The following is a 57,168-nucleotide window of genomic DNA, read 5'->3' as shown; positions in this document are numbered from 1 at the left end:
CATGCACCCAGGCGAGGTGGTCGAGGAGGAGGCGAAGCGTCTAGCAACGCTCCTCACCCGAGAGAACGAGGGACCGCTGGTCGACACGCTCACGTACTCGCTGCGGGAGATTGTCCGCAACGTGATCGAGCACAGCGAGAGTGAAAGCTATTCAATTGCCGCACAGTACTGGCCGCAGACCGGTGCAGCGGAGCTTGCTGTCGTGGATCGCGGCTGTGGCATTCTCCAGTCGCTGAAAGAAAACCCCAAACTCAGGGTCTCCTCCGACCTCGATGCGCTCAAACTGGCGGTGCTCCCAGGCATCTCTTCCAAAGCGTGGCGGCGTGGACGTTCCGACGATGCTTGGGCGAACAGCGGCTACGGCCTTTTCATGACTCAGCGCCTTGCATCCAGAGGGGGCCGCTTCACGCTCGTAAGTGGAGACAACGGGGTCGTCATCGAGGGCTCCGGCTTGAAGGAGATCAGGAGCCATAGCCCGGGCACACTGGTCGTGCTCCGTTTGCGCACAACGGCCCTGGAAGACCTTACGGAGCAGCTCTCGACATTCCGCCAGGAGGGTAGGGAGATCGCCAAGAGGGTTGGCGGCGCGGACCGATTTGGCCCGTCCTTAGCGTCACAGTTGCTGCAGCCGACCAATCAGAGGGGGGGATAGACAGTGCTAAATGGCTTCGACCGGCTCATACAAACGGGTCAACTCACCGTCGTAGAACGGATCGACGTTCCGGCGCGCGAAGAGAGGCGCACACCGGTGCCGGAGGCCTTCCTGAAGGGCCGTGTGGGACAATGGCTGACCAGCGGCAACGCTGCGGATGGCTCATTATGGCGTCACCAAAGCATGGCGCTGGCGGAGATTGACGACGGCGCGAACATCGTGGTCGCCACAGGCACCGCTTCTGGCAAGTCGCTCATCTTTCAGGCTGCGATCCTGCGGGAATTACTCGACGGCGAAGGCAAAGCGATTGTCCTCTATCCTCTAAAGGCCCTTCTTGCCGATCAGCTCAGCCGGTGGAAAAAGCTGGCTCAGCAACTTGGGTTGCCGGAGAACACAGTCGCCGAGCTGCACGGGCAGGTGTTGCAGGACGAGCGGATGGACGCTGTCCGCAACGCGCGAGTGCTCGTCGCGACACCAGACGTCCTTCAGGCGTGGTTCATGCGCCAAGTATCGGCGCCCGCTTTCAAGTCCCTGTTCTGCTCGCTCCGATTTCTGGTGCTCGATGAGGCGCACGTCTACGAGTCGGTCTTCGGCAGCAACGTGGCCTATTTGATCAGGCGCTTCTTGGCCGCCCGACGTCGGGCGTGTCGGGACAAGGGAGTGGCCACCCAGCTTCAGATTATCGCGGCGACCGCGACGATCTCCGATCCGGAAGATCACATGCGCCAGCTAACAGGCTGGCCTTTCGTGTCGATCAATGAGGAAGACGATGGATCGCCCACGTTCGGCCGCACCATTTATCACATCGATGGCCCAGACACGGGGCATCCCGCTGAGGCGATGCTGACCGACATCCTGGATCGGGTTCTAGCCGAGCCAACCACGGGATCATTCATCGCCTTTCACAATTCTCGCCAAGGGGTGGAGCGTGTCGCGAAGGCTGTCGATAAAGATGACGTGCTGCCCTATCGGAGTGGCTACGAACTCGGAGACAGAACGCGTATCGAGAAGGCGCTGCGAGGGGGGGAACTCCGAGGGGTGATCTCGACGTCAGCTCTGGAGCTTGGCATCGACATCGCGCAGTTCCGGCTTGGGATCAATTTGGGGGTGCCCCAGTCCAAGAAGGCCTTCCGGCAGCGCCTTGGACGCGTGGGTCGGAGCGCGCCAGGCGTGTTTTGCGTCGTGGCGCCGCGACACGCGTTCGCCCAGTATGGCGCGACCTTCAGGGACTATTACGAAGGCTCCGTAGAGCCCTCGCATCTTTATCTCGACAACAGGTTCATTCAGTACGCTCACGCCCGGTGCCTGGTCGACGAATGCGAGTCCCTCGGCAGCGACACCAAAGAACCGCCCCCCGGCGTTTCCTGGCCCGAGACGTTCCCTGCTGTTTATGAGTATGCAAGGCCGGGTGCGCGCCGGCCTCGCGAGTTCGACTACGTGGCTCAGCTTGGAGCGGACTCACCGCACCACAACTACCCGCTCCGGCAGGTCGGCGAGGCGAACTACAAGCTGATCGAGGGTACTGGTCAGTACTCTGAGCAGATCGGTGACATCGCCCTCAATCAAGCGATTCGGGAGGCTTACCCTGGAGCCGTGTACCTTCACCTCCGCAGCCCGAAGAAGGTCAAGGAATGGCGTTCTGGCTCATTCGAGCGGGCCATCCGTCTCGAAGCGGCAAAGAGCGCGACGCAAAACCGTCCGATACTGAAGAAGGCTTTGAACGTCGGCCTCTCGGCAGATGAGATCGTCGAGGGAAGGCTGCTTACTGGGCCGACGGGCGCTTTGGCGGAAGTGAATTTACAGGTGACGGAGTCTGTCGAAGGGTTTTCGCTCGGCGGACGCTCGTTCCTCTATCGCGACCTGCGGGCCACTGACCCGAGAATGACCCGCAAGCAGAGGGATTTCCGTTCTACGGGTATCGTAATCCGAATAGACGAGCCGTGGTTCGCCGGGAGCGGCGCGCCGGCGCTCGTGCGCCAAGTCGTGGCTGGAGCCTTAGAACAGCTCCTGCTCCGGGAGAAGAGCATCTCCCCGAACGACATCGACAGCGCGCACAGCCACATCGCCTTCTATGTGGATGGCGCGCCTCGTAAAGCGACCGATACAATCGTCGTTTACGACAGCATCTATGGGGGACTCCGGCTCACGGAGCCGCTGTTCACCGAGTTCGCAGATTTTCTAGACAAGCTCGATAAGGCCGCTGCCATCGCTGGGGCCAATGCGTTCGTAAGCAGCGATGTGGCGCAGAAGCTGAGAAGCTTTTTTGAGACGCTCGCGCCTGGAACAGGCGCCGCGATGCAGGCCCCCTCGCCAGGAGATGGAGAGTACGTGATCTACGCTCCGGGAAGCAGTGTGGCGGTGCTTCACAATGGCGTGCTGGTCGACAGACTTCTCGTCGAGCCCAAGCTCTTTACGCTCGGTACCAGTGAAATGCTCATGTACCGGTACGATACTGGTGGGCGTGGTGATGCGTGGGTGCCGCACGATCAAATTCAACCGACTGGGCAGGATTGGTCATACGCCTACTGGAACCCTGCAACTGGTGAGATCAGAACCCAAGACGAGCAGGAGGAGGGTTCGTTTTAGACGGCTTTGGAGGGGCAGATGCTTACTGCCCCGCCAGCTTCAAACTCTACGGCCGGTAGGCGTAAGCTCGTACCAGGTGAAGCGCGGGATGATCACAGCAGCTCTCGGATGCCAAGGGACAGACCGCACCATGCCGGAGGGGTCTAGCGTCCGGTCGCGCTGGGGAGAGGGCTCGAATTGACCTGCGGTGCAGTCGGTGGCGGCTGTCGCCAAGAATGAAGGATCATCTCCACCTCAGCGGCTACGATCTGCCGCGCCTCGGCTTGCGTCAGCCGATGAACCCGGAGGAGCTGATCGTAGTCTGTGAGTTCGTGGCGCACATAGGTGGTTAGGGCGATCCCGACCGCTTGCCCGAGCGTAACCCGGGATATCCACTCGCGTCCTGAGATCCGCGTAGCCAAAATGCCCGCCACGTCTGGCGGGCATCCAGGGTGATGTCTGCCTAGGTGGGTCAACACCGCTTCCAGGCTATGCTGCCGCCGCTTCTTTGCTCGCCCCATCTCTCGCTCCCGCAACCCTGGGGAGCCTTTCGAAGGGGTGCGTCACAAGCGGACGCAATGAACTCCCTCGCCTTGTGAGCAGCGCAACCTACCGCCGTGGTTCAGGGCCTCCCTCAGACCTTCCAGGTTCACCGGGTTTCCATACCCTGATGATGCCGGCGTAGGGTGCGGTGTAGGGGTTGTTTCCGATCCTGCTTTTCTTACGCCGTTCCCTCTTCCGTTTGACCTTGGCTCTCCGTTCCTCCGGGGTGAGCTTCTTGGTCTGAGGGGGCTGTTCGGATCGTTTGCCCTTTTGGCTTTCCTGCGTCGTGGCTTGTCCGGAGCTGGTCGGTTGAGCCTTCTTCGGCTTGTTGACCTTCATCCGGAGCGGGATGCCGTAGCTCATGTCCACGACGGGAGAGGTTTCCTGTTGGGTCTTCTTCCGGCGCCGGGGTGGGCGAGACTTTCCGGGGACGCCTTCTCCAGCGCCCCAGAACCTCCAGATCGTCGACCCTCCGATGTAGGAGCCTCTTCCCACTCCCTCCTCCTTTGGACCCATAAGAAGGTAAAATTGCTGCCGATAGATGTAATGCGAGCCGTTCCTGCTCCTCTTGGTAACGTCAGGTATCCTAGTATGAAGCTTACACAGGCAACCCTCGGTATTGCGGGACCGTAAAGCGCCTCACCTCAACAACCCGTGCGGGGGGCTGCCACCACGGATCCTCTTCTGCAGAAGGAGTTCTCGTCAAGAACGCGTCAAGAAGGCGCAACTTCGGAATATGGGCCCACGCACGCTGACCTCAGGCCCGCCCGGTTACTCAGCCGCTTGAGAGCGCTCGTCGGGGACAAGGCGCGACAGGTCCACGCCTTCGAAGACGATCTTGTCCATCGCTGATCTCAGTGCCCTTAGCTGAGCCTTTCGCTTCTCAAAGTCGTCGGGGATGTTGGTCGTGTAGATGATCACAGTGCTGTTCACGTCCCGGCCAGTTAGCCTTCTTCTGATCTCATCCGACTCGATGCGAGCGAGCGCCTCCTGCTCAAAGGTGTTCCGGAAGCACTTAATCGAACCGCTATTCTCACGCGCTTCAGCATGCTCAAGGATTGTTCGATTGAACTGCCGGAGTATCAGGCTGCTCGAAAGTGACCGCTTCACAAGCTCACCCGTGGCGCCTTCCCGATAGGCGGTCTGCTCGATAAGCGGGAAAAACCGGTCCAGACCCGACCGATGCTGCTCCCTAGCGAAGGCAGCAAAGCCCATTTCAAGTAGGCAACGGTGCACCGGCACCATCCTCTTCGAGTGCTTGTTCTTCAGGTGGCGAAGGTGGTTGGGCCTGATCAGAATGTGCGGGACCTCGTGGTCCACCACCACGTCTTCGGGTGCTAGACCCGCGATCTCAGAGGAGCGCGCGCCTGTGTAGAGCAGCAGGAGGGGAATCCAAAATCGGTCGTCCCTGATTAGAACCGGGCCAGGCTTGAATAGCCCCCCTTCCTCAAGCCCTTCTGCGCACCCTACGAACAGGGGCTGCGAGAAGATGCGGTTCAGCTCTGCGGTCGAGAAGGAACGCCCCGTTTCATCCTCCTCTTGACCTTCTGCTTGCACTCCCCGCGCCACGTTTTCCTTGATGTCCCGGCGCTTCTCCGCGTGATCCATCACGGTCTTCAGGTTCCAAAGGTGCTTGTTGACTGTCTTCCAGCTCAGGGTTTCGACGTCGATCAGGCCAGCTTTTCTCCTTTCGATCAGTTCGGACAGAGAGCGCTTCTTGTTCTCGCCCGAGAGATAGCGGCTGTCGGGCAGAGCCATCAGCTTGTCGTGGAACTCCCAGACGTCCGCCTTGGTGATCAGGTAGATGGGCTTGTTCCCAACGAGCTGCACGAAACGGTCTACAGCTTGCCTGCGGCCGCCATGGGTGCGGTCGCCCCGCGTCGCCTTTGCCTCTTTGAGGAAGCATTCCTCGAAGTACTTTCGGATCGGGAAACGCCCTCGTTGCGACATCGCGACGTTGCCGTCTTGGGAAGCGTCAGGCATCGGCTTCAGCGCGGGATGAAGGGGGGGAAGTTCGGGCAGGCCGTGCACGGCGTTCACCTGGGCCGCGATGCACTCGCTGAGGACATTTGCACACTCGTCCACAACCATCCGGTACTCAGGAGATGTGGGATCGGCCACTTGGCCGATTTTCTCGAAGTACCAGTCGGCGGCCCACCCAACCGCCGCCCTTCGCTCCTCATATGACTCCGCTGTCAGAGCCCGCGCTTGGTGGTGGCGAGTGAACAACCCTATCGCAGTCTGCTCGGGGCCCGCACCTATGCCGACACCTGAAACCGGAGCTTTGCGCCGCTCTTGGTCGAACTGAGCCCTCTCAAACGCGAACAGCTCGCGAAGATGCTCGTTGAGAGCGTCTGACGAGCGGAGTGACCGAACCTTCTGGATGCGCTCACGTATTGCGACCCGCTTCTGGTCCGCGCGCTCGTTCGCAAGGGCAACGTCAGTGGTGCCCAGCTGCTCAATGAGAACTCGCCGCGGGCGACCGAGGCGGTCTGGGAAGGCGGCCTGGACGTCTTCCGGCAGGGGGAATCGAAGCTCCAGGCGACCGTCCGCACGTCTCTGCACGTGCTGACCAAGCTTTGCGTTTTCTGGTGAGCGCTTCCTGCCCACGCACCTACCTCTGGCACGCATTCTCAGCGGTTTTTACAGCGGTTGAAACAGCGGCATCAAGTGGCGGATACGTTGAAAAGACTAAAGGTTTTGGCTTTCCAGGGGGTTAGCTGGGGCTGCCGCGCTCGTGGCGTTAGAGTCGTTCCGGGCGCGCCATTCTTCCTTTCATCCGCATAGGCAGTGCGCGCAAGGCGACCGGCGCGCGCCTTCGCCGCGCGCGCGAGAGCGAGGAACCAAAGCCAAGGCGGCCCGTTCTGGTCCAGCTTCCATCAACATAGGGGCTGCCCCATGAACTTCCGCATTGTCGCCCTGGCCGGTCTGGCCGCAGTTTCGCTTGCTGCCTGCAACAGCCAGGAGGACAAGGCCGCCGAGGCGCAGGCCGACGCCCTGGAGCGTCAGGCCGCTGCGACCTCCAACGAGGCCGAGGAACGGGCCCTCAACGCCCAGGCCGACGCCATCGAGCAGCAGGCGGGCAACGCCGACGGCGGGGCGACCACCGCCAACACTCCGGACACCAGCCCCTCGAAGTAGGGTCTGTCAGATCGCCGGTGCGTCTGCGCCGGACAGGAGGCCCCCGGCGACGCCGGGGGCCTTCTTCGTTTCAGCTGCGCGACGGGGTGAACCGCGCGACGAGATCGTAGGCCTCGCCGGGGAAGGTCATCCGTACGTCAGTGATGCGCTCTTCGCCGCGCCAGGTGCGCCGGGAGAGCAGGAGGCAGGCCGTGGCCGGCGGGATGTCCAGATGGCGGCCCGCATCGCGGCCCGCGGGTGCGGCGGCGATACGGTGCTCGGCCTCGGTCCACGGCACATGCGCCAGCAGCCAGCTTCCCGGGGGCGTGCGGGCGAAGTCCGCCTCGCGGGCGTCGGGCGCGGCCGTAAGGTTCACCCGCCGCTCTTCCAGGGCGAACGGCCGGCCGTTGGCGCGGTGCAGGCACCGGAGGGCCAGGACCGGCGCGCCGGGTGGAACGTCCAGCGCCTCGGCGTCATCGGCAGTGGCCGGGCGCACGTCCCGAACCAGGAGGTCGTGGGCATAGGTCTGGCCGCGGCTCGCCACCTCGGCAGGGATGTCGGGAATGTCGAGGACGGCCGAGTGAATCTTCGGGCGCGCGACGAAGGTGCCGGCGCGGCGACGGCGTTCGATCAGCCCGGCTTCGGTCAGCGGCCCCAGCGCCTTGTTCACGGTCATCCGTGAGCAGCCGTAGGCGGCCATCAGTTCGTGCTCAGCGGGAATCCGGTGACCGGGGGGCCATTCGCCCGACAGGATGCGGGCCTGCACGTCGGTCCGGATGCGTCGGTGTAGCGAGGCCTCGCTCATAGACCGGGGTTCATGCGGTGATTCTGGCCAAGGTCCGCCGATAGCGCGCCACAATGGCGTCCCGCGCGACGTGACGGCCGCTCTCCACCACCTGCCGGCCGCGACGCCAGACCGCCGAGACGGGCGTGCTGCGGCTGGCGAAGATCCAGGCGTCCAGCAGGGCGTCGCCGCCGCGCCCGGCGAGAGACGGATGGTCGAGGTCGAGGGCGACCAGGTCCGCGACCGCCCCTTCCCGCAGGCCGGCCTCCACGCCGAGGGCCTGGGCTCCGCCGTTCAGCGCTGCCTGGAACAGGGCCGCGCCTGCAGACCGGCCAGGCGCCGGGGCGGCCACATTGCGCACGCGCTCGGTCAGCCGCTGGGCGTATTCCAGCCCCCGCAGTTCGGCGGCGGCGTCGATCAGGACATTGGAATCGGTTCCGACGCCCAGGGCCCCGCCCGCCGCCAGGTACGCGCGCAGCGGGAAGACGCCATCGCCGAGGTTGGCTTCGGTGACGGGGCAGAGGCCGGCGAGCGCGCCGCTGCGGGCCAGGCCTTCGGTTTCCTCCCGGGTCATGTGGGTGGCGTGGACGAGGCACCAGCGGGCGTCCACCTCGGCGTTGGACAGCAGCCATTCCACGGGCCGGGCGCCGGACCAGGCGAGGCAATTCTCAACCTCCTTCGCCTGTTCGGCGGCATGGATGTGCACCGGCCCGTCAGCGAGCCTGACGACGGCGGCCAGCTCGTCCGGCGTCACCGCCCGCAGGCTGTGCGGCGCGACGCCGACCACCGCGTCGGGCAGGCGGCGGGCGGCGGCGCGGCTGGCCTCAAGCAGGCGAGCGAAGCGCTCCACGTCCAGGATGAAGCGCCGCTGCCCGGGCATGGGCGGCTGACCGCCGAAGCCCGCATGCGCGTAGAACACCGGCAGCAGGGTGAGGCCGATGCCCGTGGTCTGCGCCGCCTCCACGAGGCCGTGGGCCATTTCGGCCGGATCGGCATAGGCCGCGCCGTCCAGGTCGTTGTGCAAGTAATGGAACTCGCCGACCCGGGTGAAGCCGGCCTCCAGCATCTCGGCATAGGCCAGTTCGGCGATGGCGCGGTGGTCGTCGGGCGTCAGCCGGTCGACGAACAGGTACATGGCTTCGCGCCAGGTCCAGAAGTCGTCGCCTTCGGGTCCGGCGACCTCGGCCATCCCGGCCATGCCTCTCTGGAAGGCATGGCTGTGGAGGTTGCAAAGACCAGGGACGGCGACGCCATAGGCCGGCTCGCCAGGCTGGCGGGCTACATCACGCGCGATGCCGGCGATCCGACCCTTGGACAGGGTGAGCCGAACGCGCCGCGCCCAGCCGTCGGCCAGCAGCGCGTGATCGAACCAGAGCGTCTGCGTGGTCACTGGACACTCCTCCTGCCTGCCTCATAATGTCTATACATAAATGCAGCGGCAAGCGCGGAGGGAGGACAGGTGAAGGTCTGGCGCAACGCCCGCCTTGCGACCCTGGCCCCTGGCCTGCCGGGCCTGGGCGTCATCGAGGACGGCGCCGTGGCGGCCGAGGGCGGCCGCATCGTCTACGTCGGGCCCGGGGCTGATGCCCCGACCGGCGAAGCCGTCGACTGCGAGGGCCGGTGGATCACGCCGGGCCTCATCGATTGCCACACCCACCTCGTCCATGCCGGCGACCGGGCGCAGGAGTTCGAGCTGCGGCTGCGCGGGGCCGGCTATGAGGAGATCGCCCGGGCGGGTGGCGGCATCGCCTCGACGGTGGCGTCCACCCGCGCCCTCTCGGAGTCCGAACTGGCGGCGGTCAGCCGGCCCCGGCTGGAGGCCCTCGTCGCCGAGGGCGTCACCACCGTCGAGATCAAGTCGGGCTACGGCCTTTCACTACCCGAGGAACTGAAGATGCTGCGGGCCGCCCGGGCCTTGGGCGATCGGGCCAGCATCGTGACGACCTTCCTTGGCGCCCACGCCCTGCCGCCCGAGCACGCGGGCGATCCGGACGGATACATCGACCGGGTCTGCCGCGAGATGATCCCGGCCGTCGCCGAGGCCGGTCTGGCCGACGCGGTGGACGCCTTCTGCGAAGGGATCGGCTTTACGCCGTGCCAGACCGAGCGGGTGTTCGCCGCCGCCCGCGCCGCGGGCCTGCCCGTAAAGCTGCACGCCGAGCAGCTGTCGAACCTCGGCGGGGCGGCCCTGGCCGCCCGTCACCATGCGCTCTCGGCCGACCATCTGGAGCATCTGGACGAGGACGGCGTGCGCGCCATGGCCGAGGCGGGGACGACCGCCGTCCTGCTTCCGGGCGCCTACTACTTCCTGCGGGACGAGACGCCGCCGCCCGTTGAGGCGCTGCGCTCGGCGGGCGTGGCCATGGCGGTGGCGACCGACTGCAATCCGGGCACCTCGCCGCTCACCTCGATCCTGCTGGCGATGAACATGGCGGCCACGCTGTTCCGCCTGACGGTGGAGGAGTGCCTGGCGGGCGTCACCCGGGAGGCCGCCCGGGCCCTGGGACGTCTCGATCGGGTCGGAACCCTGGAGCCCGGCAAGGTCTGCGACCTCGCCATCTGGGACATCGAGCGCCCGGCCGAGCTTGTCTACCGCATGGGGTTCAACCCGCTGCACGTCCGTATCTGGAGGGGCTGTTGACCGAGATCATCCTGCATCCCGGCGACACGCCCCTCGGCCACTGGCGCGCCGTCTGGAACGGCGCGGCGCTGCGACTGGACCCGGCCGCCCGCGCCGTGGTGGCCGAAAACGCCGCGGCTGTGGCGCGCATCCTCGCCAAGGGCGCGCCGGTCTATGGGATCAACACCGGCTTCGGGAAGCTGGCGACCGTCCGCATCGCTGACTCCGACCTCGCCACCCTGCAGCGGAACCTGGTGCTGAGCCATGCGGCGGGGGTGGGCGCCCCCTCGCCCCGGCCCGTCGTGCGGCTGATGATGGCGCTGAAGCTGGCGAGCCTCGCCCAGGGCGCTTCGGGCGTGCGGCCCGCAACGGTCGAACTGCTGGAGCAGATGATCGCCCGCGACCTGATCCCAGTGGTCCCGGGGCAGGGCTCGGTGGGGGCCTCGGGGGACCTCGCCCCGCTCGCCCACATGGCCGCGGCCATGATCGGCGTGGGCGAGATCGAGGTCGATGGAGGGCGCAGGCCTGCCTCCGAGGCCCTGGCGAGCGCGGGCCTTGCGCCGCTGGAGCTGGGCCCGAAGGAAGGCCTCGCCCTGTTGAACGGCACCCAGTTCTCCACGGCAAATGCGCTGGCGGGGCTGTTCGAGGCCGAGCGTCTGTTCCGCTCGGCGCTGGTGACGGGGGCCCTGTCCACCGAGGCGGCCAAGGGGTCGGACACGCCGTTCGACCCCCGCATCCACGCCCTGCGACGCCAGCCGGGCCAGATCGAGACGGCGCAGGCCCTGCGCGTCCTCATGGCCGGTTCGGCCATCCGCGCCTCCCACCTGAAGGATGATGAGCGGGTGCAGGATCCCTACTGCCTGCGCTGCCAGCCGCAGGTCATGGGGGCGGCCCTGGACGTGCTGCGCCAGGCGGCGGCGACGCTGGAGCGTGAGGCGAACGGCGTCTCGGACAATCCACTGATCTTCGCCGGGGCGGACGAAGCCCTCTCCGGAGGCAACTTCCACGCCGAACCGGTGGCCTTCGCCGCCGACATGATCGCCCTGGCGGTGTGCGAGATCGGCTCCATCGCTGAACGGCGGATCGCCATGCTGGTGGACCCTGCGCTGTCGGGCCTGCCCGCCTTCCTGACCCCGCAGCCGGGCCTGAATTCAGGGTTCATGATCCCGCAGGTCACTGCGGCGGCGCTCGTCTCGGAGAACAAGCAGTTGGCCCATCCGGCCAGCGTCGACTCCATTCCCACCAGCGCTAACCAGGAGGACCATGTCTCCATGGCCGCCCATGGCGCCCGCCGGCTTCTGGCGATGACCCGCAATCTCGAGGGCGTGCTGGCGGTGGAGTATCTGGCGGCGGCGCAGGGTTGCGAGTTCCACGCCCCGCTCCGGTCGAGCGAACGCCTCGAGCGGGTGCGTGCGCGCCTCCGCCGGGACGTGGCGCCCCTGGATCACGACCGCCATTTCGCCCCCGACATCGCCGCCGCGGCGGCGATCCTGCGGGCCGGGGAGCTGGCGTTGCCGGAGCTGCCGGGAGTCGCCTGATGGATTGGCTGGAGATCACGCGCGGCGAGGCGCCGCTGCTGCTGAGCTTGCCGCATACCGGGACGGACATCCCCTCGGACATCGAAGCGCGGCTGGCGTCGCCGTGGCTGGCGCGCAAGGACGCCGACTGGTGGGTCGAGCGGCTGTACAGCTTCGCCGAAGGGCTTGGGGCCACGATCGTCCGGACGCGGATCTCGCGCACGGTCATCGACGTGAACCGCGACCCGTCCGGGGCCTCGCTCTATCCCGGCCAGGCGACGACGGAGCTTTGTCCCACCACCACCTTCGACGGCGAGCTGCTGTATCGGGCGGGCGAGGCGCCGGACGAGGCCGAGGTCGTGGCGCGCCGGACCCGCTGGTTTGCGCCCTACCACAGCGCCTTGGCCGAGGAACTCGACCGCCTGCGGGCGGCCCATGCCAGGGTGGTGCTGTACGAAGCCCATTCGATCCGGTCTCGGATCCCCCGGCTGTTCGAGGGCGAGCTGCCCCACTTCAATATCGGCACGAACGGCGGAGCGAGCTGTGATCTGGCGCTGACCGCCGCCGTCGAGGCGGCCTGCGACGCCAGCCCCTTCATCCGGATCACCAACGGGCGCTTCAAGGGCGGCTGGACCACGCGCCGCTATGGACAGCCCGAGACGGGCGTCCATGCGATCCAGATGGAGCTCGCCTGCCGCAGCTACCTGGACGAGCCGCCGGCCGAGCCGGGCCTTTGGCCGCCCCCTTACGAGCCCGCGCGCGCCGCGCCCATGCGCGCGGCGCTGACCTCAGTTCTCAACGCCTGCCTGGACTTCGCCCGCGAATGACCCGTCACGACCCCACCCGAGTGATCCGTCCGCCTACGGGGAACAAGCTCACCTGCCGCAGCTGGCTCACCGAGGCGCCCCTGCGGATGCTGATGAACAATCTGCATCCGGACGTGGCCGAGAACCCTGCCGAGCTTGTGGTCTATGGCGGCGTCGGCCGGGCGGCCCGGGACTGGGACAGCTACGACCGGATCGTCGAGACCCTGCAGCGGCTGGGCGACGACGAAACCCTGCTGGTCCAGTCGGGCAAGCCGGTGGGCGTGTTCCGCACCCACCCGGATGCGCCTCGGGTGCTGATCGCCAACTCCAACCTCGTGCCGAGATGGGCGACCTGGGAGCACTTCAACGAGCTCGACCGCAAGGGCCTGGCCATGTACGGCCAGATGACCGCGGGATCATGGATCTACATCGGCACGCAAGGGATCGTTCAGGGCACCTACGAAACCTTCGTGGAGATGGCCCGCCAGCACTACGGCGGGGATCTCGCCGGCCGCTGGCTGCTGACCGCCGGCCTGGGCGGAATGGGCGGCGCCCAGCCGCTGGCTGCGGTGATGGCGGGGGCGTCGTGCCTGGCGATCGAGTGCCAGGCCAGCCGTATCGAGATGCGGCTGCGCACCGGCTATCTGGACCATTCGGCCCGGACGCTGGATGAGGCGCTGGAGATCATCGAACGGTCGTGCCAGGAGAAGCGCCCGGTCTCCGTCGGCCTGTTGGGGAACGCCTGCGAGGTGCTGCCGCAGATCCTCGAGCGGGACGTCCTGCCCGATCTGCTCACCGACCAGACCTCGGCCCATGATCCGGTGAACGGCTATCTGCCCAAGGGCTGGAGCCTGGAGCGCTGGGCCGCCATGCGCGCCCAGGCGCCCGAGCAGGTGGAGGAGGCGGCCCGGGCTTCCATGGCCGAGCATGTCCGGACGATGCTGGAGTTTCGCCGGCGCGGCGTGCCTACCGTCGACTACGGCAACAACATCCGCCAGGTGGCCAAGGACGCCGGCGTCGCCGACGCCTTCGACTTCCCGGGCTTTGTGCCGGCCTACATCCGCCCCCTGTTCTGCCGTGGGATCGGACCGTTCCGCTGGGCGGCCCTGTCAGGCGATCCGGAGGACATCTTCCGGACGGACGCCAAGGTGAAGGAACTGATCCCGGACGATCCGCACCTACACAACTGGCTCGACATGGCTGGCCGGCGGATCAGGTTCCAGGGGTTGCCGGCGCGGATCTGCTGGGTCGGACTGGGCGACCGTCACCGGCTGGGCCTGGCGTTCAACGAGATGGTGGCCCGGGGCGAGCTGAAGGCCCCGGTGGTGATCGGGCGCGATCACCTCGATTCCGGATCGGTGGCCTCGCCCAATCGTGAGACTGAGGCCATGCGCGACGGGTCGGACGCGGTCTCCGACTGGCCGCTGCTGAACGCTCTGCTGAACACCGCGTCCGGCGCCACCTGGGTCAGCCTTCACCACGGTGGCGGCGTGGGCATGGGCTATTCCCAGCATGCGGGGATGGTCATCGTCTGTGACGGCACCGAGGCTGCCGCCCGGCGCATCGGCAGGGTGCTCTGGAACGATCCCGCCACCGGCGTCATGCGCCACGCCGACGCCGGCTACGAGATCGCCCTCGATGTCGCCCGCGAGAAGGGCCTCGACCTGCCGGGTATTCTCTAGACGGCGCGCACCAGGTTCATCTTGGCGAGCCGGGAGACGACCTCCACGGCGAGGCCGGGGGTAAGGCCCGAGACCTCGCGCAGTTCGGCGATCCTCGCCGGTCCCTTGGCGAGGCGGCCGAAGATCTGTCCGATCACCGACGGGGCGACCTTCCAGTGGGAGAACAGGGGGTCGGCTTCCAGCGCCGCATAGGCCTCGGCCGAGGCTTCGCCAATTCGTGCGACGCAGGTGTCGGCGCTGAGGACGTGGGTCGCGAAGCCGGCGAAGGCTTCAAAGGGATCGCGATGGCCCGGCGCGGCGCGGGGCGCCGCGTCCCAACGCACTCGGTCAGACGGGTACTCGCGGAGTCGGATGGCGGTGAGTTCGTCCCAGAGTTCCTGGTAGCGCCGGTAGATGACCGCCCAGTCATAGTCGGCCCGGACTCGCCGACGGCCCGAATCCCCGAGACGGCGACGCAGGTCGGGGTCGCTGGCCAGGGCCGTCAGTCGTTCGGCCAGCATGGCGCCGTCCATAGAGACCGCCATGGCCGTGCGGTAGAGCATGAAGTCGTAGTTGAGCGAGCCGCTCTCGTAGGCCTTTGCGATGGCCTCCGTGGCGCCCGCCGCGGGCTGATAGGTGGCGATGCGGAAGCCGTCCTCGCCGTCACGCACCGTGTCGCGGTAGCCGTCCCAGTCGCTGACCACCACCGGCAGGCCCGAGGCCATGGCTTCCAGCGGCGTGATGCCGAAGGTCTCCTGGATGTTGTCGGACAGCGAGATGAAGAGGTCGGCCGCCGCCCAGGCGGCGCGATAGCGGCCGAAGTCCTTGCCGTCGACGAAGATGGTCCGGACGCTGGGGCAATAGCGGGCGGCGCCGCTGCGATAGGCCTCGGCCATGGAGGCATTCGGCGCCTGGCCCGAAAGCACCAGCACCAGCTTCTGGCCGCTGGCCTTGGCGGCGGCTTCCAGGCCCTCGAACATCTGGAAGGGGTGGGCCTTGGCGTGAAAGACCAGCCGGCCCGCCGATAGGGCCATCACCTCGTCGTCGGCGATGCCCAGGGTGGCTCGCGCCTCGGCCCGGTCGGCGGGGCTGAAGTCGAAGTCCGAGACGTGGACTCCGAGCGGAATGATCGGCAGTTGCGGCCGGGGCGGGCGAACCTTGGTCCCCACGCGCCAGGAGAGATATTCCTCGCCGGCCTCGAGCGCCGCTTCCAGCACCTTGAGGGCCGCGCGAGAGGTGCAGATCAGGGCGTCCCAGGGAGCCAGCGCGGCTACCGGATAGGCGCTGAACGTGGCCATCGGCGGCCCGGACAGCGTGTGGGTGAGCCCGCAAAGGCTGTAGCGCCCGGCGCCCGCCCGCAGACGCAGGTCGGCGAGGGGCGACAGAACGGCGTCAGGCCGGAAAAGCACGCCGCGCTCGGCCATGGTCTTGAGGTCGTCGCGAGCGATCCATTCGGTGCGGCCGTTGGGATCGAATTCGCGGACCGTCTGCGCGAAGGCGTTCGAGGCGTTGTTGTAGGGAGAAAAGCCCCAGATCGGACGTCCCGCGTGGGCCGCCACCGCCGCCCGGAGGAAACCATTGCCAGCCGCCTGCCGGCCCATGAGCTTGGCTCCGTCGAGTCGGTAGCCGTCGGGTTCGAAAAGAATAGCCGCGTCCATCGGGGTCGCGACTAGCACGGGCGCGCCGCATCGCCCAAGCGACCTTCCTTGTCGGCGCGACCGCCATGCTCTAGGCGGGCCCAATGGCGCCGTTCCGCAGCATCCTCGTGATGGTGGCCGCCCTGGCGGTTCTGTCCGCCTGTGGGCGCAACCCGGCGGCCGACATCGTGATGGTGGCGGGGCAGTCCAACGCCTTGGGCTATCTCACGGCGGCCGACGTGCCGGAGGCTTTCAGGACCGCTGATCCCCAGGTGCTGATCTGGCGCGACGGGGCGTTCCAGCCGCTGCAACCGGGGCGCAACACCGGCTCGCCCAACCGGCCGGACGCCTGGGGACCGGAGGCGAGCTTCGCCCGCGCCTGGCGCGCCGCCCGTCCTGATCGTCCGCTTTATGTCGTCAAGCTGGCCCGGGGCTCGACGTCCCTCGCTCCGGCGGAGGGCCCTGACTGGTCGCCAAGCTCCGGCGAACTGTTCGCCCAGGCGGGCGCCGAACTGGAGGCGGCCAAGGCCGCGCTCCGCGCCCAGGGCCTGTCACCGCGGCTGGCCGCGGTCGTCTGGGTGCAGGGCGAGTCCGACGCCGTCCACCCGGTGATGGCGAGCGCCTACCGGACCAACCTCACGTCCTTCATCCAGGCCCTGCGGCAGGGCTGGTCCGCGGCGGATACGCCGGTGGCGATGGCCCGCATCGGACGCATCGGCAGTCATGCCGACCAAGTCCGCGCCGCCCAGGCCGCGGTGGACAAGGCCGATCCCCTGACGGTGTCGGTGGACGCCGAAGGCCTGCCGATGCAGCCGGATGGCCTGCATATCTCCGCCGAAGGTCAGTTGCGCCTGGGCGAGGCCTTGGCTGCGGCGGTCCTGCCGATCGTGCGCTGAGCCCCTAGCCGACGGCCCAGTCTGCGGGCCGGACCACGCGCTGGCCGCGGGCGACGACCTCATCGTGGTTCAGGTAGGCCCACCACACGGCGTCCACCACTTCGCTGCGCAGCGGCGTCTGGGCGTCGCCGAACAGGAGCCGGTCGAGGTCGAGGGCCAGGGCCCTGTGCGACAGTTCCACCCGCAGGGCGTCGTCTCCGATCACCCTAAGCGCGGCGGTCACATAGTCGTCCTCGGTGGCGGCCACGAGCCAGTGGGGCATGCCGAGGCGGCGCAGCAGCATGGCGTCGGTCCGCCCGTGCGGCTCAGGGCATTCCAGAGCCACCACCGGCAGCCCCTGGCGAAGGGAATCGACCACGCTGTGCAGGCCGCCGAAGGGGAACGGGCTGAGGTTGAGGTCGCAGGCCGACAGTCTCTGCAGGTACTCGCCATAGGTGAGGCGGCCGTGGATGTGGGCGCCCGGCAAGACCGCCTGGATGACGCGGCGGATGGCCAGGTGTTCGGTCCCGCCGGCGTTGGGGAAGACGTGGAACTCCAGGTCCCGCCCGGCCTGGTTCCGGATCTTCCGCAGCACCCGCAGGAAGTGCGGATTGAGCTTCAGGAGGTTGCTGGGCAGGGCGATCCGCAGCGGCCTCGGCGCCGCGCGCACCTCGGCCGGCGTCGGCGCGTAGGACGGGGGTCGCTCGAAGACCAGGGCCTCGTCGGGCAGGAGCAGCAGCCGCTCCCCGAACAGCGCGGGGTCCGAAACATAGCCTTCTTCAGTCAGGTAGTAGTCGATGGCTTCGCAGAAGGTCGAGGCCGAATGGCCGAGGGCGGTCATCTGGATCGGGGCGAACCGCAGGTTGGCCAGCAGCGGCCCCCAATGGCGCATGCCCACGCTGGGCCAGAACACGATGTCGGGGCGGGTTTCGGTGAGCACCCGCGCCGCTTGCATCAGATGCTCGCCCCGCGAGCCGCGAGCGAAGGTATGGACCTCGTCATAGAGCGCCTGGACCGCATCATCGACCTCGGACTCTTCGGTGAGCAGCACCAGCTCGAACTTCTGCCGGAGCTGTCGCAGGTATTGGCCGAAGTAGCGGAACTGCACGTGGTTCGAGTGCATGATCTCGGCGGCCACCACCATCCGGGGCCGCTCGCGGATCGGACGGCGCTCGGGCAGGGGCGGGGCGGAGATGCCGATCCGTCCCGCGAGCTCGACGAGCGAGCGGTTCAGAACCGGCTTGATGCGATGTTTGGCCGGGTGGCTCGCATAGCTGCAGAGCATCCAGGCCACGCTTGTGAGGGTCAGGTGATTGAGGGTCGCCGGCAGGGGCGCCGGACGCAGCTCGCCGGCCCGGGCCGCGAAGGCTTCTCGCCGGGCGGCGCCGAGGGGCGAGACGACGGGCTTGGTGGCGAGCAGCGCGATATAGGCCACCTGGGCGAGGTCGCTGCGCAGGGCCAGGATGTCGCTCGGCCCGAACTCCACATCGGAATCCAGTGACAGGAGCACCGTGGCTCGCGCGAGCTTCCCCGGCTCGACCGCCTGTACGGCCGGCGTCCCGCCGCGGGGCGAAAAGCCCATGGCCCGCAGCACGTGGTCAAAGCTGCCGATGGGGCTGGTCCGGACCAGAGTCTCCAGTTCCTGCCGATAGACCAGCGCCTCCATGATCTGATCGGGCGTGGGCTCGAGCACCGGATCGGCGATGATGCTCGCCGCAGCCGCGGCAAAGCGCGCCGCGAAGGCCGGATCCTCGGTCTGCTGCACGGCGGCGCGGTTGACCAGTCCACGCAGGCCGGCGAGCAACCGCGGCCAGCGGTCGGCGGTGCGATTGAGCGCAGCGTGCTCCAGGCCGGCGAGATCGATGTCCATGGCGCCCCTTGAGTGTTCCCCGCCGTTTAGCGGTCGGGCGCCCCAAGGCAAAGCCGGACCGGCGGTCCGGCCTACTCGGGGCGTGGCGTTCGGCGCGCGGTGGTATAGGGAAGCCGCATGGGGGCGCGTCTTTCGATCTTTCATCCGTCGGGCCGACTGGGGCTGGGGGCCAATCCGTTCGGCAAGGATGTGGCGAACCTGCAGCTGCTGCAGGCGCTGGCTCGTCACGGGGGCTTCGAGCAGGTGGACATCCTCTCGGTCCCGCCACTGTCGGAGGCGGACCTCAAGGCCGGGCTGCACGGCGGGACGGAGGTCGCCACCAGGCTTGCCTGGGCGCCGCTGCTGGGGATCGGGACGCCCAAGGCGTCAGGCGCGCTGCTCCGGGGCCAGCCCTACATCCATGAGCTGGCCTGGATGCGTCGTCGCGGCGCCGGTGACCGCGCCTACAGCCTCCTGGGCCTAGCCCACACCCTGGCGCCCCCCGCGGTCCGCGAAATGATGGGCGCCAGCATGATCGCCCCGTGTCACCCGTGGGACGCGATCATCTGCACCTCGCCGAGCGTCCGGGAGGGCCTGTCGCAGATGTTCCTGGACCTTGGGGAGCATCTGGCGGCGCGCACGGGCGGGCGCCCGCCGCCGCAGCCGGCCTTGCCGATCATCCCGCTGGGCGTCGACGCCGAGGCGTTCCGGGCCCAGGCCGATCGGCCGCAGGTCCGCGCCGCTCTGCGCCAGGAACTGGGGCTGGGCGAGGATGACGTCCTCGTGCTCTGGGTGGGGCGGCTGTCCTTCTTCGAGAAGGCTTTCCCGCAACCGATGTTCAAGGCCGTGCGCCGGGCCGCGGAGATGGCGGGCGAAGGCCGCAGGATCGTCTTCGCCTTGGCCGGCTGGTTCCCCGCTGCGGACGATCGACAGCGCTACGCCGAGGCGGCCGCGGCCTATGGCGGCGATCTGGAGATCCGGTTCGAGGACGGCAACGATCGCGAGCGCCTAGGCGGCCTGTGGGCCGGCGCCGACATCTTCCTGTCGCTGGTGGACAACATCCAGGAGACCTTCGGCATCACGCCGCTGGAGGCCATGGCCTCGGGCCTGCCGGTGGTGGTCAGCGACTGGGACGGCTACCGTTTCACCGTCCGCGACGGCCAGGAGGGCTTCCTGATCCCGACGCTGGGCGGGCCCCAGGGTGGCGGCCTGGGCGCGGCCATCGCCGCCCGTCACGTGATGGAGCTCGAGAGCTACCAGACCTACGTCGGCACGGTGGCCCAGCATACCGCCGTGCATATCGGCCGCTGCGCCGACGCCCTGGCCAGCCTGATCCGTTCGCCGGAGCTGCGGCGGCGCATGGGGGCGGCGGGTCGCGAGCGGGTTCGCAGCGCCTTCGACTGGCCGGTGGTCGCCGCGCAGTATCGCGAACTCGTGGAGGAGCTAGGCCGGGTGCGGGCCGCCGCGGTGGAGCCGCTGGCCGGACGCCGCCTCAATCCGGTGAAGGGCGACCCCTTCGTGGATTTCGCGCATTTCGCCACCGACGTCCTGGCCATGGACACCCGGCTCAAGGTCGCCCCCGGCGTCACCGCCGAGACGGTGCTCGCCACCGACAAGGTGGTCCTGGACCGTGTCTACGGCGCCGTGCGCGCGCCTGCCGAAAGCTGCGCCAAGGTCATTGATCTGCTGACGGCGCGGGGGCCGCTGACGGCGCGGGAAATCCTCCTCGCCTTCCCGCAGGGCGAGCGCCGCCCCCTGGAACTGGGCCTGGCCTGGATGGCCAAGCACGGCTTCCTCGACTGGCTGCCTTAGCGTGGGCTCCGGTGCGCGGCGCTCAGGCGCGCTGCGCCGCGGCCGCGGCCTGAACGGCCTTGGGCAGGCTGGCCAGCCAGGCCCTGGGCGACAATGTCTCCGTCACCCGGGCGCGGGCGGCCGTGGCCAGCCGCGGGCCCAGGTCCGGCTCGTTGCGCAAGCGCCGCAGCCCTTCGGCCGCCGCCTCGATGTCGGGTTCGGCCCAGGTCTGGCCGCGATAGATCCCCTGCGGATCATCGACGGCGACGGGCCGTGACGGCGCCAGGAGGGCCGTGGTCTCGTCCATGAAGTCGAGGTTGCCGCTGTAGGCGGTGGCGAGAACCGGCGTGCCCAGGGCCATGGCCTCGGCCATGACGAGGCCAAAGCCTTCCGCTCGATGGAGCGAGATCAGCACGTCAGCCCCGGCGAGCAGCCGCTTCACCTCGTCGTAGGGCCAGGACTCGTCCACGATCCGCACGCCGGGGCCGGCGAGCCTGCGCAGCCTCGCAAGGGCCTCAGGATGGGCCGAACCGTTCTGGGTCTTGATCACCAGTTCACAGGCCGGGTCTTCGCCGAAGGCCTTGCGGAAGGCGGCCACGGCGCCCTCGGGATTCTTGCGGGCCGCCGAGGAGTTGAAGTCGAACAGGGCGACGGCCTGGAAAGCGGCTGAGCGCGGCGCAGGGGCGATGTTCTCGTAGTCGGCCGCCAACAGCGGGTGCGGCACCACGCGGACCGGCGCACGGACACCTTCGAAAGCGTCCGCGGCGTAGCGGCTTGGCGCCCAGACCTCGTCGAGCAGGCGGCCGTCCGCCAGCCATTCGCCGGGCGCCTTCGGCAATTCCCAGGCCCAGTAGCCGAAGCGAGGCCCCCGCACCCTGCGCGGCCCCATGGCGGCCAGGGCGTCAACCAGTTCTGGCGGATTGAGATGGAAGATCCAGAGCGCCGGGGCGCCGGCCGAGGCGGCGGCGCGCCAGTCGAGACCCTGGCCCACGGCCACGGTTTCCACCGGCACGCCCAGGGCCTCGAACGCCCGCGCGGCGAGGCGCGCCGAGCCGCCGATCCCATGGCTTGCGCCGAACAGGCCCACCAGGCGGATCGGGAGCTTGGCCGCCTCGGGCCGCCTGCGCCCAGCGGCATGGACATAGGCGCGGCGAGCCTGGCGCATCGCCGGCGCGGCCGCCCGACGCACGGGCTCAGGCAGGGCCGCCCTCCAGAGACCTTGCAGCGCCTTCAGGCTCATCGACGGCCCATGAGACTGGCGCGGGCGAGGCGCATGATGAGGCCGCCCCGCACTCGGGCGGGCAGGGCGTCGACCGGCACCCCGTACTCGGCCAGCCCGCCGGCCAGCAGCCAGCGCAGGTAGCGGAACCGGCCTGCGGCCCCGTCCAGCGGATAGAGTTTCTGCAGGTCAGGGCGGGCGTTCCAGATCTCACGGAACAGCTTCAAGCCGGCCCGGGCGTCGGAGGCCAGATAGGCGGCCTGGAGCGGCTGTCTCAGGCGTTCTGGCCAGCGGGCCCGGTGCGGCAAGCCGAAGGCGGCGAACAGCCGCCGCCGCAAGGGCGACGGCGCCCGGTCGGTCTCGGCAAGGTCCGCCGCGCGGGCGAGGATATCGGGGCGGCCCAGCAGGTCGCCGATCTCGCGCTCGGACAAGGCGTCCATCCGGAACCGGCCAGCCGCGGCCATGGGGCCGATCCGCCAGGCCGTGAGTTCGTCACCCTCGAAGCGTTGGGCGGGATCGGCGGGCCCCGGCAGCTTCGCCGCGGCCTCGGCCGAGGCCAGATCGGCCCCCAGGGCCTGGGCGTTGGCCGTAAACCACCAGGGATAGGCAGCCGCCGGCTGCTCGGCGGCCAGCGCCGCCATGACGCGGATCATGCCGGGCTGGGCGGGATCGGGCGCGTCGAGCCAGGCCTCGGTGGCGGGGCCCAGGCCGTCCGGGAACTGCGCGCCGGCGCGGGCGGCGGCCAGGGCCGCGCGTCGGTGGGCGGGGCGGATGCGCCGGCCTGACGTGAAGCGGTCGAAGCCGTAGCCGCGGGTTTTGGCTTCGGCATGGCCGTTGGCGCGGAGCGAAGCGGCGTAGTCGGACAAAAGCCCGGCCATGGGCGAGCCGGCCAGGACCCGGAAACGGTTCTGGTGCTTGGAAAGGTTGAGAGGCCGCTCGGGATCGAAGCCGGAGAAGTGGAAAAAGATCAGGGGCTCGCCGTCGACGCGCCAGCCGTCGGGGGCCCGCGTCAGTTCCCGTCCTTCCAGGTTCCAATAGGCGAGGTTCAGGCCCGGATGGGTCAGGATCGCCGCATCGGGGACGAAGTCCGTGGCCTGATCCATCCACTTCTGGTCGGTGAAGATGCCCTCGTCGGGGGCGACCCGGCAATCGAAGCGGCACCGATCGGCCCACCAGTCGACGAGCCGGGACACCTGCGGATCGGGCCGGACGGCCAGGAAGCCGAGGTTGAAGCGGCCGGAGCGGGCCAGGTCCTCATTGGTGGGCGATCCCGGCGTGGTCAGGGGGCGCAGGGTGTGTGGCGTCAGCGCCATGGGCGCCGTGGCCAGGGCTTCCCACACGGGCATCAGCGGCCGGAACACCTCGATGTCGGGGTCGAGGTAGGTGACGCTGCGCACGCCGGGCTGGGCGAGCAGGGTGCGGACCACGAACGGCTTCACCGCCGTGTTCAGCTCCAGGGCCTCGTAATAGACGCTCATGTCCCGGACTGGGGCGCCAAGGTCCGCGGCCTCGATCACCTCGGCGATGTCGGCGAGTTCCGGGATCGGTCCGTCGGCGGCCACCACGATTCGGCGCGCCTGGGGCTCGGCGCGCGCCACACCGCCCATGAGCGTCGCCGCCTGGGCCGCGTAGTTGCGCGACACGATGGTGAAGATGACGTCCACGCCCTGATCCTTGGGCCGTTGCGATTGGCCTGTCGGGCCTTCGGTTATCAGCCGCCCGCTCAGGCGGCCAGCAGCTGGTCGACCTTGCGGATGTCGACGACCTCGGAGGAGACTCCGCCTTCCAGCCGCATGACCTTGTTGCAGTAGAGCCGCAGGAGGTCGACGTCGTGGGTGGCGAGAACCAGGATGCCCGCCCGCTCCACAAGGCTGAGGAGCCGCTTGTGGGCGAGCTTCTGGAAGTCGGCGTCGCCGACGGCGATCCACTCGTCCATCAGGAGCACGTCGCAGTCGACGGCGGTGGCCGCCGCGAAGGCCAGGCGGGCCTGCATCCCGGCCGAATAGGTCTTCACCGGCATGGCCAGGAACGGCCCCAGGCCGGTGAACTCGGCGATCTCGGGCAGCCTGGCCTCCACCTCCCTGGCGGAGAGGCCGGCGATGCGACAGCGCAGGCGGATGTTGTCGTAGCCGGTGGCGGTGAGGTCGACGCCCAGCGCCAGGTCGAGCAGGGCAGCGATGCGGCCCTGCACCTCGATGGTGCCCTCGTCGGGTTCATAGGCGCCGGACAGGGCGCGGAGAAGCGTGGTCTTGCCCGAACCGTTGTGACCGATGAGGCCCAGGCGATCCCCGGCCTTCAGCTCGAGGTTCAGGTCCTGCAGGGCGGTGACGTCGGTGGCGCCGAAGTGGCGGCCCAGGCGCCCGCCCACGGCCACCCGCGCCAACGACTTCTTCAGGGACTTGGCGTCCACCCCATAGACGGGGAAGCGGATCGTCAGGCCCCGGCAGCTGATCGAGACGGGCTGGCTCATAGGTAGTGAACGATCCGGCGGCGGGTGCGGGCGAAGAGGGCGAAGGTCAGCGTCCAGCCGACCACCGCCATGGTCACCAGCACGATATAGGTGTTCTGGGCCACCGTTTGGCCAAGCAGCGGCGCGCGCACGGCGTCCAGCAGGTGGAAGAACGGGTTCAGGTGCAGGATGGCGAGGTTCTGACCCGAGAACCGCTGCGGGGTCCAGAACACCGGCGTCATGAAGATGGCGAACTGCATCACCGACACGACGATCTGGGGAATGTCGCGGAAGCGGGCCGAGGCGATGGCGGCCACCATGCTGATCCAGGCCGCGTTGATCACCATCAGCAGCAGGCCGACCAGCGCCGGCAAGGGTTGGGCCTTGCCCCAGTAGCCGTAGAAGGTGAGCACCGCGATCACGATCACCAGGTGGTGCGCCAGGCTGATCAGGTTGCGGAAGACCGTCCGCCAGATGAAGGTGAACATCGGCAGGTTGGTCTGCGACAGCATCCCCTTGGCCTGGACGAATGTGTCGCAGCCCTCATTGATGATGCCGGTCATCACCCCGAAGAACACGATCCCCAGGGCCACGAAGGGCAGGAACTCGTTCAGGGGGATCTTGAAGAGATTGGCGTACAGGAAGCCGATGCCCAGGACCATCAGGCCCATGGACAGGGTGATCCAGAACGGCCCGAGGATCGAGCCGCGGTAGCGCGAGACGATGTCATGCCAGGCGAGCGACCAGGCGAGCCCCAGCCGGTGGCCGGAGTTCTTCAGGTCGCGAAACGCCATCTGGATCTGGAACAGCCCGCCGCGCTGGCCGGTCCGAAGCATATGGGTGGCCGAGTCCATCAGCTCTCCCGAACGAAGGCGCCGGAGGTATCAGGCGCGTTTCCCCGGCGCAAGGCGAGCCGTCGCCCTCAGGCTCGCCCGACCCCGGCCGAGCTTGGCCCCGTCCGATGTCCATGTTAGCCGGGCGGCGAGGGACCCGAACGCCTGCCATGACCTCGATCGACAAGATCGCCCGCGACCCGAGCCCGCTGTCCCTGGAGGCGTTCGCCATTGGCGACGTGAACCTGGAGGATGCGGGCGTCTGGCTGGTGGCGCCCTGCTACAAGGTCACGGCGCATATCCTGAACGTCATCCGCAAGGCTCCGGCCTGGATCGAGGGCATCGTCTGCGTGGACGACGCCTGCCCTGACGGCTCGGCGGACTTCATCGAGGCCCACAACACCGACCCCCGCGTGGTGGTGGTGCGCCTGCCCGAGAACCAGGGCGTCGGCGGGGCCACCATGGCGGGCTACCAGGAGGCCATCGCCCGCGGCGCCCGGGTGCTGGTGAAGGTCGACGGCGACGACCAGATGGACCTGGCCTACTGCGCTCATCTCGTCGCGCCGATCCTGCTGGGCGAAGCGGACTACGCCAAGGGGAACCGCTTCACCTCGATGAGCCATCTGCGAGCCATGCCGCCCGTGCGGGTGTTCGGCAATGCGGCGCTGAGCTTCCTGGCCAAGATGTCCACCGGCTACTGGAACATCTTCGACCCCACCAACGGCTACACGGCCCTGGAGGCCAATGTGGCGCGGCTGGTGCTGGAAAAGCGGGTCTCGAAGCGGTTCTTCTTCGAGACGGACCTGCTCTATCACCTGGGCACCCTGCGGGCGGTGGTCCGGGACGTGCCCATGCCGGCCCGCTACGCCGACGAGGTGTCCAACATCCGCATCAGCCGGATCGTCGGTCCGTTCGCGTTCAAGCACCTGCGCAACTTCGTGCGACGGGTGCTGGGCCAGTACTTCGTCCGTGACTTCAACGCCGCCAGCCTGGAGCTGGTCTTCGGCGTGGTTTCGGCGGTGTTCGGCGTCGGCTACGCCCTCAGCTATCTGGCGCACCGGGCGCCGGGCCATGCCGCCTCGGCCGGGGTGGTGATGATGGCCGCCCTACCGATCATCCTGGGCGCCCAGCTGCTCCTGCAGGCGATGAACTTCGACGTGCTGAACGTGCCCAGCCGACCGATCCACCCCTACCTGCGCACGGTCAGGCGGCTCGAAGCGCGGCAGGCCGCCGCCGAGGCCTCGCGGCGGCCGGGCGCATGACCCCGCGCGACATGCTGCTGTGCGCCGGCTTCTCGCTGGCGCTGCCGATCGGCCAGACCATGTTCAAGTGGGCGGCCGTCTATCAGGCCCGGCAGACGGGGCCGCTGTTGCACAAGCTGATCACCAATGGTCCGCTGATCGGGGCCCTGGCCTGGTACGGGCTGACGGCCATCTTCTGGTTCTACATCCTGACGCGCGTGCCGCTGTCCAAGGCCTATCCCTTCGCCCTGGCCGGCACCGGCCTGATCCCGATCGTCGCCTGGCTGGTGTTCAAGGAGCCCCTGGGCTGGCGCGTGGCGGCCGGCTACGTCCTGATGCTGGCGGGCCTCGCGGTGATCCAGAGCCAGAGCGCCTGACGCCAGGACGCCGAACGGAGACATCCGGGGGGATGCCGATGACCACCCAGCGCCTGATCCGCTTCGCGCCCGCCCTCGCTTGGTTCGCGGTGCTGGCGGCCGGTTACGCCCTGATCCTGAAGCTCAACTTTCCGGGCCACATGTCGGTGGACTCGGTGATCTCGCTCACCGAGGGCCGCCGGGGCGTGCGGATCGTGTTCGGCCCGCCGATGTATTCCTCGATCCTGGGCTTTTTCGACCGGATCACGCCGAGTTCGCCGGCGGCCTATCTGGTCGGGGCGGCGGGCCTGCTGGCCGCCGCCTGGGCGGCGCTCCCGGGCCTTCGGTCCAGGATCTCGTGGATCGCGCCGGTGGTCCTGGCCGGAGCGCTGCTGGCGCCGCAGGTGCTGCTCTACCAGGCCATCATGTGGAAGGACGTGCTCTTCGCGAACTTCGCGATCGCCGGCTTCGTCACCCTGGCCCATGCCGTGACGCGCTGGGAGCGGCCCCGGCCGCGGATGGTGCTGCTGGCCGTAAGCTTCGTGTTGCTCGGCATGGCCTGCCTGCTCCGCCAGAACGGGGCGCTGGTGGCGCTGTTCTCGGCCGCGACCCTTGGCTGGACGGCCTGGGCGTCGGGCTGGCGCAAGGCGGCCGGCTGGGCGCTGGTGGGCTTTGTCGCCCCGCTGATCTGCATGAAGGCGTTCGACATCGTCACGCCGGTGAAGGACCCGCCGGGCGTCAATCGCGACGTCGGCCTGCGGCTGCTGCAGGGCTATGACCTCGCCGGCGCCATCGCCGCCGATCCGAAGCGGCCCCTGCGGGTGCTGGAGGCCGCCAATCCCCAGGCCGCCGCCGCCCTGCGCGAGGAAGCGCCCAAATACTATTCGCCCACCCGTGTGGACGCGCTCCTGGGATCGCGCACCCTGGGCAAGGCCATGACCCGCTACAGCGCCGGGGAGATCGCCCGGCAGTGGGTCGAGACCCTGACCGAGGACCCGCTGGGCTATGCCGGACGCCGGCTGGAGGTGTTCCGCTGGGTGTTCGCCACGCCCGACATCGACCAGTGCCTGCCGATCCACCTCGGGATCGACGGGCCGCCGCAGTACATGGCCGAGCTTGGCCTGACGCGAAGGCAGGACCGCGACGATCTACGCCTCTGGAACTACACGACCTGGTGGATGGACACGCCCGGCCTGTCGCACCCGGCCTTTGCGGCGCTCGCCCTGGCCGTGGCGGGGTTCCTGCTGGTCCGGCGGGAGGCGGCCGATATCGCCATGGCCGGGCTGATGCTCTCGGCCCTGAGCTTTGCGGCGAGCTTCTATGTGATCTCGCTCGCCTGCGACTACCGCTACCTCTACTTCCTGGACCTCGCGGCCATCACCGGCGCGGTCTATGTGGCCCTGGATCCCAGGCTCAGGCGCCGAAACGCCTGAGCCACGCCTCCGCCACCTCCAGGCGGGGCTCGGCCGCCTCGATGAAACGGTAGAGGGAGAGCTGGCGCCCAAGGCCGAAGCTCTTCACCGAAACCCGGGCGAACAGCGCCCGGCAGAGGGCCTCGATCTCGGCGGCGTCGTTGACGTGTTCGTGGGCCATGAGCAGGCCGTAGTCCTCGCCGTGCCGCAGGCGGAACTCCAGGCCGGTGGTCATCGACCAGCCCAGTTTCCAGAGGAAGCCGCCCTCGCTCGGGATGGCGGCCCGGAACGAGCCGCCAGGCGCCAGCAGCCGGGCGGAGCGCGCCAGCGCCACCGGCAGGTCGCAGATGTGCTCCAGGCAGGCGACGCTGGTGATCCGGTCGTAGCGGTTGTCGGCGGGCACCTCGGCCACGTCGGCATAGACCGTCCGCACCCGCGCCAGCCGCGGCGAGCCCTCGAAGAGCTCGGCGAAGGGCTCGACCACGTCGTAGGCGCCGCCCTCCGGCTCGAAGGGCAACTGGTTCAGGTTGCCGGCGCCCAGCTCCAGCGTGGTCTTGGCCGGGGAGGCGTCGGCCGCCACCTGCCGGTGCATCCACTGCTCCAGCCTCTGGGAAAGCGAAGCGGCGGTGGTCTCGCCAGCGCGGTTCTCGGCGTACTGGCGCGCGTAGATCTCGGCGATCTTGGGCGGCAGAGGCGGCCGGGTCTTGGGGAAGCGGGCGAGGCGGGCCTCGAGGCGGGGCGCGCTCACCGCTCGCCCTCGGCCAGGATCGCGTCAAGCTGGGCCTCCACCGCTGCGAGCAGTTCGCGGTGGCGGTCGAGCTCATGGCTGGCGTTGCGCCAGCCGGCTTCCAGGGCCGGAACCTGCGCCTTGGCCTCGCGCAGCTCGGTGCGGGCGATGTCGAAGTCGCGGGCGGCCGGAGAGATTAGCGGCTCCATCTCGGCGGCCCGGCGGGCGAGGTCGGCGGCGACCTCGTCCAGGACCTGGGGCGGGGGCGCCTTGTCCCGGGCTGCGGCCTCGAACCAGGCGAGGACCCGAGCGGCCAGCTCGCCGGGCCAGCCCAGGGCGGCGAGGTCGCCGGCGCCCATGTTGTGGCGCAGGTCCGGCGCCAGGGCCTTGGAAATCTCGGCGGCGGCGGTCGCATCGAGAGCCGGCAGGGGCGCGCCATGGGCGGTCTCGATCCGCGCCACCTGGCTGCGCCAATCCGTGAGCAGGGCGTCGTAGCCGACGAACGCCCGGGGCAGGTCGCGGGTGTAGGCCTCGGCGGCCAGCATGTAGGCGGTCCAGACCAGCACCGACTTCTGCTCGGTGAAGCCGTCCCGACGGCGCAGGGAGCCGGCGACCGCCAGCGGGTGGCGCACGGGGATCACGCACCGGGCGGCGATCTCCAGGTCGCCCAGCACCGTACGCCAGAAGGGCAGAAGGACGGTGACCCGGGGGTCCTTCAGCAGCGGGAAGCGGGCCTCGCCATACTCCTCGCCGAGAAGGTCCAGGGCGCGATTCGCCCAGACCCTTTCGTCCTTGCGGGACAGGGGGCGGTACGGGAAGGAGAAGATGTCGTCCCAGGCCGAGCCGGCGGCGCGCAGGCGCTGGTCGTTGAACAGGGCGATCTTCCAGGGCTCGAAATAGCCCTGGGCGTTGTACTCGTCCCCCGGCATGACGTTCTCGGGCAACTCCGCGCCGGCCAGCGACAAGAGCTGGGTCACGGCCGAGGTGCCGGACCGGTGCATGCCCAGCACGAGATAGGCGGTTCTGGTTGTCATTCTTCGGTCCGGACGGGGCTGGTTCCCTTGCGTGTAGGGGGCTGCGTCAGGCCCGGCAAGCCCGGGCCGGCGCGCCATCCCCCCGTTGATCCCCTCGACCTTCTGTTGCAGAGAGGCCCCCTCCGGAAAGTAAGGAACCTGCGCCGCATGGCCGCCACGGCCGCCGCCGACGAAGTCCACCGGGTCGTCTCGGTCGCGTTCGACGCGGCGTTCTACCGGGCCGCCTATCCCGACGTGGCCGCCCAGGGGACTGACCCCTTGAGGCACTATCTCGACGCCGGCTGGCGCGAGGGCCGCGACCCTGCGCCCTGGTTCTCGTCCGCCGCCTATCTGGAAGACCATCCGGACGTCCGCGACACCCGGCTCGAACCGTTCTTCCACTACCTCGTCCACGGCCGTCGGGAAGGCCGCGAGGTGCGCCCGTCGACTCGCGGCGAACGCTACCTGCTGAGCGCCGCCGGCCGCGCCGGCTGGAGCCTGGAGGTCTTCCAGCCATCGAAGACCTCCGGCCGCATGGGCCCCTCGCCGGAGCAGCTGGACGAGGAGCGGCGGCTGATCGAGCCGGAGTTCGAGGTCGAGTTCTATCTTCAGGCCAATATCGACGTGGCCGAGGCCGGGCAGGACCCGCTGGAGCACTTCCTGCTCACCGGCTGGATGGAAGGGCGCGACCCGAGTCCGCGCTTCTCAGTGCGTGACTATCTCGAGACCTATCCGGACATCGCCGAAGCCGGGATCAACCCGTTCGTCCACTACATCCGCGCCGGCCGGGCCGAAGGGCGGATCCCCCGCAACGAGCTGGGGTTCCGCTACCAGTTGCTGGCCGACCTGCGGCCGGTGGCGGCCCGCGCCGCCGAGGTGGCCGGCGAGGCGGCGAACCGGGCGGCGACGCCCGCCGACCGGCTTGCCGCGGCCCTGGCCCGGTCCCGGTCGGGCCTTGCGGACCTGCACATCACGTTCAGCCACGACGACTACTCGGCCAATCTCGGCGGCGTGCAGCTCTGCCTGCAGCGCGAGGACGCCCGGGTCGCCGGATTGGGCATGGACCACCTGCACCTCTATCCCGCCGATCCCTGGCCTGTGGTGCGCGAGAAGGGGGAGCCGGGCCTCCTGGGCGTGCTCTGGAACGGTGAGCGCGTGGGGACCTTCGAAGGGCAGGCCGTGGCGAGCGCCCTGAAGGCCGCCGCCGCCGATGTCCGGCCAGGCCGGCGCACCTTCGCCATCCACAGCCTGCTGGGGCATTCGCCGGAGGAGGCGGTTGAGATCCTGGCCGCCGTCGGCCTCAGGTCCGGCTGGTTCTGGCTGCACGACTTCGCCAGCCTGTGCGCCGGCTACCACCTGCTGCGGAACGATGTGCAGGACTGCGCCGCGCCGCCGCCGGGAAGCCCGGCCTGCGAGGTCTGTTCCTACTACAGCCACCGCCGGCGCCACCTGGACGCCCACCGCCGGCTCTTCGAGCAGCTGGACCTGACGGTGGTGGCGCCCTCGCAGCCCACCCTCGACCTGTGGCTCGCCAGCGGCGTCCATCCCGCCGCCCGGACTGTCGTCCTGCCGCACGCGACCCTGGTGGACCGAGGCCCGGCGCCCATTCCGGCCTCCGGGCCGCTGCGGGTCGCCTTTGCGGGCATGCCCTCGGCTCACAAGGGCTGGGAGCTATTCCGCGAGCTGGTGCTGAAGTACGAGGGCGATCCGCGCTACACCTTCCTTCATCTCGGCAGCCGCACCGTTCCGGGCCTGCCGCTCGCCTTCCATCCGGTGGCGGTCACCGAAGCGCAGCCCCGGGCCATGCAGGAGGCGCTGGAGGCGACCGAGGCCGACGTGGTGCTGATCTGGCCGCTGTGCCGGGAGACCTTCTCATTCACCGCCTATGAGGCCGTGGCGGCGGGTTGCGCCGTGGTGACGGGACCGGACAGCGGCAATGTCCAGGCCTTTGTGCGGGACGGCGGCCACGGCTGGGTGCTGGACGACGAGGCGGCGCTTGAGGCGGCCTTCGAGACCGGCTCGCTGGTCGAACTCGGCCGGGCCCGCCGCCGGCCGCGGCTCCACGACCTGGCGTTCAGCAACCTGACCGTCGACCTCTTCGCGGGCGTGGGCGGGCAATGATCCAGCGGTTGCCGATCCTGCGCCGTCTGGTCTCCCGCGCGGCCGGCCTCTTCCATCCGGACCGGCGGCTGGTGGCCGCCGAGTTCGACCGGCGGCACTACCTCAGCCTCAGCCCCGACGTGCGCGAGGCGGGCCTCGACCCCCTGCACCACTTCCTCACCCACGGCTGGCGCGAGGGGCGCGATCCCAATCCGCAGTTCTCGGTGCGGGCCTATCTGCACGAGAACCCCGAGGTGGCCGAGGCGGGGATCAACCCGTTCGTCCACTACCTTCGCCACGGGCGGAAGGAGGGCCGCGCGCCGGGACCGGACCTCGGTTTCCGCTATGACATCATCGCCCGCCGCCGGCCCATGGCGGACGAGATCGCCGACTCCCTGAAGACAACCCTGGCCAGGCCCGTGAGCGGGCCCGAGCAGCTGGCGGCGGGGCTGGCCAGGGCGCGGCCGGGGCTGGGCGGCCTGCACATCACCTTCAGCCACGACGACTATCGCCGGAACGTCGGCGGGGTGCAGCTGTGCCTGCAGATCGAACAGGCGGCGGTGAACGCCCAGGGGCGTGACCATCTGCACATCTTCCCCGCCGCCCACTGGCCGGTGATGCGCGAGGACGAGGAGGGGCGTCTGGGCGTCCTGCTCAACGGCGAGGACCTGGGCGTCCATCGGCCGGCCGACGTGGCCGCCGCCCTGGGCAAGGCCGCCGGGCCCGACGCTTCCGGGCGCAGCTATGCGGTTCACAGCCTGCTCGGCCATGCCGCGGACGAGGTGCTGGCGATCCTGGAAGCCCTGGGGCTCAAGGCCGGGTTCCTCTGGCTGCACGACTATTCGAGCCTCTGCGCGGGCTACAACCTGCTGCGCAACGGCGTGGAGGACTGCGCCGCCCCGCCGCCGGAAAGCGCCGCTTGCGACATCTGCGCCTTCGGTCCCTGGCGGGCCCGCCACTTGGCCGGCCACGAGCAGCTGTTTGCGCGTCAGGCGATCACCGTGGTCTCCCCTGCCGCCGTCACCCTCGACTTCTGGAAGGGCCGCTGGGACTTCCCGGCCGCCGGCCATGTGGTGCATCCGCACGCGGCCCTGGTGGAGCGAGGCCCGGCGCCGGTTCCGGAGGCGGAGCGGCCGCTGCGCGTCGCCTTCCTGGGCTGGCCTGCCCCGCACAAGGGCTGGCCGCTGTTCAAGCGGCTGGTGGCCAAGTACGCGGCCGACCCCCGCTACGCCTTCTTCCACCTGGGCGCCCAGCAGGACACGGGCGTCGAGGCCGAGTTCCACGAGGTGCGGGTGAACGGCGAGCGGGCCGACGCCATGCAAGAGACGCTCGAACGGCTCGAGGTGGATGTGGTGCTGTTCTGGCCCCTGTGGCGCGAGACCTTCTCGTTCGCCGCCTATGAGGCCCTGGCGGCCGGCTGCGCCATCGTCACCGGTCCGGACAGCGGCAATGTGGCCGCCATCGTGGGCGCCACCGGCCAAGGCGTCGTGCTGCCCGACGACGCGGCCGTCGAGGCGGCCTTCGAATCGGGCGACGTGGCGAAGCTTGCCCGCGCGCAGCGGCGCCCGATGCTCTACGATCTTTCCCGCAGCGGGATGACCGCCGACCTGCTCCCCGCGAGGGCCGAGGCATGAAAGTCCAAGCCTACACCAGCTTCACCTTCTCGTACCTGAACCGCGCCCGGGTGCTGTTCAAGACGTTGCGCCGGCGCCATCCCGACTGGGAGCTGGTGGCGCTGATCACGGACGAGCCGCCGCCGGGGTTCGCCTTCGATCCGGCGGACGAGCCGTTCGACCGCGTGGTCTGGGCGCAGGACCTGGGCATCCCGAACTTCAAGAGCTGGCTCTTCAAGCACGACGTGGTCGAGGTCTGCACGGCGGTGAAGGGGCCCTATCTGCATCAGGCCTGCAGCTCCGGCGCGGACGTGGTGATCTACCTCGATCCCGACACGGCCCTGCTTGGCCCGCTCGATCCGCTGCTCGACATGCTGCAGACGGACGAGATCCTGCTGACGCCGCACCTGATCGACCCGAACGACGACGTCCAGGCGATCCTGGACAACGACATCGCCACCCTGCGCACCGGCATCTACAACCTGGGCTTCGTGGCCATCCGCACGCAGGGCGAGGGGGCGCGTTTCGCCAAGTGGTGGAACGACCGGCTGCTGTCCTACTGCTACGACGACATCCCCCTGGGCCTGTTCGTCGACCAGCGCTGGTGTGACCACGTCCCGGCCTTGTTCGACCGGGTGAAGATCATCCGCGATCCCGGCTACAACGTCGCGAGCTGGAACCTCAGCCAGCGCAAGGTGGCGGTGGGCAAGGACGGATCGATCACCGTCAACGGCCATCCCCTGCGCTTCTGGCACTTCACCAAGCTGGGGCCGCTGGGGGACACCATGACCAAGCGCTACGCCGGGTCGAACTTCCCGGTCTATGAGATCTGGTCCTGGTACAAGCGCGAGGTCGCCGCAGCCACCGACCCCGGCATCCCCGACCGCTGGTGGGCCTACGGGACCTATGCCGACGGCGCGCCGATCGAGAAGGCGCACCGGGTGCTCTATCGCGAGCGGGCCGATTTGCAGGCCGCCTATCCTGATCCCTATGCCGCGGGACCCGGCAGCTTCCGCGAATGGTTGCAGCGCGAGGCGGCATGAGCACCGAGGCCGACCCCATCTTCCGCGTGCTCGACAAGGCCCGCGCCGTCGCGGGCAAGGTGGCGGGCCTGCGTCGCCTCGCCCAGGACGCCCAGGTGCGCGAGGCGGTCGCCCGGACCGAACTTGGCCTCGCGCTGCACGACGCGCTGAGGAGCCGCGCGGAGCTGGCCGGCCGGCTGCGCGCCGCCGCCCTGGCGGCCCATTTGGCCGGGGGCTCGCCTGCGCAGCGGGTGCGCCGCCACGGGGGGCTGAGCCGCAGGCTCGACCGCGTCCTCGCCCGTCTGGGCGCGTTCGGCCACGCGGCGGTGATCGCGCGCAGCGGGGTCTGGCAGGGACCGGGCCGCAGTCTTCACCGCTTCCGCCACATGGCCGCCTACGCCCGCCGCGGCGCCAACCCCGCGGTCGCGCCCTTCGCCCGGTTCGATCAGGCCTGGTACCTGGCGCGCCATCCCGACATCGCCTCGGGGCGCCTTGCCCCGCTCGTGCACTATCTGCTGTCGGGCTCGCTCGAGGGCCGTTCGCCGCACCCCCTGTTCGATGAGGGCTACTATCGTCGGGAGAACGCCGCGGAGTTGGCCGGTTCAGGGGTTTCCGCCCTGGAGCACTACATCCGCCGCGGCGCCGCCCTCGGCCGCAGCCCGCACCCGGCCTTCGACGTGGCCCACTATCTGGCGCAGGGCCCGGCCCTGGCGCCCGGCGAGGATCCGGCCGGTCACTATCTGCGCGAAGGGTGGATGCAGGGGCTGTCGCCGCATCCGCTGTTCGATCCGGCCTGGTACGCCCAGCAGGCGAGCGGCCGGGCGCGTGGGGTCCCGCTGCTGGTCCACTATCTCGCCGAAGGGTGGCGCGACGGCCTCTCGCCGCATCCGCTGTTCGACCCGGCCTGGTACCTGGAGGCGCATCCGGACGTGGCGGCGGCGGGCCTCGAGCCGCTGACCCATTTCCTGACCTCCGGGGGCGCCGAGGGGCGCAGTCCCGGGCCGTGGTTCGATCTGCCGCACTATGTCGCCCAGCGCGGCGCGGACCTGCCGCCCGGCGTCAATCCGCTGGTGGACTATCTGCAGGGCGGGGCCTGGGCGGTCGCCGAGGCGCGTCCGGGCTTCCCGAGCGCGGCCTACCTCGCCTCGCGGCCTGACCTGGCGCGCGAGGGGCTCACCCCGCTGGAACACTGGGCGCGGCAGGCGCGGCGCTAGACACGCCCAGCGCCGCGAGCTGGCGCCAGATCTCGGCGTAGTACTCGGGGATGAAGTGGAAGGGGCTCAGGCCCCAGCGATGCTCGGCGTCGGCCACCCGCAGCCCGGCCGCGTCGAGCCGCGCCATGGGCGGCATCACGCGCGTAAGGATGTCTTCATAGACGGCGAGGAGGGCGTTGTGCTCGCCGATCTCCGCGGGCCTGCCTTCCATGATCGCCACGTCCGTAAGGGGGCGCAGCCGCCCGTCGGGGCCCCGCACCTCGCTGGCCCATCGGGAGACGTGCAGGACGAGCTGCGCCTCGCGCAGCGGCGTGGCTCGCACCAGCGCCGCCAGTTCGCCCGCGGCCTCGGTCCAGAGGCGGGTGCAGGCCGGCGACAGCCGCGGGATGGAGCGCGCGCCGCGCAGGGGCTCCTGGGCCAGATAGCCGCTGGCTTCCAGCTCCCAGCTGTGGGTGATGATCGAGCGTTCGACCCACAGGAGGTCGAACCGTTCGTCGATGAGGTCGAAGATCAGGTGGGTGGGACGAAACGCCACCAGGCGGGCCAGGGCGGTCTTGGTCAGGTCCTCCACCAGCGCCTTGTGTGGATAGCCCTTCAGCGGGCCGGGCGGCTCCTTCGCGGGCTGAAACCCTTGGAGCGGCTCGGAGAGCAGGCTCGGCAGGCTGGTGCGCGAGACGTAGAGCAGCCCCTCCGCGCCGTCGCCACGGATCGGCCACAAATCGCGCGTGATGCAACTGCCGATGATTGCGACCCGAGGCATATCAGCTCCAGCAGGCCCCCGGCCGGGCGGAGGCATGGCATTGACAACAATCGGGCGGCTCCGCATCTAGCCGCCGCGCCGGGATCCTCCGCTCCGCAGGCTGGACGGATGGCGATTCCGAAACGTTCACCCTTTTCGAGCCGGATTGGTTTATCTGGCTCCATGCCACGACGGAACAGCTCGGCGCCGCGATGAAATTCCTGACGTTCCTCTCGAACCAGCCGGATACGGCGCTGACTCGGGCGTTGGCCGACGCCAAGAAGGTGACCACGGTCGCCTTCCTGTTCAGTCTGGTCTCGAACCTCCTGTATCTGGCGCTGCCGCTCTTCACCTATCAGGTCTACGGCCGGGTGATGGTCAGCCAGAGCCAGGCGACGCTCTGGGTCCTGACCCTGGTGACGCTGTTCGCCTTCGCCGTGTCGGGGGTGATCGACGACATCCGGGCGCGCATCCTGATCAACTACGGCGTGGCCCTCGACCAGCGGGTGTCGGGCCGCGTGTTCGCCAGCCTGTTCGACGCCGCCGTGCGGGGCGAGCCCGGTGCGCGGGCCCAGGCGCTGCGTGACCTCGACCAGTTCCGCACGACCTTCACCGGCGTCGGCGCGGCGGCCGTGTTCGACGTGCCGTGGATTCCGGTCTTCCTCATCGCTCTCTTCATCATCGACCCGCTGGTCGGCTTCGTGACCCTGGCCGGCGCGGTCCTGCTCATGGCCCTGGCCATCCGGCAGACGCAGGCCATGGCGCCCGCCCTGAAGGACGCCAACGAGGCGGCGCTGAAGAGCTATGGCTTCACGGATGCGGCCCTGCGAAACGGCGAGGTGGTCCGCGCCATGGGCATGCTGCCGACCCTCGGCGCGGCCTGGGCCCGTCACCGGGCGGTGACCATCGAGCGGGGCGCCGCCGCGGCCGAGTATTCGAACGGCTACACCGACCTCATCAAGTTCGTCCGGATGGGGATTCAGGTCCTGATCATCGCCCTGGGCGCCTATCTGATCCTCAAGGGCAAGATCCATGCGGGCATGCTGTTCGCCAACATGATCCTGGCCAGCCGCGCCCTGCAGCCGATCGAGAAGATCGTGGCGAGCTGGGAGCCGCTCAACAACATGGTTCGCGCCCATGAGCGGCTGCAGAACCTGCTCACCAAGGCCGAGCCGGCGCCGGCCGGCACCCAGCTTCCGCGTCCCGCCGGCAAGCTGTCGGTGGAGGGGGTGAACTTCGCGCCGTTCGGCGTCAGCAAGCTGGTGCTGAGCGGGGTGAACTTCTCCATCGAGCCGGGCGAGGTGCTGGGGATCATCGGGCCGTCGGGGGCGGGCAAGTCGACCCTGGCGCGTCTGCTTGTGGGCATCTGGAAGCCCCTGCAGGGGGCGGTGCGCCTCGACGGCGCCGACGTCTTCACCTGGGATCGCGCCGACTTCGGCCGCCACGTGGGCTATCTGCCCCAGGACACCGAGCTCTTTGGCGGCACCGTGCGCGACAACATCGCCCGGTTCCGCAGCGACGTGACGGACGAGGAAGTGGTCGAGGCCGCGCGCCTGGCTGGCGTGCACGACCTCATTCTGCGAATGCCCAAGGGCTATGAGACCGACGTGGGCGAGGGCGGGGTGGTGCTCTCCGCCGGCCAGCGTCAGCGGGTGGGGCTGGCGCGGGCGGTGCTCGCCAAGCCGGCCTTCGTCGTGCTGGACGAGCCGAACGCCAGCCTCGACGCCGAGGGCGAAGAGGCCCTGATGAGCGCCATCGAGACGCTCAAGGCCCAGGGGGCGACGGTGGTGATCATCTCGCACCGGCCGTCGATCTTCCGCGCGGCGGACAAGATGCTGCTCCTGCGTGACGGCCGGGTCGAGCTGTTCGGGCCACGGGATCAGGTGATGTCGCGGCTTGTGAAGCCGGCGACCGGCGTGCGCGCCGTGGAGGGCGGCCGATGAAACTCGACCTCACGCCGATCCGGTCCAACTATGTGGCGCCGACCTTCGACGCCAACGATCCCGAGGCCATGGATCCTCAGCTGGAGCGGCGCCTCAAGCGGCCGATGATCGTCGGGGCTGGGGTCATCGGCGCCTTCGTCTTCGGCCTGGGCCTCTGGGCCTCGTTCACGCCGCTCAGCAGTGGCGTCACCGCGCCGGCCGAGGTGCGGGTTGAAAGCAACCGCAAGACCCTGCGCGCATCGCGCGAAGGCGGCACGGTGCGGCAGATCAATGTGCGTGAGGGCCAGTTCGTCCGCGCCGGCCAGCCCCTGCTGCTGTTCAACGACGTCGAAGCCAAGGCGGCGGTGGACGTCTATCAGAACCAGTACGACGTGCTCCTGGCCCAGGGCGCCCGCTACAGCGCCGAGGCGACGGGGCGGTCGAGCATCCAGTTTCCGCAGGATCTGATGTCGCGCATGGCCGACCCGCGCGTGGCCGCGATGGTCCGCGACCAGGAGTTCCTGTTCAGCACTCGTCAGCAACTGTTCCAGAGCCAGGCCGCGGTGCTGGGCCAGCGGATCGAGCAGCTCGAGACCCAGATCCAGGGCCTTCAGGCCCAGGTGGCGTCCATCGACGAGCAGCGCCGGCTCACCGAAGAGGAGCTGGACGGCTATCGCAAGCTCAACGCCCAGGGCTTCGCGCCCAAGACCCTGATCCTGCGCTACGAGCGCAGCCTGGCCGATCTCGCCGGGCGCAAGGGGCAGCTCACCGCCGACATCGCCCGGATGCGGCAGCAGATGGGCGAAACCCGCATGCAGCTCGCGCAGCTGCGGAACCAGCGGACGACCGAGGCCGCCGAGGGGCTGCGCGACAGCCAGGCCCGGCTGTCGGACGTGGTGCCGCGCCTGGCGTCGGCGCGTCAGAGCCTGCAACAGACGGTCGTGCGCTCGCCGGTGGACGGCTATGTCTTCAACCTCACCCAGTTCACCGTGGGCGGCGTCGTCGGCTCGGCCGAGCCGCTCATGGACATCGTCCCATCGGGCACGCCGCTCACCGTGTCGGCGATGATCAAGCCCGAGGATGTCGACCAGGTGCGGGTGGGCATGCCGGCGCGGGTGCGCCTGACCGGCCTGAACTACCGCTTCAACGACGACCTTCAGGCCAAGGTCTCGCTGGTGTCCGCTGACCGGGTGGTCAACGAGAAGTCCGGCGCCTCGTTCTACCGCGTCGATCTTCGAATCGAGCCGACCGAGCTGAAGAAGCTCAAGCGCGGGGTGGAACTGACGCCGGGCATGCCGGCTTCCGCCATGATTGTCACGGGCCAGAAGACCGTGATGAGCTATCTGATCGCCCCCATTACCGACACGCTTCGGGACGCCTTCCGCGAGGACTAGAGGCTCGGGCGCCACACCATGTTCGGCTCTCCCAAATGGGCCTTTTTGGTGTTGCGTAATTGGCAGGGTTCCGATACGTCTCGGCTTGGGCTCGTCTAACCTACGCCGCAGCCGTGCTATGGCGCTTGGGGTAATGGACCGCCGGGACGCCCCATCGGGAATGGGGGTCAGGCGTGCCGGGGGTCCGTGTGACACAGACTGGAGAGACTAATGGCTAGCTATGTTTGGGAATCGATGACGCCGGAGCAGGCGGCGGCGTTCACGGCGGATGACGTGATCGTCTTCACTGGCGCGGGTCAGACGGCGACTCTCGCCAACGTCGTTTACGTTCCGGCCACCGCCACGACGCCTGAGGCTTATCAGGTCGTGTTCGGCGGCAAGTCGCTGAACTTCTCGGTGGCCGCGCTCGGCGGCCGCAATGTCGCCGTGTTCCCCGACAGCTCGGTGCTGTACGTGGGCACCGCCGGCGCCAACACCGCTGACGGCGTGAACACGAACGACGCCCTGTTCGGCTTTGGCGGCAACGACACCCTGACGGGCGGCAACGGCAACGACCTGCTGCACGGCGGTCAAGGCGACGACTCGCTGGTCGGCGGCAATGGTTCGGACTCGGTCTACGGCGGCCAGGGCGACGACACCATCGACAACCAGGGCGATGCGTCGTTCAACTTCGCCCACGGCAACCTGGGCGACGACACCATCACCGCCTCGGGCGCCACCGGGACCCAATGGCTGTACGGCGGTCAGGGCAACGACCTGATCGTTGGTGGCTCGGGCAACGACCTGCTCTTCGGCAACCTGGGTGACGACACCGTCGTCGGCGGCGCCGGCAACGACACCATCTACGGTGAAGACGGCGACGACGTCCTGGACGGCGGCGCTGGCGCCAACACCATCTATGGTGGTGAGGGCGACGACACCATCAACGCGGCGGGCGCGGGCAACGTGATCGCGGGCGGCCAGGGCGCCGACCTCATCACCCTCACCGGCAACGGCGCCGACACGGTGACCGGCGGTCAGGGCAACGACGTCATCGACGCTCAGGGCGGCGGCGCCAAGTACCTGAACGGCAACCTCGGTGACGACTCGATCGTGGCCGGCGCCGGTAACGACACCCTGCTGGGCGAAGCTGGCGACGACACCATCGTCGGCGCGGCTGGCAACGACCTGATCGACGGCGGTGAAGGCGACGACTCGATCGACGCCGGCGCCGGCAACGACACCGTCCTCGGTGGTGCGGGCAACGACACCATCGACGCCGGCGCGGGCAACGACTCGATCGACGCCGGCGAAGGCGACAACTACGTCGACCTCGACTCCGGCAACAACACGGTCGTGGCGGGCGCTGGTGACGACACCATCGACGGTGGCGCGGGCAACGACACGATCAACGTTGGCGACGGCGACAACCTCGTCAACGGTGCCGATGGCCACGACTCGATCACTGCGGGCGCCGGCAACGACATCCTCGTCGGCGGCGACGGCAACGACACGATCAACGGCGGCGGCGGCGTGGACGTGATCACCGGCGGCGCCGGCGTTGACGTCCTGTTCGGCGGCGCTGGCGCGGACACCTTCGTCTTCGCCACCGGCGACTCCAGCACGGTCGGCGGCTCGCTCGACCAGATCCGCGACTGGGAAGGCGTCGACAAGCTGTCCTTCGGCGTTACGGTCACGAGCACGAACTACGAGGAAACCACTGCGGCCTCGTACGACGCGGCTCTCAGCCAGGCCCAGACGGCGATCACGGTCAACGCCCGCGACATCGTCGTGGTGCAGGTGGGGTCGGACGTCGTGGTGTTCGTCGACGGCGACGGCAACAACACCATCGACAACGCGGTGGTGCTGGTTGGCCGTACCCTGGCCGACATCGACGGCTCGAACTTCATCTAAGCTTCGAGCTTCGAAGACCTTTGGGGAGGGGCCGCCTTCGGGCGGCCCCTTTTCTTTTGCGCACACTGTTCGCGGGCGCCGGGCGACCCGCACACAGGCGCGCCGCGCCGGTCGCCCAGTTCGGGCGGCGGCGAGCGGTTCAGCAGATGCAGGAAGCCTGAAGGGCCGCTGAAACAAAGACCGGGCGGCGAATCCCTCGATCCACCGCCCGGCCAAAGCGACACAGCCATGGAGAGCTAGGCTGACAGATGAGCCTAGCTGAATCCGTCGTTGCGCGAAAGCGCGCCGTGAATCACGTGTCGGTTAGCCGCTGGTCGTCTGGAAGCTCAGCCCGGTCAGCTCGGTCAGCAACCGGTCGTCATCGGCGTAGAGCGCCCTGAGATAGTCCGCATCGGCGGCGGCCAACCGTGCGCCTTTCACCTCCTGGCCCACATGAACCCTCTGCGGCGCCAGGGGCGGCGGAGCCCCGACGCCCAGGAAGGCGCTCACCCTGCCCACCGTTCCGGTGGGATCGGCGTCGAGGTCCTCACAGCGCAGGATCAGAACCTGGTCCCGCGGAAAGAGGCTGTAGAGCCGCTGAATCTGGCGGCCATAGAAGCCGCGTTCCACATAGGAATATTCGCGATGGAAGCCGGCGGGTTCGCTCGCCGCGAGGCGCGCGCGTCCCTCGCGGATGCACCAGCTGAAGTCGGCCGTCTCTGCGCCCCGGGAGCGCTCCATGCGCCAATGGGACCAGGCCCGCTCCACCGGATCGCGCAGCAGGAGGACAAGCCGCATGGCGGGATTGTAGGCCCTGATCCGCTCCAGGCACCTCGGCCAGTAGATATAGATGGGCGTCACCTCGCCCCGCGCCGCCGCCGCCGCGCCGTTCAGGAACAGCCGCTCGTAGTCGGCATGGTCGGGGCCGCCCCAGTCCCGGCTCTCATCGTCGAAATAGTGGGCCTCCTTGACCTCGGGCAGGTACAGCTCGGGGTGCTGGCGAAGATAGGCGTAGAGGGCCGTGGTGCCGGCCTTCTGCACGCCGATCACCAGGAAGTCCGCCGCCGGGCGCGGCGCCGCGCCCGACCTCGCCCCCGATACGGCCCCGGTCGCCTGATCTCCAAGTCCGTTCAACGCCATACGCCCATCCTGAAACGCTGTCGCCCGCGGCACTGGTCCGCCTGCCGGGGAGCGGTTAAGAGGTCAATCGCACGCCGCAGCGATGCGTGAGAAGGCGCCTTGAATCAATGAAGACGGTAATCCTGGCCGGGGGCCTGGGAACGCGAATCTCGGAGGAAAGTCACCTTCGGCCCAAGCCGATGATCGAGATCGGCGGTCGCCCGATCCTCTGGCACATCATGAAGCTGTATTCGGCGGCGGGCTTCAACGATTTCATCGTCTGCCTCGGCTACAAGGGCTATGTGATCAAGGAGTACTTCGCCAACTACGTGCTCCATAACGCCGACCTCACGGTCGACCTGGCGAAGGGCGCGATCGAGTATCACGCCACCAATCATGAGCCCTGGCGGGTGACCCTGGTGGAGACCGGCGCCGAGACCATGACCGGCGGCCGGCTGAAGCGCGTGGCCAGCTATCTGACCCCCGGCGAGCCGTTCCACTTCACCTATGGCGACGGCCTCTCCGATGTGGACCTGGCCGCCCTCACCGCCTTTCACCGCAGCCACGGCAAGGCGGCCACCATCACCGCCGTGGCGCCGCCGGGCCGCTACGGCGCCCTGGACATCCGCGACCGCCAGGTGGAGCGTTTCACCGAGAAGCCCCCGGGCGACAATGCGGTGATCAATGGCGGCTTCTTCGTCCTGCAGCCCGAGGTGATCGACCGCATCGCCGGCGACGCCACGTCGTGGGAAGCCGAGCCCCTGGAGGGCCTCGCCCGGGACGGCCAGCTCATGGCCTATCGCCACAACGGCTTCTGGGCGGCCATGGACACCCTGCGCGACAAGAACCACCTCGAGGCCCTGTGGGCCGCCGGGACTGCGCCGTGGCGGCGGTGAACCCCGGCTTCTGGGCCGGCAAACGGGTCCTGCTCACCGGCCATACGGGCTTCAAGGGCGCCTGGGCGGCCGTCTGGCTGGCCAGGATGGGCGCCGAGGTCACAGGCCTGGCGCTGCCGCCCGACCAGCGGCCGAGCCTGTTCGACCTCGTCGGGGTCTCGAAGCTGGTCGACTCCCGCTTCGTGGACCTGCGCAATCCGGCCGCCGTGGCCGCCGCCGTCGCGGGCCGGCGCTTCGACATCGTGCTGCACATGGCCGCCCAGGCGATCGTCCGGGCCGCCATCGAGGAGCCGGTGGCCGCCTTTGGGGCCAATGTCATGGGTACGGCGCATCTGCTGCAGGCGCTCCGCGGCCAGGAGGCGCTCCAGGCGATCCTGGTGATCACCTCGGACAAGGTCTACGCCAACGCCGATACCGGCCGCGCCTTTCAGGAGGGCGATCCCCTGGGCGGCAAGGATCCCTATTCCGCCTCGAAGGCCGCTGCCGAGATCGTCGTCCGCAGCTTCGCCCAGACCTATTTCGAAAACCGCGGCGTGCGGGTGGCCACCGCCCGCGGCGGCAATGTCATCGGTGGCGGCGACTTCTCCCGCGACCGGCTGGTGGCCGACATCGTGCGCGCCGTCGGCGCCGGCGAGGCCGTGGTGCTGCGCCATCCCGAGGCCACCCGCCCCTGGCAGCATGTGCTGGACTGTCTGGCCGGCTACTTCCGCCATCTGGAAGCCCTGGCGACCGATCCGGCCACGCCCCGGGCGCTGAACTTCGGCCCCCGGCCCGGCGGCCCGGCCGTCACCGTCGGCGAACTCGCCACCCTCGGGGTGCAGGCCCTGGGCGGCCAGCCCTGGCGTTACGAGCCCGATCCGCAGTCGATCGAAGCCAAGGCCCTGGCCATCGACGCGAGCCTCGCCCGCCAGGCCCTGGGTTTCGAGAGCCGCTATGAGGCGCCCGAGGCCGTGGCCCTGACCATGGACTGGTACCGGCGCCAGGCCCAGGGCGAGGCGGCCCTGGCCTTGTGCGAGGCGCAGATCGCCGCCTACGAAGACCGCCCATGACCACGCCCGCCTGCCGCTTCTGCCGCGCTCCGCTCACCCAGACCTTTCTCGACCTCGGGCGCCAGCCGCTGGCCAACAGCTACCTGACGCCCGAGCAACTCGCGGCGAGGACCGAGCGGGCCTATCCGCTGCACACCCGGGTCTGCGGCCGGTGCTTCCTCGTCCAGGCCGATGACGTGGTGCCGGCCGAGGCGATCTTCGACGCCGAATACGCCTACTTCTCCTCCTATTCGGCGGGCTGGGTGGAGCACGCCCGGCGCTATGCGGTGGCCATGACCGAGCGGTTCGGCCTGGGGCCCGAGTCCCTGGTGATCGAGGTGGCCAGCAACGACGGCTACCTGCTGCAGCACTTCGTGGCCATGGACATCCCCGTGCTGGGCATCGAGCCCACCGCCAACACCGCCGAAGCGGCGCGGGCGCGGGGCGTGCGCACCGACACGGTCTTCTTCAACGAGCAGACGGCCCAGGCCTTGGCCGCGCGGGGCGACCGGGCCGACCTGATGGCGGCCAACAACGTCCTGGCCCATGTCCCCGACATCAACAGCTTCGTGGCCGGCTTCCGGCATGTGCTGAAGCCGCAAGGGGTGCTGACCTTCGAGTTCCCGCACCTCCTGAACCTGATCGAGCAGGTGCAGTTCGACACGATCTACCACGAGCACTTCAGCTACCTGTCGCTGCTGGCGGTGGAGCAGGTGCTGGCGGCCAACGACCTGATGCCCTTCGACGTGGAGCGCCTGCCGACCCATGGCGGCTCCCTCCGCCTCTACTGCGCCCTGCGGACCTCGGGACGGGAGCAAACGGACGCCCTGCGGAGCCTGCGCGCCGATGAGGCGGCCGCAGGCCTGGGCCGGATCGAGACCTATGCCGACTTCACCCCGCGGGTCGAAGCCGTGCGCGACAGCTTCCGGGCCTTCCTCGCCACGGCGAAGGCCGAAGGGAAACGGATCGCCGCCTATGGCGCGGCGGCCAAGGGCAACACCTTCCTCAACTATGCGGGCGTGAGCCCCGACGACATCGTCTGCGCCTTCGACGCCAATCCGGCCAAGCAGGGCCGCCACCTGCCCGGCAGCCACGTGCCGATCCTCAGCCCAGACCGGGTCGCTGAAGTGCGCCCGGACTACGTGCTCATCCTGCCCTGGAACCTGAAGGACGAGATCATGGGCCAGCTGGCCTATGTCCGTGACTGGGGCGGCCGTTTCGTCACCGCCTCGCCGGTGACGCGGATCCTGGACTGATGCGCTTCTCGCCGACGACCCTGGCTGGCGTCTGGCGGGTGGAGGCCCAGCCGCGGGGCGATGCGCGCGGCAGCTTCGCGCGGCTGCACTGCCCCGAGGAGTTCGCCGCCGCCGGTCTTCCCTTCGAACCGGTCCAGACGAGCCTGTCCCGCAACCCCCACCTGCATACCCTGAGGGGAATGCACTACCAGGCCGCGCCGCATGCGGAGACCAAGCTGGTCAGGGTGGTACGGGGCCGAATCTTCGACGTAGCCGTGGACCTGCGCCCGGAGAGTCCTACCTACCGCCGCTGGACGGCGGCGGAACTGTCGGCCGAGGCTATGGACGCCCTGTTCATCCCCGAGGGGGTGGCGCACGGCTTCCTGACGCTCGAGCGGGACACCGACGTCCTCTACCAGATCAGCCCCGCCTACCGGCCTGGCCGCGAAGCCGGAGTGCGGTTCGACGATCCGGCCTTCGGGATCGCCTGGCCCGCGCCCCCCGCCGTCATTTCGGAGCGGGACCGCACCTGGGCGGACTACCGGGCGTGAAGACGGTCCTTCTTACCGGCGCAAGCTCGTTCACCGGCTTCTGGATCGCCAGGGCGCTCGCGGAGGCCGGTTGGCGGGTGGTGGCGCCGCTGCGGCGTGCGCTGGGCGACTATGCCGGCCTTCGCGCCCAGCGCGTGGCGGCGCTCGCGGGCGTCGCCGAGATCGCGCCTCAGGCGCCGGTGGAGTCGGCGGCCTTTCTTGACCTGGTGGCGGCGGCCCGGGCCGATCTCTTTGCCCACCACGCCGCCGACATCCCCGGCTACCGGCGCCCGGACTATGACGTGGAAGCCGGGGTGGCCCGGAACCTGCGGGGCGTGCCGGAAGCCATCGCCGCCTTCGCGGCGGCCGGCGGCCGGGCGATGCTGGCCACCGGCACCTATTTCGAGCGGGGCGAGGGCGGGGGGGGCGAAGCCGCCAGCCCCTATGGCCTGTCGAAGGCGCGCACCAACGACGCCCAGGGCGAACTGGCGGCCGCCGCCGGCCTGGCGTTCGGCAAGTTCGTGATCCCGGCGCCGTTCGGGCCCTGGGAAGAGGGGCGCCTCGTGTGGTCGCTGTTCCAGGCCTGGACGGAGGGCCGAGCCGCGGAGATCCGGACGCCGGACTATGTGCGGGATCATGTGCCCGCGCCGCGCCTGGCTCTCGCCTATGTGGCCGCGGCTAATCGCATGCTTGAGGCGCGAGCGCCGGCGGCGTTCCGGCCTTCGGGTCATGTGGAGCGGATCGGCGATTTCGCCGAACGCGTCGCCGGCGAGGTGCGGTCCAGGACTGGCATGGCCTGCGCCCTCATCCAACACGAACAGCGGGCCTTTCCCGAACCGCTTCGGCGGGCGAACTCGGAGCCCTGCCTGGCCGAGTCGGACGCGCCGGCGTTCTGGGACGCCTATGTGGACTACTACCGCCGGGTGCAGGCCGCGGGATTCTTGCAGGCGAGTCCCGCCTAGCCCCGGCGGTCGTTGATCGTGCGGGTCACCGCCTCGAAGAAGTCTTCGGCCCAGGCCTGGGTGCGGCCGAGAGGGCTGTCCTTCATGCGCGGCCGCATGGTCCGGCGCAGCTCGCCTATCCTGGCCGGGTCGCTCGCAAGCCCGACGGCCAGGTCCTCATATTCCTCCACCGAACGGGCGCACAGATCGGCAAGGCCGACGTTGCTCAGCACCGAATAGCTGAGCCGCTCGTAAAGGGCCTCGCCCACCAGGCTGATCACCGGCGCGCCCATCCAGAGGGATTCGCACGTGGTGGTGCCGCCCGTCTGCGGGAAGGTGTCCAGCGACATGTCGATCTGGTTGTAGAACGGCAGGTGCTTGCCGCGGACCGGCTCGAACAGAATGCGGTCGGAGGAGATTCCCTGCGCCGCAAAGGCGGCGGTCATGTGCGCCCGGAAGCTCGGCGAGCCGCCCTCGGGGCGAATGAACAGGAAGCGGGAGTCCGGCGTGCGGGCCATGATCCGACCCCAGCTCGCCAGCAATTCGGGGCCGTACTTGTAGGGATTGTTGGCGGTGCCGAAGGTGACGTAGCCGTTCCGCTCCACAGGCGCCTGCGGATTGAGGGCCGGATCGTCCCGGTAAATGTCCGGGGCCAGGCTGTACCAGCAATGCGGCAGCATGAGCGGCTGTTCGATCAGCAGCGCGGGGTCCTCGGGTTTCATGAACGGGTCGAGTACGAGGTAGTCGATCGTCGACGGGCCGGCGGAGTGGGCATAGCCCAGCCAGCTCGCCGAGAGCGGCGCCGGCTTCCAGGCCATGACCTCAAGCTTGTTCATGTGGGTGGAGCCGCCGAGCTCGATCAGCATGTCCAGCTGGTCGTCGGCGATCATCTGCGCCGCGTCGCGGTCGGTGATGTCGGAGCGCCAGCGGAAGGCGTCCACCATCTTGGCCATGGCGCGCTGCGCCTGGTCGGCCTCACCGGTCTTGAACGAGTAGCAATAGACCTCGAAGCGTTCGCGGTCGTAGTGCTTCAGCAGCGGCAGGGTGAACCACCCGACCGGGTGCGCGCGCAGGTCGGACGACATCAGGCCGATGCGCAGCTTTGCGCGCCCAACGGTCGGCGGGGCATGGTGGATCGGCTGCTGGGCGGCGATGGCCTCGATCTGCCGGCCCCAGCTGCGGTGGAGTTCCACGAGATTCCGACGGTCCTCCGGCGTCCGAACCCTCGACAGCAGCGCCATCAGCGGCGCGTGCATGCCGGCGGCGACGAAACCGCGGCCCAGCTCCTGCAGCGGACCCAGCTGATTCAGCCGCTCGTAGTCGCCCACCCGCTGGAAGATCTCGGTGGCGGCCTTCTTGTGGCGCGGGTGCAGGTGGCGCAGGCCGGGGGCCTCGCGGATCACCTGATAGGACTCTTCAATGTGGGCCGCCTCGTCGCCGTAGCGTGACCGCTGCAGGCTCTCGGCCAGGGCGAAGCGGGTTTCGATGTCGTCCGGGGCCAGGGCCGCGGCGCGGCGGAGATGTTCGTTCCCCCGCTCACGGTCGAACTCGCCGAGCAACTGCCCCAGCTGGCGGTGCGCCCAGGCCAGCCCCGGCTCCTTGGCCACCATGTCCTGAAGGGCGGCGATGGCCGCGTCGCGCCCGTCGCGTCGACGCAGGTTGGTGATGCGGCCTTCCTGGAACTTCTCCACATGCGGGAAGATCGCGGCGGCCCGATCCAGGGCCTCGACGACCTCGTCGTCCCGTCGCATCTCCATGAGCAGCCCGACGAGGTCGAGCCAGGCGTCGAGCGACGTGCGGTTCAGCAGGACCGCCTGGCGCAGGCGGGCGAGGGCGGCGTCATGCCGTCCGAGGCGACGCAGGGCCCGGGAAAGCATCCGCTGGTACTCGGCGTTCTTCGGTTCGGCCCGGACGAGGCGGGTGAAGATCGGTTCCGCGGCCGCCGCGTCCTCACGGTCGAGGTGAACGTTGCCGAGATTGAAGAGCGCGGAGCTGTTCGAAGGCTGCAGCCGCAGGGCCGCTTTCAGCACTTCGGCCGCCTCGTCCAGTCGCCCGAGCCGGCGCAGCAGGACGCCCTCCAGATTGCGGAGGTCGACGTTGCGGGGATAGCGGCTTGCCGCCTTGTGGACCCATTCCAGGGCCTCGGCATGCTGGCCGGCGCGATAGAGCTGCACGGCCAGGGTCTGGTAGACGCCGACTGGCTGGTCCGGAGCCTCGGACAGGACGGCGCGGAGATGATCGATGGCCTCGGCAGACCGCCCGCTCTTCAACGCTGCTTGCGCCGCCGCCAACCGCTCTCGCATCCGATTTCCCACTCCAGCGCTTGCCTCGACACCACAGGCCGAGGGTTAGGCACTTACGGTGGGTGCGTCCTGATGACTAGGCCTGTCGTGGGCGAGGGTCGGCGCGGGAGAAGCGCCATTTCAGGGCCAGGATGGTGGCCGACATGATCAGGCAGACGGTGTTGGCGCCCGTCACGGGCCAGCTGCCGATCAGCACGCCGTAGATGATCCAGAGCGTGAAGCCCGTGACGGTGATGGCGTACATGCGCAGCGACACCTGGGCGGCGTCACGTTCGCGCCAGATCTTGAGAATCTGCGGCGCGAAGCTGGTCATCGAGCACAGGGCGGCGCCCGTACCCACCACATTGGCGATCTGCGACGCGTCCATCGGTCCTCAAGGCTGAGCCAGGTCCACTGGGACGCTAACGGTGACGCGCAGGCCGGGTTGCGTCTCCACGGTCGAGAGTGTTGCGTGGAGCTGCTGGGCGAGCAGCTGGACGATGGTGCGTCCGAATCCGACCGGACCGCCGCCCGGCGCGCCCACCCCGTCGTCGGCCACCGTCAGGTCGAAGCCGTCCTGCGAGGCTTGCAGGGTCACGGTCACGCGGCCTCCCCGGCCGTCCGGAAAAGCATGGCTCAGGGCGTTGCCCAGCAGCTCGTTGACGATCAGCGCCAGGGGCGCGGCGTCTCGGGCGTTGATCACGATAGGGGCCAGGTCGAGGGCGATGTCGACGCCGTCGCGCGCTGTCACGCCGGCGATGGCGCCGGCCAGTTCGCGCACCAGGACGGCGAGGTCCACCCGTTCCACGCCGCTCTCGCGTGAGACGTTGCGGTGCGCCGCCGCCACCGCGATGACACGGCGCTGCACCGACGCCAGCGCCTGGCGGGTGTTCTCGTACGGGGCTCGCCGCCCCTGGAGCAGGATGAGCGAGGAGATCAGCTGGAAGGTGTTCTTGACCCGGTGATCGGCCTCGCGCTGGAGCTCGGTCTGGGCCGCCAGGGCCTGCCTGAGGCGTGCAGTTTCATCGGCGGGCATGGTCATCTCCGCTGAGGGGCGGCGCAGCATGTCTTGAACCACGGCGCATCGCCACACTGTCCGGTCGTCGGGGATTGAGGTCGTCGCCCGGGTTTGCGCCCTGGATCAGCGGCCCTGGGCCGCGGGGGCTTGACCCCGGACGGGCCGACCGCCAAAGCGGCGCCCCATGAACATCCTTCTCGTGGGCTCGGGCGGCCGTGAACATGCGCTGGCCTGGAAGATCGCGGCCTCGCCGCTGGTGAAGCGGCTGGTGGCCGCCCCCGGCAACCCCGGCATGGCCGCGCAGGCCGAACTGCGCAACGTCGCCGCCACGGACGTGGAGGGCCTGGTGGCCCTGGCCAAGGAGATCGCCGCCGACCTCGTGGTGATCGGGCCGGAGTCGTCGGTCGACGCCGGTCTCGCCGACGCCTTGGAGCAGGCGGGGATCGCCTGCTTCGGGCCCTCCAAGGGCGCCGGGCGGCTGGAGAGCTCCAAAGCCTTCACCAAGGCCTTCTGCGACCGTCACGGCCTGCCCACGTCGGCCTATGAGGTGTGCGAGAGCGCCGCCGCCGCCAAGGCCGCCCTGGACCGCTTCGAGGCGCCCTATGTGATCAAGGCCGACGGCCTCGCCGCCGGCAAGGGCGTGGTGATCGCCCAGGACCGCGCCGCGGCCGAAGCCGCCATTGACGATGCGTTCGGCGGGAGGTTCGGCGCCGCCGGGGCGCGGGTGGTGCTCGAGGAGTTCCTGGAGGGCGAGATCGGTTCGCTGTTCGCACTCTGTGACGGCGAGACCTCGATGATCTTCGGCTGGGCCCAGGACCACAAGCGCGCCTACGACGGCGAGCAGGGGCCGAACACCGGCGGCATGGGCACCTATTCGCCGGTGCCGGTCTTCACGCCCGAGCTGGTCGAGCAAATCCGCACGCGCCTGGTGGAGCCGGCGTTCGCCGGGATCGCCGCCGACGGTTCGCCCTACCGCGGCGTGCTCTTCGTTGAGCTGATGGCGACCAAGACCGGCCCTAAGCTGGTGGAGTTCAACGTCCGCTTCGGCGACCCGGAGTGTCAGGTGCTGATGCTGCGGCTGGAGAGCGACATCGTTCCCTACCTGAAGGCTTGCGCTACGGGGACGCTGAAGGATCTGCCCCCGCCGGTCTGGCGCGACGAGCCTGCGGTGTGCGTCGTGGTGGCCGCGAAGGGCTATCCGGGTACGCCGGCGGCCGGCGGCGAGATCCGCGGGCTGGATGGCGACCTCGGCGAGGGCGTGGTGGTGTTCCATGCGGGCACCAAGCTGGACGCCGAGGGGGTGCTGCGCGCTGCCGGCGGGCGGGTGCTCAACGTCTGCGCCCGGGGCGCAGACCTGCGCGCCGCCCGGGACCGCGCCTATGCCGCCGTGGACCGGATCGACTACGCGGACGGCTTCTGCCGCCGCGACATCGGCTGGCGCGCCCTGGGGAGCTGAGCCTAGCCGCCGGCCTCCACCAGGGCCTTGAGGTCGGGCAGCACCTCGTCGGACCAGCGCTCGGCCAGGGCCGCCACGGCGGTTTCGATGCGGTCGGGGGCCACCTCGTCCTCGAAGGCCTCCCATCCCGCGTGGGTCAGGCGCACATGGGCGCCGCCCGGGATCGGCGTCAGTACGAGGGTCACCTCGGTGGGCGGGCGGCCTGGATAGGTCCAGCTGAAGCGCAGCCGCCGGCCGGGCTCCACCACCTCCACCTCGCACTGGATCGCGCCTTCCAGGTCGGCCTCGTCGCGGCGTTTGCGGCTGGGCTGCATGACGAAGGGGTGGCCCACCACGGGCCGGAAGCCGAAGGCGCCCAGCCAGCGCCAGGCGGCCCGGGTGTCGACCATCCGCCGCCAGACCTCGTCCGGCGGCGCCTCGATCTCGATGATGGTCTCGATGTCGACGGTCGCCATGCGCGACATCCGGCAAACCCGCTTCCCGATCTCTGGTCAAGGCCGGCTTCCCGCCTTGCTCCCGCAAGGTCCGCATCGCTACAAGGGGTTCAAACAACTGTACGAAGGGGAGCGCCATGGCGGTGACGTCTGATGTCGCGGGCGAACAGGAGCGGGAAAAGGCCAACACCGGCACCGAGGCCGTCCCCGAGGCGCAGCGCTTTGACCAGGCCTCGCTGGAGCGGTGGCTCGAGGCCAACGTCGAGGGCTATGCGGGGCCGCTGGAGGTCCGCAAGTTCAAGGGCGGCCAGTCCAACCCGACCTACCAGCTGATCACCCCGGCCCGGAAGTACGTGCTGCGCCGCAAGCCGCCGGGCAAGCTGCTGCCGTCGGCGCACGCGGTGGACCGGGAGTACCGGGTGATCTCGGCCCTGGGGCCGACGGGCTTCCCGGTGGCCAGGACCTACGGCCTGTGCACGGACGACTCGGTCATCGGCACCTGGTTCTACGTCATGGACTGCGTCGAGGGCCGGGTCCTGTGGGACCAGACCCTGCCGGCCTACAGCCCTGAGGAGCGGCGGGCGATCTTCGAGGCCAAGATCCGCACCCTGGCCGACCTGCACAACACCGACTACGTGGCCATCGGCCTGGAGGACTTCGGCAAGCCCGGCAACTACATGGCCCGGCAGGTCGACCGCTGGACCAAGCAGTACAAGGCCTCGGAGGACCGCCACATCGAGGAGATGGAGCGGCTGATCGAGTGGCTGCCGGCCACCGTCCCGACCCAGGAGCGGACCTCGGTGGTCCATGGCGACTACCGCCTGGACAACATGATCTTCCACCCCACCGAGCCGCGGGTGGCGGCGGTGCTGGACTGGGAGCTCTCGACCCTCGGCGAGCCCCTGGCCGACTTCACCTATCTGCTGATGAACTGGGTGAACGGCACCATCTCCCAACTGCCCGACCTCAAGGCCCACGGCATTCCGACCATCGAGGAGGCCGTGGAAATCTACTGCGAGCGGACCGGCCGTTCGGGCCTGCCCGACCTCAACTGGTTCTTCGCCTACAACACCTTCCGTCTGGCCGGGATCGTCCAGGGCATCCTGGGCCGGGTCCGCGACGGGACGGCCAACCACCCCGACGCCGCCAGCATGGGCCCCCGGGTCCTGGCCCTGGCCCAGGCCAGCTGGGAGTTCGCCAAGAAGGCAGGGGCGTCCTAGCCCCTTCCCCGCAGGACGGCGTCGAGGGCGGCCTCGTCCTCGAACACCGCCCGCACGGGCCAGGGGGCGACCCTGGCCCGCCAGGCCGGGGGCAGGCGCACCCAGTCCTTCTCGGTGGTGACCAGGGCGGCCCTGAACTGCGCGGCCCGGTCGGCCAGCAACGACAGAGTCGCCTCGTCATAGGCGAAATGGTCCGGGAAGGGGGCGAAGTCGGCGAGCTGCGCCCCGGCGGCTGTCAGGGCTCGTTCGAACTTCCACGGCTTGCCGATGCCGGCGAAGCCCAGCACCGGCCCCGCCGGCGGCGGGCCAGCCGGCTGCAGGCGGGCGATGAGCACCGGGCGCGCCGCCAGGGCCGCCAGCAGCTCGGGATCGGCGGCCTCCATGTCGGCGGGCAGCAGGACGATGCTGGCGTCGGCCCGGGCGAGGCCCGCCTCCAGCGGCTCGCGCATGGGGCCGGCGGGGAACACCCGGCCATCGCCGAACGGCCATTCCCCGTTCCGGGTCTCGCCGTCCACCACCACCAGGGACAGGGCTTTCTTCAGCGACGGGTTCTGATGGCCATCGTCCATGACCAGGACCGGGGCGCCGGCGGCGGCGGCGGCCCGAGCGCCGGCGGCCCGGTCGCGGGCGACCCAGACGGGCAGGTCCACGGCCAGCATCAGGGGCTCGTCGCCCACGTCGGCGGCGCTGTGCGCCTGCGGGTCGACCCGCAGAGGCCCGGCTTCACGGCCGCCATAGCCGCGGGTCAGGACATGGCCGCCGAGGCGGCGGGCGATCTCGCGGACGATGGGCGTCTTGCCCGCCCCGCCGAGGGTGACGTTGCCGACGCAGATCACCGGCACGCCCGGATCCGCTGGGCGGGCGCGCGCGATGCGGCGGGCGGTGACCCCGGCCCAGATCCAGGACAGGGGCGTCAGCAGGCCCCGGGTCATGGGCATCACCCGGCGGTCGCGGCTGTACCACCAGCGGGGCGTGGCGAGCTTCATGGCAGCAGGGGCTCCAGGGCGGCGAGGGCGGCGTCCAGCGCCCCGTCCTGGCTGCGGGCGTAGGCGAGGGCGGCCTCGCCGAGCCGGGCGCGGCGGGCGGGATCGGCGAGCAGGTCGCGCAGGCCGGCGGCCAGCGCTTCCTGGTCCCGGACGGCGAGGGCGCAGCCCTGGGCGGTCATCTCGGCGTAGAGCTCCGCGGCGTTGAAAGCGTCGGGGCCGGTGATCACCCCGCGGGCGAGGCGGGCGGCCTCCAGGGGATTGTGGCCGCCGATGCCAGGGGCGAAGGCGCCGCCCATGACCACCACGTCGGCGGCCCGGTAGAGCAGGCCCATCTCGCCGAGGGTGTCGGCCACATAGACCGGCCCGGCGGGCGGCTCGCCCGCGCTGCGGCGGGGGGCGCCGAATTCGGCGGCGAGGGCTGGGCCGCGATCGGGATGGCGCGGGGCGAGGATCAGCAGGGCAGAGGCCGGATCATCCACGGCGGCGCGGAAGGCGGCGACGATCAGGGCCTCCTCGCCGGGATGGGTGCTGGCGGCCAGCACCACCTGCCGCCGGCCCACGGCGGCGCGCAGGGCCGCGAGGGCGGCGTCGGACACGGGCGGGGCCGCGCCCACGCGCTTGAGGTTCAGCCGTCCGGCGACTGTGGCGCCCAGGCGGGCGAGGCGGGCTTCGGTGGCGGCGTCCTGGGCCATGACAAGGTCGAAGCCGCCGAGCAGTTCGCGGGCGGAAGCCGGGACGCGGGCCCAGCCCCGGGCGCTGGCCTCGGTCATCCGCGCCGAGAGCAGGGCGAGCCTGACGCCCCGGCGGCGGGCGGCGCGCAGGGCGTTGGGCCACAGCTCGCTCTCGACGAAGACGGCGAGGTCGGGGCGCCAGTGGACGAGGAAGCGGCGCACGGCGCCGGGGGCGTCCACCGGGGCGTACTGGTGGACGACGCCGGGCGGCAGGCGGTCGGCGAGGACGCCTGCCGAGGTGACGGTGCCGGAGGTGACGAGCAGGCCGAGATCGGGGCGGCGCTCCCGCAGGGCGGAGACCAGGGGCAGGAGGGAGAGGCTCTCGCCGACGCTGACGCCGTGCAGCCAGACGAGCGGTCCCGGCGGTCGGGAGGCGGCGGGTCGGCCCAGGCGTTCGGCGAGGCGGGCCGGGTCCTCCTTGCCGCGGCGGGCCCGGGCGTTCAGCGCCAAGGGCGCGACCGGCTCCATGAGCCCGGTGAGCGCGCCGTAGAGGACGAGCGGAAGGGTCACACCGCCTCGGCGTGCAGGCGGCAGGCGCGTCCGGCCTCGGTCTCCACCTGGACGGTGGCGTGGATGATGTTGAAGCGCCGCTCCAGGCCCTCGCTGACGGCGTGCAGGAAGGCGTCGCCGTCGCGGTTGTCGGGCCGCAGGATGTGGGCGGTCAGGGCCGTCTCGGTGGTGCTCATGGCCCAGATGTGCAGGTCGTGGACCTCCTCCACCCCCGGCTGGGACGCCAGCCAGCGGCGCACCTCGTCCACGTCGATGCCCCGGGGCGCGGCGTCGAGGGCGAGGTCGGCGGAATCGCGCAGCAGGCCCCAGGTGCCGAGGACGATGACGGCGGCGATGATCACGCTGAGCGCCGGGTCGATCCACAGGACGCCGGTGCGGGCCATGGCGAAGGCGCCCACCACCACGGCCAGGGAGACGCCGGCGTCGGCGGCCATGTGCAGGAAGGCGCCGCGGACATTGAGGTCGGAATGGCTGCCGCGCATGAAGAGGGCGGCGGTGACGCCGTTGATCAGCACGCCCAGGCCCGCCACGGCCATGACGAAGCCGGTCTCCACCCCGGCCGGCTCGCTGAGGCGATGCACCGCCTCGGAGACGATGGCGCCCACGGCCACCAGCAGCAGGACCGCGTTGGCCAGGGAGGCCAGGATGGTGGCCTTGCGCAGGCCGTAGGTGCGGCGGCCGGACGGCGCGCGCCGGGCCAGGATGTTGGCGCCCCAGGCCAGGACCAGGGACAGGACGTCCGAGAGGTTGTGGCCGGCGTCGGCCAGCAGGGCGAGGGAGCCGGCCCAGAGGCCCGCCGCGGTCTCGGCGGCCACGAAGCCGATGTTCAGGATGATGCCGATGGCGAAGGCCCGGCCCATGTCGGCGGGGACATGGTGGTGGTGGCCGAAGCCGTGCGCATGGTCGTGCCCATGACCATGGGCGTGGTCGTGGTCATGATCGGCGTGATCATGGTCGTGGTGCGCGTGCGCCATGGGAGCCTATGTCCCGCGAACCGGCGTCGGGATCAATGTGGCGGGGAGGTCGCCGGGGGCGCCACGGAAAGCACGGACGGCGTGGAAGGCGCCGGCGAGCAGACATGGCTCCACGCTTTCCCGCGCGGGCGGGAATTCTTCGGATGGCGGGATGGACGGCGACGCAGCCTGGCCCCCGCATTCGCGGGGATGATGAGGAGTGGATGACAGGGCGTGGTCAGCCGGAGGCGCGCCAGGCGGGTTCGGGGGGCGGCGCGGATGC

General features: G+C 69.6%; 47 protein-coding genes (1 of these 47 only partly in view). 26 read left to right on the top strand and 21 right to left on the bottom strand.

The features are described from left to right. Both BO64_RS10615 and BO64_RS10610 read left to right on the top strand, forming a co-directional pair. Positions 1–652, top strand: partial view of a hypothetical protein gene (locus BO64_RS10615; protein WP_496403270.1) — the 3' portion only. 359 nt of this gene lie to the left of the window's left edge; only the last 652 of its 1,011 coding nucleotides appear in the window; the start codon falls outside the window, past its left edge; the stop codon is at positions 650–652. Positions 653–655: 3 nt separating this feature from the next. Further along, positions 656–3,238 carry a DEAD/DEAH box helicase gene (locus tag BO64_RS10610; RefSeq protein WP_496403269.1) on the top strand — a complete coding sequence of 861 codons (2,583 nt, stop codon included), beginning with the start codon at positions 656–658 and terminating at the stop codon, positions 3,236–3,238. Between the two features lie 143 nt (positions 3,239–3,381). Here BO64_RS10610 and BO64_RS10605 read toward each other — a convergent pair whose 3' ends face one another. Together BO64_RS10605 and BO64_RS10600 are read right to left on the bottom strand one after the other, a co-directional pair. Further along, positions 3,382–3,738 (bottom strand): DUF2293 domain-containing protein, encoded by a 357-nt coding sequence (locus tag BO64_RS10605; RefSeq protein ID WP_496403268.1) that lies wholly within the window; start codon positions 3,736–3,738, stop codon positions 3,382–3,384. Between the two features lie 793 nt (positions 3,739–4,531). Next, positions 4,532–6,370 carry a hypothetical protein gene (locus tag BO64_RS10600; RefSeq protein ID WP_496403267.1) on the bottom strand — a complete coding sequence of 613 codons (1,839 nt, stop codon included), beginning with the start codon at positions 6,368–6,370 and terminating at the stop codon, positions 4,532–4,534. 288 nt (positions 6,371–6,658) lie between these two features. Between BO64_RS10600 and BO64_RS10595 the strand changes: the two genes are divergently transcribed. Then, complete coding sequence (locus BO64_RS10595) at positions 6,659–6,901, top strand: hypothetical protein (RefSeq protein WP_496403266.1); 243 nt, start codon at positions 6,659–6,661, stop codon at positions 6,899–6,901. 70 nt (positions 6,902–6,971) lie between these two features. Here BO64_RS10595 and hutC read toward each other — a convergent pair whose 3' ends face one another. Both hutC and BO64_RS10585 read right to left on the bottom strand, forming a co-directional pair. Then, on the bottom strand, positions 6,972–7,685 hold the full coding sequence (gene hutC, locus BO64_RS10590) for a histidine utilization transcriptional repressor HutC (protein ID WP_496403265.1): 714 nt from the start codon (positions 7,683–7,685) through the stop codon (positions 6,972–6,974). Positions 7,686–7,695: 10 nt separating this feature from the next. Beyond that, positions 7,696–9,054, bottom strand: a complete 1,359-nt coding sequence (locus BO64_RS10585; RefSeq protein WP_496403264.1) for a formimidoylglutamate deiminase — start codon at positions 9,052–9,054, stop codon at positions 7,696–7,698. A gap of 69 nt (positions 9,055–9,123) precedes the next feature. Between BO64_RS10585 and hutI the strand changes: the two genes are divergently transcribed. From hutI to hutU, 4 genes are read left to right on the top strand one after another with little or no spacing between them, the layout of a single operon-like run. Beyond that, positions 9,124–10,305 (top strand): imidazolonepropionase, encoded by a 1,182-nt coding sequence (hutI, locus tag BO64_RS10580; RefSeq protein ID WP_496403263.1) that lies wholly within the window; start codon positions 9,124–9,126, stop codon positions 10,303–10,305. Further along, positions 10,290–11,822, top strand: a complete 1,533-nt coding sequence (gene hutH / locus BO64_RS10575; protein WP_496403461.1) for a histidine ammonia-lyase — start codon at positions 10,290–10,292, stop codon at positions 11,820–11,822. Before hutI ends, hutH begins: the two co-directional genes overlap by 16 nt. Then, positions 11,819–12,628: an N-formylglutamate deformylase gene (gene hutG / locus BO64_RS10570; protein ID WP_496403460.1), complete on the top strand. Its 810-nt coding sequence runs from the start codon at positions 11,819–11,821 to the stop codon at positions 12,626–12,628. Before hutH ends, hutG begins: the two co-directional genes overlap by 4 nt. Then, positions 12,625–14,289 carry a urocanate hydratase gene (hutU, locus tag BO64_RS10565; RefSeq protein WP_496403262.1) on the top strand — a complete coding sequence of 555 codons (1,665 nt, stop codon included), beginning with the start codon at positions 12,625–12,627 and terminating at the stop codon, positions 14,287–14,289. The genes hutG and hutU overlap by 4 nt, the downstream gene beginning before the upstream one ends. On the opposite strand, the gene BO64_RS10560 is transcribed toward hutU, so the two are convergent. Next, complete coding sequence (locus tag BO64_RS10560) at positions 14,286–15,869, bottom strand: glycosyltransferase family 4 protein (RefSeq protein ID WP_496403261.1); 1,584 nt, start codon at positions 15,867–15,869, stop codon at positions 14,286–14,288. The two genes, hutU and BO64_RS10560, sit on opposite strands and share 4 nt — an antisense overlap. Before the next feature lie 140 nt (positions 15,870–16,009). On the opposite strand from BO64_RS10560, the gene BO64_RS10555 reads away from it, so the two are divergent. Then, a complete protein-coding gene (locus tag BO64_RS10555) occupies positions 16,010–16,801 on the top strand; it encodes a sialate O-acetylesterase (protein WP_496403260.1) in 792 nt (263 codons plus the stop codon). A gap of 4 nt (positions 16,802–16,805) precedes the next feature. On the opposite strand, the gene BO64_RS10550 is transcribed toward BO64_RS10555, so the two are convergent. Then, positions 16,806–18,650: a hypothetical protein gene (locus BO64_RS10550; RefSeq protein ID WP_496403259.1), complete on the bottom strand. Its 1,845-nt coding sequence runs from the start codon at positions 18,648–18,650 to the stop codon at positions 16,806–16,808. A gap of 117 nt (positions 18,651–18,767) precedes the next feature. Here BO64_RS10550 and BO64_RS10545 point away from each other — a divergent pair, with 117 nt between their 5' ends. Next, positions 18,768–20,441 carry a glycosyltransferase family 4 protein gene (locus BO64_RS10545; protein ID WP_496403258.1) on the top strand — a complete coding sequence of 558 codons (1,674 nt, stop codon included), beginning with the start codon at positions 18,768–18,770 and terminating at the stop codon, positions 20,439–20,441. 22 nt (positions 20,442–20,463) lie between these two features. Here BO64_RS10545 and BO64_RS10540 read toward each other — a convergent pair whose 3' ends face one another. The 4 genes from BO64_RS10540 to BO64_RS10525 are packed head-to-tail and all read right to left on the bottom strand — an operon-like array spanning position 20,464 to position 24,942. Beyond that, positions 20,464–21,660, bottom strand: coding sequence for a glycosyltransferase family 4 protein (locus BO64_RS10540; RefSeq protein ID WP_496403257.1), 1,197 nt, complete (start codon positions 21,658–21,660; stop codon positions 20,464–20,466). After that, complete coding sequence (locus tag BO64_RS10535; RefSeq protein WP_496403256.1) at positions 21,657–23,303, bottom strand: hypothetical protein; 1,647 nt, start codon at positions 23,301–23,303, stop codon at positions 21,657–21,659. The genes BO64_RS10540 and BO64_RS10535 overlap by 4 nt, the downstream gene beginning before the upstream one ends. 59 nt (positions 23,304–23,362) lie before the next feature. Continuing rightward, positions 23,363–24,109, bottom strand: coding sequence for an ABC transporter ATP-binding protein (locus BO64_RS10530; RefSeq protein WP_496403255.1), 747 nt, complete (start codon positions 24,107–24,109; stop codon positions 23,363–23,365). Beyond that, entirely contained in the window at positions 24,106–24,942 is an 837-nt protein-coding gene (locus tag BO64_RS10525) for an ABC transporter permease (protein ID WP_496403254.1), read from the bottom strand. Before BO64_RS10525 ends, BO64_RS10530 begins: the two co-directional genes overlap by 4 nt. Before the next feature lie 149 nt (positions 24,943–25,091). Between BO64_RS10525 and BO64_RS10520 the strand changes: the two genes are divergently transcribed. From BO64_RS10520 to BO64_RS10510, 3 genes are read left to right on the top strand one after another with little or no spacing between them, the layout of a single operon-like run. Then, the gene (locus BO64_RS10520) at positions 25,092–26,183 is read left to right on the top strand and encodes a glycosyltransferase family 2 protein (RefSeq protein WP_496403253.1); all 1,092 of its coding nucleotides are present in this window, start codon (positions 25,092–25,094) and stop codon (positions 26,181–26,183) included. Further along, complete coding sequence (locus tag BO64_RS10515) at positions 26,180–26,539, top strand: hypothetical protein (protein ID WP_496403252.1); 360 nt, start codon at positions 26,180–26,182, stop codon at positions 26,537–26,539. The genes BO64_RS10520 and BO64_RS10515 overlap by 4 nt, the downstream gene beginning before the upstream one ends. A 38-nt stretch (positions 26,540–26,577) precedes the next feature. After that, a complete protein-coding gene (locus BO64_RS10510; RefSeq protein WP_496403251.1) occupies positions 26,578–27,951 on the top strand; it encodes a hypothetical protein in 1,374 nt (457 codons plus the stop codon). Here BO64_RS10510 and BO64_RS10505 read toward each other — a convergent pair. Both BO64_RS10505 and BO64_RS10500 read right to left on the bottom strand, forming a co-directional pair. Further along, positions 27,932–28,678 carry a class I SAM-dependent methyltransferase gene (locus tag BO64_RS10505; protein ID WP_496403250.1) on the bottom strand — a complete coding sequence of 249 codons (747 nt, stop codon included), beginning with the start codon at positions 28,676–28,678 and terminating at the stop codon, positions 27,932–27,934. The genes BO64_RS10510 and BO64_RS10505 overlap by 20 nt on opposite strands. Then, positions 28,675–29,691: a sulfotransferase family protein gene (locus BO64_RS10500; RefSeq protein ID WP_496403249.1), complete on the bottom strand. Its 1,017-nt coding sequence runs from the start codon at positions 29,689–29,691 to the stop codon at positions 28,675–28,677. The genes BO64_RS10505 and BO64_RS10500 overlap by 4 nt, the downstream gene beginning before the upstream one ends. A gap of 147 nt (positions 29,692–29,838) precedes the next feature. Here BO64_RS10500 and BO64_RS10495 point away from each other — a divergent pair, with 147 nt between their 5' ends. Genes BO64_RS10495 through BO64_RS10480 form a run of 4 tightly spaced genes read left to right on the top strand, consistent with a single transcriptional unit; the run spans position 29,839 to position 35,619 of the window. After that, complete coding sequence (locus tag BO64_RS10495) at positions 29,839–31,791, top strand: glycosyltransferase family protein (protein WP_496403248.1); 1,953 nt, start codon at positions 29,839–29,841, stop codon at positions 31,789–31,791. Continuing rightward, entirely contained in the window at positions 31,788–33,404 is a 1,617-nt protein-coding gene (locus BO64_RS10490; RefSeq protein ID WP_496403247.1) for a glycosyltransferase family protein, read from the top strand. The genes BO64_RS10495 and BO64_RS10490 overlap by 4 nt, the downstream gene beginning before the upstream one ends. After that, positions 33,401–34,426: a hypothetical protein gene (locus BO64_RS10485; RefSeq protein WP_496403246.1), complete on the top strand. Its 1,026-nt coding sequence runs from the start codon at positions 33,401–33,403 to the stop codon at positions 34,424–34,426. Before BO64_RS10490 ends, BO64_RS10485 begins: the two co-directional genes overlap by 4 nt. Continuing rightward, entirely contained in the window at positions 34,423–35,619 is a 1,197-nt protein-coding gene (locus tag BO64_RS10480) for a hypothetical protein (RefSeq protein ID WP_496403245.1), read from the top strand. The genes BO64_RS10485 and BO64_RS10480 overlap by 4 nt, the downstream gene beginning before the upstream one ends. On the opposite strand, the gene BO64_RS10475 is transcribed toward BO64_RS10480, so the two are convergent. After that, positions 35,579–36,379, bottom strand: a complete 801-nt coding sequence (locus BO64_RS10475; RefSeq protein ID WP_496403244.1) for a DUF6270 domain-containing protein — start codon at positions 36,377–36,379, stop codon at positions 35,579–35,581. The genes BO64_RS10480 and BO64_RS10475 overlap by 41 nt on opposite strands. Before the next feature lie 191 nt (positions 36,380–36,570). Between BO64_RS10475 and BO64_RS10470 the strand changes: the two genes are divergently transcribed. From BO64_RS10470 to BO64_RS10460, 3 genes are all read left to right on the top strand, one after another. Continuing rightward, on the top strand, positions 36,571–38,301 hold the full coding sequence (locus BO64_RS10470; RefSeq protein ID WP_496403243.1) for a type I secretion system permease/ATPase: 1,731 nt from the start codon (positions 36,571–36,573) through the stop codon (positions 38,299–38,301). After that, positions 38,298–39,674, top strand: coding sequence for an HlyD family type I secretion periplasmic adaptor subunit (locus BO64_RS10465; RefSeq protein WP_496403242.1), 1,377 nt, complete (start codon positions 38,298–38,300; stop codon positions 39,672–39,674). Before BO64_RS10470 ends, BO64_RS10465 begins: the two co-directional genes overlap by 4 nt. 210 nt (positions 39,675–39,884) lie before the next feature. Next, the gene (locus BO64_RS10460) at positions 39,885–41,567 is read left to right on the top strand and encodes a calcium-binding protein (RefSeq protein ID WP_496403241.1); all 1,683 of its coding nucleotides are present in this window, start codon (positions 39,885–39,887) and stop codon (positions 41,565–41,567) included. 303 nt (positions 41,568–41,870) lie between these two features. Here BO64_RS10460 and BO64_RS10455 read toward each other — a convergent pair whose 3' ends face one another. Beyond that, positions 41,871–42,686: a sulfotransferase family protein gene (locus BO64_RS10455; RefSeq protein WP_496403240.1), complete on the bottom strand. Its 816-nt coding sequence runs from the start codon at positions 42,684–42,686 to the stop codon at positions 41,871–41,873. Between the two features lie 107 nt (positions 42,687–42,793). Here BO64_RS10455 and rfbF point away from each other — a divergent pair, with 107 nt between their 5' ends. From rfbF to BO64_RS10430, 5 genes are read left to right on the top strand one after another with little or no spacing between them, the layout of a single operon-like run. Then, positions 42,794–43,561 carry a glucose-1-phosphate cytidylyltransferase gene (gene rfbF / locus BO64_RS10450; RefSeq protein WP_496403239.1) on the top strand — a complete coding sequence of 256 codons (768 nt, stop codon included), beginning with the start codon at positions 42,794–42,796 and terminating at the stop codon, positions 43,559–43,561. Next, positions 43,528–44,610: a CDP-glucose 4,6-dehydratase gene (gene rfbG, locus BO64_RS10445; RefSeq protein WP_496403238.1), complete on the top strand. Its 1,083-nt coding sequence runs from the start codon at positions 43,528–43,530 to the stop codon at positions 44,608–44,610. Before rfbF ends, rfbG begins: the two co-directional genes overlap by 34 nt. Beyond that, positions 44,607–45,845: a methyltransferase domain-containing protein gene (locus BO64_RS10440; RefSeq protein ID WP_496403237.1), complete on the top strand. Its 1,239-nt coding sequence runs from the start codon at positions 44,607–44,609 to the stop codon at positions 45,843–45,845. Before rfbG ends, BO64_RS10440 begins: the two co-directional genes overlap by 4 nt. Beyond that, on the top strand, positions 45,845–46,375 hold the full coding sequence (locus BO64_RS10435) for a dTDP-4-dehydrorhamnose 3,5-epimerase family protein (protein ID WP_496403236.1): 531 nt from the start codon (positions 45,845–45,847) through the stop codon (positions 46,373–46,375). The genes BO64_RS10440 and BO64_RS10435 overlap by 1 nt, the downstream gene beginning before the upstream one ends. Beyond that, positions 46,372–47,316, top strand: a complete 945-nt coding sequence (locus tag BO64_RS10430; protein WP_496403235.1) for an NAD-dependent epimerase/dehydratase family protein — start codon at positions 46,372–46,374, stop codon at positions 47,314–47,316. The genes BO64_RS10435 and BO64_RS10430 overlap by 4 nt, the downstream gene beginning before the upstream one ends. On the opposite strand, the gene BO64_RS10425 is transcribed toward BO64_RS10430, so the two are convergent. From BO64_RS10425 to BO64_RS10415, 3 genes are all read right to left on the bottom strand, one after another. Further along, positions 47,313–49,598 carry an O-linked N-acetylglucosamine transferase, SPINDLY family protein gene (locus BO64_RS10425; protein WP_496403234.1) on the bottom strand — a complete coding sequence of 762 codons (2,286 nt, stop codon included), beginning with the start codon at positions 49,596–49,598 and terminating at the stop codon, positions 47,313–47,315. The two genes, BO64_RS10430 and BO64_RS10425, sit on opposite strands and share 4 nt — an antisense overlap. Before the next feature lie 76 nt (positions 49,599–49,674). Continuing rightward, on the bottom strand, positions 49,675–49,965 hold the full coding sequence (locus BO64_RS10420) for a SemiSWEET family sugar transporter (protein ID WP_496403233.1): 291 nt from the start codon (positions 49,963–49,965) through the stop codon (positions 49,675–49,677). 6 nt (positions 49,966–49,971) lie between these two features. After that, positions 49,972–50,613 carry a sensor histidine kinase gene (locus BO64_RS10415; RefSeq protein WP_496403232.1) on the bottom strand — a complete coding sequence of 214 codons (642 nt, stop codon included), beginning with the start codon at positions 50,611–50,613 and terminating at the stop codon, positions 49,972–49,974. A 166-nt stretch (positions 50,614–50,779) separates the two neighbouring features. On the opposite strand from BO64_RS10415, the gene purD reads away from it, so the two are divergent. Then, complete coding sequence (gene purD / locus BO64_RS10410) at positions 50,780–52,051, top strand: phosphoribosylamine--glycine ligase (RefSeq protein WP_496403231.1); 1,272 nt, start codon at positions 50,780–50,782, stop codon at positions 52,049–52,051. Between the two features lie 2 nt (positions 52,052–52,053). Here the strand turns inward: purD and BO64_RS10405 are convergent, their stop codons facing one another. Further along, entirely contained in the window at positions 52,054–52,506 is a 453-nt protein-coding gene (locus BO64_RS10405) for an SRPBCC family protein (protein WP_496403230.1), read from the bottom strand. A 116-nt stretch (positions 52,507–52,622) separates the two neighbouring features. Between BO64_RS10405 and BO64_RS10400 the strand changes: the two genes are divergently transcribed. After that, positions 52,623–53,705 (top strand): phosphotransferase family protein, encoded by a 1,083-nt coding sequence (locus BO64_RS10400; RefSeq protein ID WP_496403229.1) that lies wholly within the window; start codon positions 52,623–52,625, stop codon positions 53,703–53,705. Here the strand turns inward: BO64_RS10400 and lpxK are convergent. From lpxK to BO64_RS10385, 3 genes are read right to left on the bottom strand one after another with little or no spacing between them, the layout of a single operon-like run. Then, positions 53,702–54,691 carry a tetraacyldisaccharide 4'-kinase gene (lpxK, locus tag BO64_RS10395; RefSeq protein ID WP_496403228.1) on the bottom strand — a complete coding sequence of 330 codons (990 nt, stop codon included), beginning with the start codon at positions 54,689–54,691 and terminating at the stop codon, positions 53,702–53,704. The genes BO64_RS10400 and lpxK overlap by 4 nt on opposite strands. Further along, positions 54,688–55,932 (bottom strand): 3-deoxy-D-manno-octulosonic acid transferase, encoded by a 1,245-nt coding sequence (locus BO64_RS10390; protein ID WP_496403227.1) that lies wholly within the window; start codon positions 55,930–55,932, stop codon positions 54,688–54,690. Before BO64_RS10390 ends, lpxK begins: the two co-directional genes overlap by 4 nt. After that, on the bottom strand, positions 55,929–56,906 hold the full coding sequence (locus BO64_RS10385) for a cation diffusion facilitator family transporter (protein WP_496403226.1): 978 nt from the start codon (positions 56,904–56,906) through the stop codon (positions 55,929–55,931). The genes BO64_RS10390 and BO64_RS10385 overlap by 4 nt, the downstream gene beginning before the upstream one ends. Positions 56,907–57,168: the final 262 nt, after the last annotated feature.

The sequence above is a fragment of the Phenylobacterium composti DSM 19425 genome (genome assembly GCF_059568645.1).
Note: the sequence above shows the minus strand (reverse complement) of the source record. Positions and strands in the feature narration are given on the sequence as shown.

What these genes read in the sequence shown, in the direction of transcription:
- BO64_RS10425 (WP_496403234.1), bottom strand. Translation starts at nt 49,598, where the DNA reads ATGCGAGAGCGGTTGGCGGCGGCGCAAGCAGCGTTGAAGAGCGGGCGG.
- BO64_RS10420 (WP_496403233.1), bottom strand. Translation starts at nt 49,965, where the DNA reads ATGGACGCGTCGCAGATCGCCAATGTGGTGGGTACGGGCGCCGCCCTG.
- BO64_RS10515 (WP_496403252.1), top strand. Translation starts at nt 26,180, where the DNA reads ATGACCCCGCGCGACATGCTGCTGTGCGCCGGCTTCTCGCTGGCGCTG.
- purD (WP_496403231.1), top strand. Translation starts at nt 50,780, where the DNA reads ATGAACATCCTTCTCGTGGGCTCGGGCGGCCGTGAACATGCGCTGGCC.
- BO64_RS10520 (WP_496403253.1), top strand. Translation starts at nt 25,092, where the DNA reads ATGACCTCGATCGACAAGATCGCCCGCGACCCGAGCCCGCTGTCCCTG.
- BO64_RS10400 (WP_496403229.1), top strand. Translation starts at nt 52,623, where the DNA reads ATGGCGGTGACGTCTGATGTCGCGGGCGAACAGGAGCGGGAAAAGGCC.
- BO64_RS10545 (WP_496403258.1), top strand. Translation starts at nt 18,768, where the DNA reads ATGGGGGCGCGTCTTTCGATCTTTCATCCGTCGGGCCGACTGGGGCTG.
- BO64_RS10385 (WP_496403226.1), bottom strand. Translation starts at nt 56,906, where the DNA reads ATGGCGCACGCGCACCACGACCATGATCACGCCGATCATGACCACGAC.
- rfbF (WP_496403239.1), top strand. Translation starts at nt 42,794, where the DNA reads ATGAAGACGGTAATCCTGGCCGGGGGCCTGGGAACGCGAATCTCGGAG.
- BO64_RS10460 (WP_496403241.1), top strand. Translation starts at nt 39,885, where the DNA reads ATGGCTAGCTATGTTTGGGAATCGATGACGCCGGAGCAGGCGGCGGCG.
- BO64_RS10530 (WP_496403255.1), bottom strand. Translation starts at nt 24,109, where the DNA reads ATGAGCCAGCCCGTCTCGATCAGCTGCCGGGGCCTGACGATCCGCTTC.
- BO64_RS10605 (WP_496403268.1), bottom strand. Translation starts at nt 3,738, where the DNA reads ATGGGGCGAGCAAAGAAGCGGCGGCAGCATAGCCTGGAAGCGGTGTTG.
- BO64_RS10485 (WP_496403246.1), top strand. Translation starts at nt 33,401, where the DNA reads ATGAAAGTCCAAGCCTACACCAGCTTCACCTTCTCGTACCTGAACCGC.
- hutU (WP_496403262.1), top strand. Translation starts at nt 12,625, where the DNA reads ATGACCCGTCACGACCCCACCCGAGTGATCCGTCCGCCTACGGGGAAC.
- BO64_RS10470 (WP_496403243.1), top strand. Translation starts at nt 36,571, where the DNA reads ATGAAATTCCTGACGTTCCTCTCGAACCAGCCGGATACGGCGCTGACT.
- BO64_RS10560 (WP_496403261.1), bottom strand. Translation starts at nt 15,869, where the DNA reads ATGGGCCGGCAGGCGGCTGGCAATGGTTTCCTCCGGGCGGCGGTGGCG.
- BO64_RS10490 (WP_496403247.1), top strand. Translation starts at nt 31,788, where the DNA reads ATGATCCAGCGGTTGCCGATCCTGCGCCGTCTGGTCTCCCGCGCGGCC.
- BO64_RS10500 (WP_496403249.1), bottom strand. Translation starts at nt 29,691, where the DNA reads ATGACAACCAGAACCGCCTATCTCGTGCTGGGCATGCACCGGTCCGGC.
- BO64_RS10455 (WP_496403240.1), bottom strand. Translation starts at nt 42,686, where the DNA reads ATGGCGTTGAACGGACTTGGAGATCAGGCGACCGGGGCCGTATCGGGG.
- lpxK (WP_496403228.1), bottom strand. Translation starts at nt 54,691, where the DNA reads ATGAAGCTCGCCACGCCCCGCTGGTGGTACAGCCGCGACCGCCGGGTG.
- BO64_RS10550 (WP_496403259.1), bottom strand. Translation starts at nt 18,650, where the DNA reads ATGGACATCGATCTCGCCGGCCTGGAGCACGCTGCGCTCAATCGCACC.
- BO64_RS10595 (WP_496403266.1), top strand. Translation starts at nt 6,659, where the DNA reads ATGAACTTCCGCATTGTCGCCCTGGCCGGTCTGGCCGCAGTTTCGCTT.
- BO64_RS10475 (WP_496403244.1), bottom strand. Translation starts at nt 36,379, where the DNA reads ATGCCTCGGGTCGCAATCATCGGCAGTTGCATCACGCGCGATTTGTGG.
- BO64_RS10465 (WP_496403242.1), top strand. Translation starts at nt 38,298, where the DNA reads ATGAAACTCGACCTCACGCCGATCCGGTCCAACTATGTGGCGCCGACC.
- BO64_RS10555 (WP_496403260.1), top strand. Translation starts at nt 16,010, where the DNA reads ATGGCGCCGTTCCGCAGCATCCTCGTGATGGTGGCCGCCCTGGCGGTT.
- BO64_RS10480 (WP_496403245.1), top strand. Translation starts at nt 34,423, where the DNA reads ATGAGCACCGAGGCCGACCCCATCTTCCGCGTGCTCGACAAGGCCCGC.
- BO64_RS10415 (WP_496403232.1), bottom strand. Translation starts at nt 50,613, where the DNA reads ATGCCCGCCGATGAAACTGCACGCCTCAGGCAGGCCCTGGCGGCCCAG.
- BO64_RS10435 (WP_496403236.1), top strand. Translation starts at nt 45,845, where the DNA reads ATGCGCTTCTCGCCGACGACCCTGGCTGGCGTCTGGCGGGTGGAGGCC.
- BO64_RS10525 (WP_496403254.1), bottom strand. Translation starts at nt 24,942, where the DNA reads ATGGACTCGGCCACCCATATGCTTCGGACCGGCCAGCGCGGCGGGCTG.
- BO64_RS10495 (WP_496403248.1), top strand. Translation starts at nt 29,839, where the DNA reads ATGGCCGCCACGGCCGCCGCCGACGAAGTCCACCGGGTCGTCTCGGTC.
- BO64_RS10440 (WP_496403237.1), top strand. Translation starts at nt 44,607, where the DNA reads ATGACCACGCCCGCCTGCCGCTTCTGCCGCGCTCCGCTCACCCAGACC.
- BO64_RS10405 (WP_496403230.1), bottom strand. Translation starts at nt 52,506, where the DNA reads ATGGCGACCGTCGACATCGAGACCATCATCGAGATCGAGGCGCCGCCG.
- BO64_RS10540 (WP_496403257.1), bottom strand. Translation starts at nt 21,660, where the DNA reads ATGAGCCTGAAGGCGCTGCAAGGTCTCTGGAGGGCGGCCCTGCCTGAG.
- BO64_RS10510 (WP_496403251.1), top strand. Translation starts at nt 26,578, where the DNA reads ATGACCACCCAGCGCCTGATCCGCTTCGCGCCCGCCCTCGCTTGGTTC.
- hutC (WP_496403265.1), bottom strand. Translation starts at nt 7,685, where the DNA reads ATGAGCGAGGCCTCGCTACACCGACGCATCCGGACCGACGTGCAGGCC.